General features: G+C 42.0%; 45 protein-coding genes (2 of these 45 running past the window's edge). 24 read left to right on the top strand and 21 right to left on the bottom strand.

From position 1 onward, the window contains the following. From AC59IL_RS17910 to AC59IL_RS17895, 4 genes are all read right to left on the bottom strand, one after another. Positions 1–3583, bottom strand: the 5' portion of a protein-coding gene (locus tag AC59IL_RS17910) for an MBG domain-containing protein (protein ID WP_496553546.1). The gene continues 23 nt to the left of window position 1, outside the view; only the first 3583 of its 3606 coding nucleotides appear in the window; the start codon lies at positions 3581–3583; the stop codon falls past the left edge of the window. A gap of 261 nt (positions 3584–3844) precedes the next feature. After that, entirely contained in the window at positions 3845–4762 is a 918-nt protein-coding gene (locus tag AC59IL_RS17905) for a hypothetical protein (RefSeq protein ID WP_496553545.1), read from the bottom strand. Positions 4763–4930: 168 nt separating this feature from the next. After that, the gene (locus AC59IL_RS17900; protein ID WP_496553544.1) at positions 4931–5713 is read right to left on the bottom strand and encodes a DUF4249 family protein; all 783 of its coding nucleotides are present in this window, start codon (positions 5711–5713) and stop codon (positions 4931–4933) included. A gap of 9 nt (positions 5714–5722) precedes the next feature. Beyond that, on the bottom strand, positions 5723–8065 hold the full coding sequence (locus AC59IL_RS17895; RefSeq protein WP_496553543.1) for a TonB-dependent receptor: 2343 nt from the start codon (positions 8063–8065) through the stop codon (positions 5723–5725). Between the two features lie 188 nt (positions 8066–8253). Between AC59IL_RS17895 and AC59IL_RS17890 the strand changes: the two genes are divergently transcribed. The 8 genes from AC59IL_RS17890 (at position 8254) to AC59IL_RS17855 (ending at position 15519) form a co-directional block, all read left to right on the top strand. Further along, a complete protein-coding gene (locus AC59IL_RS17890) occupies positions 8254–9282 on the top strand; it encodes a sensor histidine kinase (protein ID WP_496553542.1) in 1029 nt (342 codons plus the stop codon). 76 nt (positions 9283–9358) lie between these two features. Beyond that, a complete protein-coding gene (locus tag AC59IL_RS17885; protein ID WP_496553541.1) occupies positions 9359–10120 on the top strand; it encodes a LytR/AlgR family response regulator transcription factor in 762 nt (253 codons plus the stop codon). A 273-nt stretch (positions 10121–10393) separates the two neighbouring features. After that, on the top strand, positions 10394–10783 hold the full coding sequence (locus AC59IL_RS17880) for a hypothetical protein (protein ID WP_496553540.1): 390 nt from the start codon (positions 10394–10396) through the stop codon (positions 10781–10783). A 10-nt stretch (positions 10784–10793) separates the two neighbouring features. Continuing rightward, on the top strand, positions 10794–12107 hold the full coding sequence (locus AC59IL_RS17875) for a TolC family protein (RefSeq protein WP_496553539.1): 1314 nt from the start codon (positions 10794–10796) through the stop codon (positions 12105–12107). Beyond that, positions 12104–13252 (top strand): efflux RND transporter periplasmic adaptor subunit, encoded by a 1149-nt coding sequence (locus AC59IL_RS17870; protein WP_496553538.1) that lies wholly within the window; start codon positions 12104–12106, stop codon positions 13250–13252. The genes AC59IL_RS17875 and AC59IL_RS17870 overlap by 4 nt, the downstream gene beginning before the upstream one ends. Positions 13253–13255: 3 nt before the next feature. Continuing rightward, positions 13256–14491 carry an ABC transporter permease gene (locus tag AC59IL_RS17865; protein WP_496553537.1) on the top strand — a complete coding sequence of 412 codons (1236 nt, stop codon included), beginning with the start codon at positions 13256–13258 and terminating at the stop codon, positions 14489–14491. A 7-nt stretch (positions 14492–14498) separates the two neighbouring features. Next, entirely contained in the window at positions 14499–15215 is a 717-nt protein-coding gene (locus tag AC59IL_RS17860; RefSeq protein ID WP_496553536.1) for an ABC transporter ATP-binding protein, read from the top strand. Then, on the top strand, positions 15196–15519 hold the full coding sequence (locus AC59IL_RS17855; RefSeq protein WP_496553535.1) for a hypothetical protein: 324 nt from the start codon (positions 15196–15198) through the stop codon (positions 15517–15519). The genes AC59IL_RS17860 and AC59IL_RS17855 overlap by 20 nt, the downstream gene beginning before the upstream one ends. 83 nt (positions 15520–15602) lie before the next feature. Here the strand turns inward: AC59IL_RS17855 and AC59IL_RS17850 are convergent, their stop codons facing one another. The 5 genes from AC59IL_RS17850 to AC59IL_RS17830 all read right to left on the bottom strand — a co-directional run bounded on the left by AC59IL_RS17850 (position 15603) and on the right by AC59IL_RS17830 (position 23838). Next, complete coding sequence (locus AC59IL_RS17850; protein ID WP_496553534.1) at positions 15603–17060, bottom strand: RICIN domain-containing protein; 1458 nt, start codon at positions 17058–17060, stop codon at positions 15603–15605. Positions 17061–17114: 54 nt separating this feature from the next. Continuing rightward, on the bottom strand, positions 17115–18668 hold the full coding sequence (locus AC59IL_RS17845; protein WP_496553533.1) for a RagB/SusD family nutrient uptake outer membrane protein: 1554 nt from the start codon (positions 18666–18668) through the stop codon (positions 17115–17117). A gap of 11 nt (positions 18669–18679) precedes the next feature. Next, positions 18680–22114: a SusC/RagA family TonB-linked outer membrane protein gene (locus AC59IL_RS17840; RefSeq protein WP_496553532.1), complete on the bottom strand. Its 3435-nt coding sequence runs from the start codon at positions 22112–22114 to the stop codon at positions 18680–18682. A 28-nt stretch (positions 22115–22142) separates the two neighbouring features. Then, positions 22143–23219, bottom strand: a complete 1077-nt coding sequence (locus tag AC59IL_RS17835; protein ID WP_496553531.1) for a FecR family protein — start codon at positions 23217–23219, stop codon at positions 22143–22145. A gap of 64 nt (positions 23220–23283) precedes the next feature. Next, positions 23284–23838, bottom strand: a complete 555-nt coding sequence (locus tag AC59IL_RS17830) for an RNA polymerase sigma factor (RefSeq protein ID WP_496553530.1) — start codon at positions 23836–23838, stop codon at positions 23284–23286. A 441-nt stretch (positions 23839–24279) separates the two neighbouring features. Between AC59IL_RS17830 and AC59IL_RS17825 the strand changes: the two genes are divergently transcribed. Then, positions 24280–24816, top strand: coding sequence for a hypothetical protein (locus tag AC59IL_RS17825; RefSeq protein ID WP_496553529.1), 537 nt, complete (start codon positions 24280–24282; stop codon positions 24814–24816). 321 nt (positions 24817–25137) lie between these two features. Beyond that, positions 25138–28323: a reprolysin-like metallopeptidase gene (locus tag AC59IL_RS17820; protein WP_496553528.1), complete on the top strand. Its 3186-nt coding sequence runs from the start codon at positions 25138–25140 to the stop codon at positions 28321–28323. Between the two features lie 111 nt (positions 28324–28434). Here AC59IL_RS17820 and AC59IL_RS17815 read toward each other — a convergent pair whose 3' ends face one another. Continuing rightward, positions 28435–29328 (bottom strand): hypothetical protein, encoded by an 894-nt coding sequence (locus tag AC59IL_RS17815; protein WP_496553527.1) that lies wholly within the window; start codon positions 29326–29328, stop codon positions 28435–28437. A gap of 360 nt (positions 29329–29688) precedes the next feature. Between AC59IL_RS17815 and AC59IL_RS17810 the strand changes: the two genes are divergently transcribed. After that, positions 29689–31200 (top strand): family 43 glycosylhydrolase, encoded by a 1512-nt coding sequence (locus AC59IL_RS17810; protein ID WP_496553526.1) that lies wholly within the window; start codon positions 29689–29691, stop codon positions 31198–31200. A gap of 112 nt (positions 31201–31312) precedes the next feature. Here the strand turns inward: AC59IL_RS17810 and AC59IL_RS17805 are convergent, their stop codons facing one another. The 5 genes from AC59IL_RS17805 to AC59IL_RS17785 all read right to left on the bottom strand — a co-directional run bounded on the left by AC59IL_RS17805 (position 31313) and on the right by AC59IL_RS17785 (position 34933). Then, the gene (locus AC59IL_RS17805) at positions 31313–31888 is read right to left on the bottom strand and encodes an NAD(P)H-binding protein (protein ID WP_496553525.1); all 576 of its coding nucleotides are present in this window, start codon (positions 31886–31888) and stop codon (positions 31313–31315) included. 16 nt (positions 31889–31904) lie between these two features. Further along, entirely contained in the window at positions 31905–32732 is an 828-nt protein-coding gene (locus AC59IL_RS17800; protein ID WP_496553524.1) for an SDR family oxidoreductase, read from the bottom strand. 42 nt (positions 32733–32774) lie between these two features. After that, a complete protein-coding gene (locus tag AC59IL_RS17795) occupies positions 32775–32996 on the bottom strand; it encodes a nuclear transport factor 2 family protein (RefSeq protein ID WP_496553523.1) in 222 nt (73 codons plus the stop codon). 79 nt (positions 32997–33075) lie between these two features. Then, complete coding sequence (locus AC59IL_RS17790; RefSeq protein ID WP_496553522.1) at positions 33076–34059, bottom strand: aldo/keto reductase; 984 nt, start codon at positions 34057–34059, stop codon at positions 33076–33078. A gap of 22 nt (positions 34060–34081) precedes the next feature. Further along, on the bottom strand, positions 34082–34933 hold the full coding sequence (locus tag AC59IL_RS17785; protein ID WP_496553521.1) for an aldo/keto reductase: 852 nt from the start codon (positions 34931–34933) through the stop codon (positions 34082–34084). A gap of 153 nt (positions 34934–35086) precedes the next feature. Here AC59IL_RS17785 and AC59IL_RS17780 point away from each other — a divergent pair, with 153 nt between their 5' ends. Beyond that, positions 35087–35983, top strand: a complete 897-nt coding sequence (locus AC59IL_RS17780) for a helix-turn-helix domain-containing protein (RefSeq protein ID WP_496553520.1) — start codon at positions 35087–35089, stop codon at positions 35981–35983. A 9-nt stretch (positions 35984–35992) separates the two neighbouring features. On the opposite strand, the gene AC59IL_RS17775 is transcribed toward AC59IL_RS17780, so the two are convergent. Then, complete coding sequence (locus tag AC59IL_RS17775; protein WP_496553519.1) at positions 35993–39019, bottom strand: T9SS type B sorting domain-containing protein; 3027 nt, start codon at positions 39017–39019, stop codon at positions 35993–35995. 219 nt (positions 39020–39238) lie between these two features. Here AC59IL_RS17775 and AC59IL_RS17770 point away from each other — a divergent pair, with 219 nt between their 5' ends. The 6 genes from AC59IL_RS17770 (at position 39239) to AC59IL_RS17745 (ending at position 46138) form a co-directional block, all read left to right on the top strand. Then, positions 39239–40582: a T9SS type A sorting domain-containing protein gene (locus AC59IL_RS17770; protein WP_496553518.1), complete on the top strand. Its 1344-nt coding sequence runs from the start codon at positions 39239–39241 to the stop codon at positions 40580–40582. A gap of 229 nt (positions 40583–40811) precedes the next feature. After that, positions 40812–41381 carry a hypothetical protein gene (locus tag AC59IL_RS17765; RefSeq protein WP_496553517.1) on the top strand — a complete coding sequence of 190 codons (570 nt, stop codon included), beginning with the start codon at positions 40812–40814 and terminating at the stop codon, positions 41379–41381. Positions 41382–41728: 347 nt separating this feature from the next. Beyond that, positions 41729–42226: an SRPBCC family protein gene (locus AC59IL_RS17760; RefSeq protein WP_496553516.1), complete on the top strand. Its 498-nt coding sequence runs from the start codon at positions 41729–41731 to the stop codon at positions 42224–42226. Between the two features lie 15 nt (positions 42227–42241). Next, on the top strand, positions 42242–43249 hold the full coding sequence (locus tag AC59IL_RS17755) for a zinc-dependent alcohol dehydrogenase family protein (RefSeq protein WP_496553515.1): 1008 nt from the start codon (positions 42242–42244) through the stop codon (positions 43247–43249). Positions 43250–43262: 13 nt separating this feature from the next. Continuing rightward, positions 43263–44462, top strand: coding sequence for a winged helix-turn-helix domain-containing protein (locus tag AC59IL_RS17750; protein WP_496553514.1), 1200 nt, complete (start codon positions 43263–43265; stop codon positions 44460–44462). A gap of 353 nt (positions 44463–44815) precedes the next feature. Further along, the gene (locus tag AC59IL_RS17745) at positions 44816–46138 is read left to right on the top strand and encodes a phosphatidylserine decarboxylase family protein (protein ID WP_496553513.1); all 1323 of its coding nucleotides are present in this window, start codon (positions 44816–44818) and stop codon (positions 46136–46138) included. Positions 46139–46250: 112 nt separating this feature from the next. Here AC59IL_RS17745 and AC59IL_RS17740 read toward each other — a convergent pair whose 3' ends face one another. Then, positions 46251–48092, bottom strand: a complete 1842-nt coding sequence (locus tag AC59IL_RS17740; RefSeq protein WP_496553512.1) for a CocE/NonD family hydrolase — start codon at positions 48090–48092, stop codon at positions 46251–46253. A gap of 124 nt (positions 48093–48216) precedes the next feature. Further along, positions 48217–48798 carry an acyl-CoA thioesterase gene (locus AC59IL_RS17735; protein ID WP_496553511.1) on the bottom strand — a complete coding sequence of 194 codons (582 nt, stop codon included), beginning with the start codon at positions 48796–48798 and terminating at the stop codon, positions 48217–48219. 279 nt (positions 48799–49077) lie between these two features. Between AC59IL_RS17735 and AC59IL_RS17730 the strand changes: the two genes are divergently transcribed. The 4 genes from AC59IL_RS17730 (at position 49078) to AC59IL_RS17715 (ending at position 52947) form a co-directional block, all read left to right on the top strand. Beyond that, entirely contained in the window at positions 49078–49953 is an 876-nt protein-coding gene (locus tag AC59IL_RS17730) for a helix-turn-helix domain-containing protein (protein WP_496553510.1), read from the top strand. A 185-nt stretch (positions 49954–50138) separates the two neighbouring features. After that, positions 50139–50897, top strand: coding sequence for a nuclear transport factor 2 family protein (locus AC59IL_RS17725; protein ID WP_496553509.1), 759 nt, complete (start codon positions 50139–50141; stop codon positions 50895–50897). Positions 50898–51137: 240 nt separating this feature from the next. Then, positions 51138–52211, top strand: a complete 1074-nt coding sequence (locus AC59IL_RS17720) for a hypothetical protein (protein ID WP_496553508.1) — start codon at positions 51138–51140, stop codon at positions 52209–52211. 19 nt (positions 52212–52230) lie between these two features. Then, entirely contained in the window at positions 52231–52947 is a 717-nt protein-coding gene (locus AC59IL_RS17715; RefSeq protein ID WP_496553507.1) for a hypothetical protein, read from the top strand. A 55-nt stretch (positions 52948–53002) separates the two neighbouring features. Here the strand turns inward: AC59IL_RS17715 and AC59IL_RS17710 are convergent, their stop codons facing one another. Continuing rightward, on the bottom strand, positions 53003–54052 hold the full coding sequence (locus tag AC59IL_RS17710; protein WP_496553506.1) for a hypothetical protein: 1050 nt from the start codon (positions 54050–54052) through the stop codon (positions 53003–53005). 194 nt (positions 54053–54246) lie between these two features. Here AC59IL_RS17710 and AC59IL_RS17705 point away from each other — a divergent pair, with 194 nt between their 5' ends. Next, complete coding sequence (locus tag AC59IL_RS17705) at positions 54247–54735, top strand: hypothetical protein (RefSeq protein ID WP_496553505.1); 489 nt, start codon at positions 54247–54249, stop codon at positions 54733–54735. Between the two features lie 177 nt (positions 54736–54912). On the opposite strand, the gene AC59IL_RS17700 is transcribed toward AC59IL_RS17705, so the two are convergent. Then, positions 54913–55218, bottom strand: a complete 306-nt coding sequence (locus tag AC59IL_RS17700; RefSeq protein WP_496553504.1) for a hypothetical protein — start codon at positions 55216–55218, stop codon at positions 54913–54915. 20 nt (positions 55219–55238) lie between these two features. Then, positions 55239–56702: a M6 family metalloprotease domain-containing protein gene (locus AC59IL_RS17695; protein ID WP_496553503.1), complete on the bottom strand. Its 1464-nt coding sequence runs from the start codon at positions 56700–56702 to the stop codon at positions 55239–55241. A gap of 436 nt (positions 56703–57138) precedes the next feature. Between AC59IL_RS17695 and AC59IL_RS17690 the strand changes: the two genes are divergently transcribed. Beyond that, positions 57139–57671, top strand: partial view of a glycoside hydrolase family 76 protein gene (locus tag AC59IL_RS17690; RefSeq protein WP_496553502.1) — the 5' portion only. The gene runs 640 nt beyond the window's last position; 533 of the gene's 1173 nt are visible here — the first part of the coding sequence; it begins with the start codon at positions 57139–57141; its stop codon lies beyond the right edge, outside the window.

Below are 57671 nucleotides of genomic sequence, written 5' to 3'. Positions count from 1 at the left end.
CGGTTACCGGTTTTTGTCCGTTTTTCATATCGATGATGTAGTAATAGGTTCCTACGGGCATATCCTTGCCATTTACCTTTCCATCCCAGGGCATATAATTAACCATCTTATATACGGCCTGTCCGTACCGGTTATAGATCTGCACTACATTGCCCGGATAATTTTCGAGGTTTTCAATAACCCATTTATCATGAATACCATCGCCATTTGGTGAAAAAATATTGGGGATGATGAGCGTTAGCTGTTTTACAGCTGTATTGAATGTTGCAGCGCAACCATCAGTGTTGGTAATCGTTACCCAATAGTTGCCGGATGATTGCACCACTATCGAAGATCCGGCTTCGCCGGTGCTCCATGTATACCTGTAACTCAAACCCATTGGTGCGTACAATTGCATGCCGCTGGTTACATTGGGCGTGGTTATTATTCCCGGCCCTATCGGCACCTGTGCAATATTGCCGGTTGGTATGGGTAATACGGTTAACTCACCATTCACGTAATTGAAAGTGTAGTTATTGGCCAAACCACCGGAAGGTGTGAGCGTGTAAGTTCCTGCCGTAGTATAAGAAGGAATGTTCACTACAGGCGATCTTCTTATAGAAGTGGCATTATCACTGAATTTAAACCCGGTATAGCTAACAGGTACGGATGTAAGCGTTCCATTCAAACAAACCGTTTTATCGGCTGCTGTAACTGTAAGCACTGCTTTATCGATAATCAGGTTGGCCGGTACATAATTTATCAGGTAATTATTGCTTAATGCCAGCGTATTTTGCGTAATGGCATAGATGCCTGCATTTTCACCGGGCATTCTGCCTAATGCTCCGGTAAATACATCGCTGCCAACCAACGCCGGTGAATAAGTATAAGTGAATGCCGGATCAGCATCGCCATATATTTTTGATTTGGCGCCGGCGATAACCGTTATTGTTTTCGTTGTAATAGTTAAGTTGTCGCTATTATACGTGATCGTATAGTTGCTGCTTAATGTCAATGTACCCTGGTTAATAGCATACGAACCAATATTTTCACCGGGTATTCTATCCAAAGAACCGGTGAAAGCATCACCTGCCACCAATGCCGGGGTGAACGTGTAGGTTAACAGGGGATCAACATTTCCATAGCCTTTTGTTTTGGCATCGGCAGTTATGGTGATCATTTTGGGTGTAATGGTGAGGTTACCGGTACTGTAAGTAATGGCATAATTACTGCCGGGGGTAAGCGTACCCTGGTTAATGGCATACGAACCAATATTTTCACCGGGAGTTCGAACCAGCGAACCGGTAAATGCGTCGCCGCTGATCAGGGCCGGCGTGAAGGTGTATGTTAATGCCGGATCAACATCGCCATAAACTTTCGATTGCACGTTGGCCGTTATTGTAATGGCAAACGGCGTTATTATGCCTGTAGCTGAGCTGATATCAATTGTATTGGAAATAATATAATTGGGGGCAGTAGATCCGGTTAAACTAATATTGGCCAGGGGTACGGTTACCGTTTTGCCGGTGCCCACATTTTTTGTATCGTAAAAAGCCAAAGGGCTGCTTAAGGCAATCGCTACATCATCGGTTCCAACCACATCACCGGGTGCAAACTGTAAATTGCCTGTACTGATGGTGGCGTTTGTATTACCATCATACACTTTACTGACTGTTGTTGACGTAAGGCTTACTGTTACCGGTTTGGGATTTACAGTAAGGGTTACTGTTACATCGGGTGCACCGTTTATTGTATGGGCTGTAATGGTGGTTGTGCCTGCTTTTATTACATGCAGGTTACCGCTGACAATAGTGGCAATACTATTATCGGCAATAGTGAATGTTAACGGCAAACCAGAGCAGTTCAATACATTTGGCACAGCGGCATCAGCATCGCCATAGGTTTTAACCACATTGGTGAAACTGATGGTGGCAATGGCGCTTTGAAACTCATATGCACCCATGTCAACCGCCGGGCCAAAAATGCGGGCATTGCCTGCCTGATCGGTAGTAATGCTTCCGGGAACGAGCGCATTGCTGCCCATATTCACTGCAGGGCTGCAATTGGTAAGGTGCAGGCCGTCATCGGTTGTACCCCAAATACCATCTGCACCAACCGGGTTGCCGGCATTTACAAATTGCGGGTCGATGCTCAGGTTAGGCAGGGTAGCTGTTATGCCCTGTACAAGTGAATAATTATAATTAATCGTACCAAGATTATGCACCTGCTGTGCCGCATTGCCCCAGGCGATACTGTTGCTGAAATTACAGGTAGCGCCTGCCACAACGCTGATGCCATTGCTATTGGGCTTTATGACGCTTTGTGTTGTATTACCCGCCAACGTCACGTTAACGCAATTGAATGTACCGCTATACACCATTATACCGCCGCCGCCGTCGTCAGCGGTGCCACCGGCAATATTGTTGACCAGCACGCTGTTGGTGACGTTGAAAGTTCCGCCAACACCACTTATTTGCAGAGCGCCCCCGGAGCCAATAGTGCCCACAGCATTTAAACAGATATTACTGTCAAATACACTATACGTAATAGTAGTAACGGCGCCGTTGTCGCTGCAAATGGCACCACCACCACCGGTAGACCTGTTTGCCGTAAAAATGCAATTAGTAATTGTTGTATTTGATCCGGTATTATTAAACAGTGCTCCACCGAACGTATAATTGCTGTTGGGAGGAAGTGGTATCGCATTGTTTCCTGTAAAACTACAATTGATAAATGAAGGGGTCGACGTATTGTTTTGAGTAAAGACTACACCGCCGAGGTTGTTTGCCGTATTACCGGTAAAGCTGCATCCGGTAACGTAAGGGCTGGCCTGGTTATCGTTTGCCATAGCGCCTCCATAGTTAATGCAATGGTTATTCGTAAATGAGCAATTCTGTATGTAGGGAGAAGCGATGTTAATTTCCAATCCGCCGGCCAGTATGTTTGCCGTATTAAAGGTGATGGTGAGGTTACGCAAGGCTGTTTTTTGACCGGTGGCATTGTCTTTTACATACATGCCGCCGCCGTGGCCCTGATAAATTTGCGAAGATCCATAGTAAGGAGAGCCGGAGCTATTGGCATTCCCTTTTGTAATTGTAAACCCATCTACCACGATACTATCGGCTGTGGCGGCAATATTACCGGCTATCACCATTACATGGTAGCTGTTATCGGTAGTGTCGTTCAATACGCCGATGTCGCCACTTAATATCGTGGAGTTATTGGCAATATCCCGGGGTCCGCCGCCGTTGGGGTAACCGCCATACAATTTTAATTTGCCACGTACAATTACAAAGCTGCTATCTCTGTTTGTTCCGTTTTGTACACCGGTAGGGTAGTAGGTGCCTTTTGCAACAAGTATGCTGTCGACAGCACTATTTAACCTGGCTGTGTTCAGCGCCATAGAAACTGTTTTCAGCGCATTGGTCCAGGAAATTCCGGTATTGGCATCATTACCATTTACATCATCTACATACAATACCACCTGTGCTGATCCTGCATAAAACCGAAGCAACAGTAAAAGAATGAATACCGGCCGTAAACAAATGGGCAGGCCGTTTTTTTGTTTAAATAAAGGTTTTGAAGGGTGTAGAATTTGCTTCATGGTTCGGGTTATGTTGAACAAAATAAAAATCAATAGCCGGTCAGGATTAATACCTGATCGTACTTCAGCCGCAGAAAGCGGCTGCTAATTTGCCGTTGATCTTTGATAGGAAAGTGAATAGGGGTATATAGCAGGCTAAAAATGCTTGTTCATTCAGTGTAGAGCGGGGCGAAAGTACAACCAAATTATATATAATGCAATAGTTGTATGTGAACGTAGGAAATTTGTATGTGAGTGAGTCTCAGGTTGCTGGTTTAAAAATCACTGTTTTTTTAGCCTGCTGAAACCTGCATTTAACATCCAGCCAATATTCAGTTGCAATTTGAGGCCTGTATAGGATTTCAGCCCCCCGATCTCAGGCGAATAGGCAGTGGAAACAATATACTTACAGGCGAGGTCAAAGCAAATATGTTTACCGGTACGGCTAAAAAAGCCAAACCCTGCTTCGGCTGCGTAAGGGGTTTGGTTATATATTTTCACATTAATGTTGTCGGGGCCTCCGCTGCCTTTGACTTTCAGAAGATTGGTGCTAACAATACCTGCTCCCAATAATGCATAGAACCGGGGTATTGCATTTACTTTTCTGCCCACCCTGTTTAACTCATGTAGGGCGGTTTCATTCAGGGAATCTGTTTTCAGCAAACGAATTTTGTTTTCCATTCTGTTCCGTGAAAACAGATTGCCAAGAGTTTGTTTGCAATAGCCAAACAGGAGGATGCTGCTGCCCCCGCCACCACTGATAGATACGGCCGTACCATCGGTCGTCATACTGAATTTTTGAGGCGCCTTATGCCATTGCAGTTCAATGCCTATCCTGCTTTTGGGGCCAACAAAGAATTCACAGTTCATTCCCAATACTTTTTTTACGGCAGCCATATCTACACCCGTGTTCCTGTCTGCTTGCCCTTTTGCATAACCAGGGATAAAAAAGGAGCCCATCGAAAACCCAATAATGAACCTGTTTTTTAATCTCCTTCTCAGCGAATCGGTCTCAGATGCTAACAACTTCGTATATACTTTCTGCCAACGGTTGTATTTGTCGATTTCCCATTCGTAGGCCAAGCTGTCTTTTTTTGCAGGCAGTGTCTGACTATGCGATTTTTGCGCGAAGGCAAATAGCAGCATCACCATGATTGTTTGACGGATTGGCTTATAGCAGTAGTTTTTTTGTATGACCATGACCAGTTTTTTACTTTAACACGAATCAAATTAGTGGGAGGGCCGGCACCCCTCACCTTCAATCCGGTTTGCCGGCACACTCCGCACTATATGTACCCATGTATGAACCTACCAATAACTTCCCCACAATAACTTCAACATGTGTTATAGCTGGTTTCTCAATGTTAATTATGGAATAACGATCGTTTTACTGGTTACACTATGGGCACTAAAATATCCCATGGCGTCTCCGCTGATATTGCTAACGGGGTTAGCCGGTGTAACACTGCTGTTGCCTGTGGCAGCCTGATCTAAACTATACCAGTATTTATAAACATCTTTATCTATACATAGCATTTCCACCTTTACAACATCGCCTGTTTTTAACTTTCCGTCTACATTAATAAGCGGCGATGTGATCCGGAGGCCGTCGCTCACTTCATCATCCTGAACAAAAACATGTTTCACCTGCACACCATTGGCATATTCAATAAAGCGGTAATTGTTTCCCAAACCCAATGGGTCCTTATAGTCGGGTTGAATGGTTTTCTTAATCTCGCCAAATGATAAATCTTCAACGGTGAGCGTATCCAACGGCACTATCTGAGTTGGCATTTGGGAGGTAGCAGTAAAAACAGTACCATTTATAGATACAATAAGTTTGTATACAGAACCCGGTGTGCCGGTAAAAGCAGTTGTTGTATATATGCCTTTTGTTGTTTCGGGCAATGCATACATTGTTCCGTTATTTACCTGTATATTAACGATGGCGCCGCTTATTCCTGAAAAGGTATTTTCTTCTTCGAATTTCTTTGTTTGTGAAATTTTCACTGTATTTGCGGCAGAAGGTATATTCGACACTTCTCCCTCGATCACATATTTTTTTTCTGCTTCATCGAGGTTAACGTGTATCACTTTTTCGCATGAACTGCACAATACTATTACTGCCAGAGCTGAATATATAATCCTCATTGTAAGCAATTAAAATTTAAAGTTGTAGGAAATAGAGGGCACCCACCGGAAAAGAGATGTTTGTACGGCCTCCGTTTTATTTGAGTTGTCTTTATTATCTCTGAATGTAATAGAGTATGCGTTTTCCCTGCCATACACATTGTACAGACTATAAGCAATTTCGCTACTCCACTTCTTATGTTGTTTTAGCTGTTTGGTGGCGCCAAAATCAAGCCGGTGATAAGCAGGCATACGGTAACCATTCCTGTTTGTATAGTAATACACCGTTTGACCACCAACGGTGTATTTACCATTAGGGAAAGTAACGGCATTGCCGGTATAATAAATCCAGTTGGCCGACAATGTCCATTTTTTGTTCAATTGGTAAATACCAACAATGGCAATATCATGTGTCCTGTCCTGCCTGGCGTTATACCACTGGTTGTTATTGATGCCGTCGATTTTGCGTTCCGTTTTCGACAGGGTATAACTTACCCAGCCTGTGAGCTTTCCCGCTTTTTTTCTTAGCAACCATTCTATGCCATAGGCTCTTCCTTTGCCATACAATAACTGTGTTTCAATAGCCTCGTTGGTATATACATTTGCCCCATCGCGGTAATCGATTTGGTTTTGCATGTTTTTATAGTATGCTTCAACCGTCAGTTCATATTTATTCGCTGCCAGGTTTTTGTAATAGCCAAGGGATACCTGGTCAGATATTTCAGGTTTGATGATATTGGTGCTGCTCACCCATTTGTCGGTAGGCGTACTGCTGGTACTGTTCGTGATGAGGTGCATATTTTGTGTGTTGCGCACATACGAAGCTTTTACCGATGTACTGGCGTTAAACTGATAGCCAATGGCCAGCCGGGGTTCAAGGTTCCAGTAGGTTTTTACTACTTCTCCGTCTTTGTAGCTGATCGTATCAATGATCTGTCCCTTGTTATCCAGGTTATAGAAATCGCCCTTGCCCAATACCACAAAATTTGTTAAGCGGAGGCCATAAGTAATATCTATTTTATCTGAAGCTTTCCAGGTATTAGTGACATACAGGCCATTTTCAAGCGAATACTTTTTTTGTTGGGTTTTGCTGTTGATGCTTGATGTCGCAGAGGCGGTTATTTCTCCGGGCCTTACTGTGTGATAAATACTGCTCCAGCCAAACCGTACATTGTTCCTGGCGCCGGCATTCAGTTGATAATCCTGTTTCAGGTTCCAGTCCCTGATCTGGGAAAAAATTTTGAAATCATTGGAGCCTGTTTTTAATCGCAGATCGTAATCATAGTTGCTGTATATTAAAGAAGTGTTGGAAAAAAGCCTTTTGCTGAAAATATGATTCCATCTTACGGTACCGGTAGCGTTGCCCCAGTTAATGGAAAACTGGTCTCCCACGCCTAATTTATCCTGGCCAAAATAGCCGCTGAAATACAGCCTGTCTTTACTGCCCAGGTCATAACTCATTTTTGCATTCAGGTCGTAGAAATATAGTTTGCTGTCTTTTACCGTAGAGTCATTCGAAGCCTTTAAAAAAATATCGGCATAGGTACGCCGCCCGGTAACGAGGAACGATGATTTGTCTTTTTGTATAGGCCCTTCTACATTAAGCTTTGCCGATATAAGACCAATACCGCCGCTCACACTATAATCCTGGTTATTACCATCATTCATTTTTATGTCTAATACCGATGATAACCTGCCACCGTACTGCGCCGGCATTCCGCCTTTATAAACAGTTACGTCTTTTATTGCATCCGAGTTAAAAGTGGAGAAAAACCCTAAAAGGTGTGATGCATTGTACACATTTGCTTCATCCAATAAAATCTGGTTTTGGTCAGAAGAACCGCCCCGTACAAAAAAGCCGGAATTGCCCTCGCCGGCCGACTTGATACCTGGCAATAACTGGATGGTTTTTAAAACATCTTTTTCACCCAGCAACACAGGAATATTTTTTATTTCCCTTGTACTTAATTTTTCAACGCCGGTTTGTGTGCCGCTTATAGTTCTTCCTCCGCGGGTACTTGCAGTTACGATCACTTCTCCCAATCCTTTTGGCTCGTCGAATAAATAAATGTTCTGTACAATGTCTTTAGTCATCGATACAAACAGCGTGTCGCTTTTTTTACCTACGGCACTTATTTCTATATTATAAGTACCGGGAGACAGTGTGATTGAATAAAAGCCATATTCATTGGATGCAACACCACCCGGTTTATTCAGCAGTTTTATGGAAGCCCCGATAATTGTTTCTCCCGTTTTTTTACTTTTTACAGTGCCGCTTAAAACAAACCTTTGTTGGGCTTGAATTTTTGCGGTACATAAAAGACCCGCCAATACTAATATTGAAAACAGGTTAATTTTCTTTTTTAATTTCATGGAGGTGCGTTTTCTAAATGATGCTCAAAAGTGCGGCATAAACAGAAAACAACATATGTAAGCTTTACTGTACTGGACAAAATGCAAACTCAAAGGGCAAATGATCATAAAACAGAGGACAAATGCCCGGTTAAGCGGCATTTATGTCGCCAATTGTTTAATTTATAATAATTTAATTTTGTGGTGATATGGATAGAGGCCTATATACAAGACTCATTAGGATTGCCCTTATTTCATCGCCAATAATTGCTTTATATGGCGCAACTCCTTTTTACGTTTTTAGTAAAGTGCCGCCCAAATATGTATTGTTTGCGGTTTTGGCCATTACAGTTAATGTACTCATTTTCTGGTTCATTAATATTTGCATCATCCGCTACGCAGGAACAGAAAAAAAGTGGAAATGGTATGTTTTCAGTTATACTTCTGTAGTTACTTTTCATCTTCTGCTTATTTTTCTAAGACAATTATGGCCACCACCATCTTTTATTTCCGAAGGTGAATTGTCTTTTAGAAGGAATATTTTAATTGTATATCCTTTTGTTACAATGCTTGCCATCAACACCATCATTTTAATAATCTGTAACTCCATATTGGTAATTCAAAAAAATAAGGATGCTGAAATTGAGATACAGGAACTTAAAGTAAGTAATCTGGAAGCACAGAAACAGGTGTTACTACAACAACTTCAGCCACATTTTCTATTCAATACATTGAGTGTACTAAAATCTTTAATAAAAGATGATCCTGATGAGGCTGAGGAGTATTCAATAAAGCTGTCGGAATTTCTTCGCTATTCTATAGAAGTGCATAAAAGCGACCTGGTATCGGTAGAGCAGGAATTAAAATTCACCAATGATTATATCGATCTGCAAAAAGTGCGTTTTGAAAACTCGGTGATCTTTGATGTGAACATTCCGCATAATGTATATAATATGCAGATACCGGCCTATGCCCTTCAGGCGCTGGTGGAAAATGCTATTAAACATAACTCATTCACAGAAAAAAGACCTTTGCGCATCAGCATTCATTATATATATGGGGATGCTATTTTGGTCAGCAACAATAAAATGCCTGCAAAGCCTGTAGAAACTACCGGCACCGGACTAAAAAACCTGAATCAGCGTTATCAGATTATTGCAAATAAAGGAATAGAGATCACAGACTCCGGCAATGAGTTTTGTGTTAAAGTATACCTGTTAAATGGCCATCAAGTATGAAATGAACCATAAAAATTTTCGAGCATCCCGATAGCTATCGGGACCATTTGGCCAAAAAACAATAAGAAATATACAAATGAAAATTGTAATTATTGAGGATGAGAAAGTCACTGCAAAGGATTTAAAAAGGACCCTTCTTGCAGCAGAGCCCGATGCAGAAATTGTCGCCTTATTGCATTCTGTAGAAGAAGCTATTGAATACTTTAAAAGCCACCAGGATACTGACCTTATTTTTTCTGATATTCAACTGGGGGATGGACTCAGTTTTGAAATTTTCAAGAAAATGGAGAACCAGGTGCCGATCATTTTCTGCACAGCCTACAATACTTATTTTTCAGAGGCTTTTGAGGCAACGGGCATTGATTACATACTGAAACCCTTTAACAAAGCAACTATAGAAAAAGCGCTGGCAAAATATGGTACGCTTGAGAAAACTTTTACAAAAAATAAGGAAAATTACAAAGAACAGCTTAACCTGCTGGAAACAAGGATCACCCCACAAAAAAATGCAGTGATCATCAGGCAGGGAGATAAGATCATTCCGCTGGAAGCGAGTGCTATAGCCCTTTTTTTTGTTGACAATAAATACACATTTGCCTACACCTTTAGCCAGAAAAAATTTATCGTAAACGAAAACCTCGAAGACCTTGAAGCTTCCTTTGCACCTTCTTTTTTCAGGGCCAACCGGCAATATCTTGTGAACCGGAAAGCAATAAAAGACGCCACTCATTATTTTAACCGCAAGATCATTGTGAACCTTACTGTACCCTTTAAAGAACAGATATTGGTAGGTAAACTAAAAACCACCTTATTTGTAGAATGGCTTTCGCAACACTAAAATCCCGTTAGGGATGACAATGTCGGTAGAAGGGTTACGTGGATTTAATATCGTCCCGTAGGGACGAAACGTAGGTACCATGTTTCGTGCCTAACGGCACGGTATCTGCAATTAATGATCTTCTACTACCAACATTATGTCCCTAACGGGACAAAGCCCTCGCCAAAATCGATTGTATTACTTTCCCTTTCAGCTCCCAATTTGTCCATCCTAACTTATAACCAATTGCCATAAACACGATTTGTTTAAATCTTTGTGTCATAATAAAAGAATATGACTCTATCAGGCATTCGCACAGGCGTTTTGATTGGCTTCCTTTTTTTGAGCACGTCAGCTTTTTGCCAAACGGCAGGGGGCATTACCGGCAACTGGAAATTTGAGAAAAAGGATAATCCACTTGAGATGGAAATTTATCTGGCTAAAGATAGTACGTACTACGGTAAAATAATAAACGACACCAGTAAGCCTTCAAAAAACGGAACAATTATCCTGAAGAAACTTAAATACAATAAAGAATCTAAAAATTTTAAAGGCATCATGCATCCGCATGATGCAGCTATTGAATTAGACCTGACTATTATTGTTATAGATAAAGACCGTATGAAGGCAATAGCCAAAAAATTACTAATGAGCAGAACCGTATACCTGACAAGAATTAAATAAAAACCGACAGATGAAGAGTAAAATCCTGTTAATAATTATTTCCTTTTTTCTTTCAGTCACCGGCCAATCGCAGAAGGTTTTTACATCTGTTGATTCCTTTTTGAATTATTCGGCATCAAAAAGCATATCTGTTCAATCTGGTTACATCCGGTTAGACCAGGCAAAAAAGGCAAAGCTGGCTGCCCTGCTTAGCATTCCTGATCCAACTGGAAATACCTCTTTCAGTTATACACACAATACCAAACTGCCTGTAAACCTTTTCCCCGGGGAGGCATTCGGTGGTCAACCCGGCACATTTAAAGAGGTGCAAACAGGCGTTCCTTATGTTACCAATTTTAACCAGAATATCGACATAAAGCTTTTAAACCTGAAAGGATGGGAAAATTTAAAAATGTCTAAACTTAATATTAAAAGCAATGTGTTAGAGAATCAGATCACACTAAAAGAACTTTGGGAAAATATTGCCGCCACTTATTATAATATCGTAACCCTGCAGGAACAATTGGCCAGTACCAATGAAAATGTAACTGCTTCCAATAGCTTATTGGAAATTACTCAAAACAAATTTAATGCTGGCCTCATTAAGCAACAGGATGTAAATGATGCAAACATCAACTATCTTACAACTAAAGCAAATAAAGACCAGATCGGGCATACTATAAAACAACAATACCTGGCGTTAAAAATCCTGTGCGATATTCCGGAACAGGAAGAAATACAGATCGTGAATAAAACTTTACTGACAGCGTTCGACATTAACCCGGCTGTTGAATCCAATAACCTTGCTTTTAACAGTAGCCTGATTAAAGAAAAGATAGCTTTATCCACCTGGAGACAGCAAAAGTATTCCCAGCTTCCATCGCTTTCCTTTTTTCAGAGTAAATCTTCCCAGCAAAATAATACCCGCAGCAAATTTTTGGACAACAGTGTAAAATGGATACCCAGCAGCTATATTGGCCTGAAGCTTACTATCCCATTTCCTTCGTCGGGTTCCATTAGCGAGATATCAAAAGCTAAATATGATTATTTGCTTGCCAAAAAAAATACGGAGCAGCAAAAAATACAAACTGATTTAACAGCAAAGCAACTCTATACAGACTATGATAAAGCAATAAGCCAGGCTGCCGCCAACAAGGAAATATTTTTATTGAGAAAAGAAAATTATGAAAAGAACCTGAACCTGTACAAAGAAGGTTTAACAAGTCTTGAACAAACCCTTGATAGTTTTAATGCAATGGTAAACAGCCATTATAACCTTGTTTCATCGCAGGTAAATGTATTGGCTGCCAAAACAAAAATCGATATTAATAACAGAATAAGATGAATCAGAAACTAATTCGAACAATACCGCTTATACTTTCTGTTTTGTTTTTTAATTCCTGCGGTAAAAAAACAGAAGAGACTAAACCAATCAGAAAAGATGTAACTGAAACGGTATTTGCTTCCGGCGTATTGGAAGCAGACGATACTTATAATCTTGCAGCACAGACGGATGGTTATCTTACACAGATAAATTTTGAAGAAGGAGATATGGTGGGCCCGGGCCGGATATTGATTGTGGTAAGTAACAAAGAAGCCATTTTTAATGAACAAAGCGCAAAAGACCTATATAATATTGCACGTAGTAATACACTAAGCAGCGCGCCGGCTTTGCAGCAAGCTCAAAATACCATCATCATCAACAAACAAAAGATGGATCTGGACCAGGTTAATCTGCAACGGTATCAAAAATTATGGGAGAACAACAGTGTTGCCAAAGTAGATGTGGAAAATGCGGAACTGCAATACAAAACATCAAAATTAAATTATGAAAGTGCTTTGGAGAATTATAAGCAGTTGCAACAGCAGGCCAACCAGCAGGCTATCAGCACAGCCGCTACAAAAAATATCAATGAAGTGATCACCGGCAAAAACAAAGTAAGCGCTTCTGTATCAGGAAAAGTGCTTAAGGTATATAAACAAAAGGGTGATTTTGTAAAACAGGGAGAAACCATTGCCTTAATTGGTAATCCACAAAATATATACGCCAAAGTAAACATTGATGAGAGCAATATAGGAAAAGTGAAAGTTGGCCAGGAGGCATTCATGCAATTAAACATCAATAAGGAAAAATTTTATAAAGGCAGCGTGAAGGAAATCTACCCTTCTTTCGATGATGAAACACAATCATTCATTTGTAAACTGGCCTTTGACGACAGCCTGGATTTTACTATTGTAAACACGCAATTACAAAGCAATATAGTAGTGGCAACAACAAAAAACGCATTGATTATACCGAGAAACTACCTTGACTTTGGAGGATATGTACAAATAAAAGGACAAAAAGAAAAAGTAAAAATTGTAACGAAGTTTGTAAGCAATGATTGGGTGCAGGTATTAAGTGGTATCGACGATAATACGGTACTGGTTACTGATAACCTTGCAGCCAATAAAACAACTACATCAGAGACAGGAGCACAAATGCGATAATTTATGAAACGAAGCATCAATACAGACATTGCTTTCACCCATATTATTACCCGAAAAAAGCAAACGCTGGTAGCTGCATTAGGCGTTACGCTTGGTGTGGGGGTATATTTGTTTATGAATTCGCTTTCATCGGGCTTTACAGCCTTTGCGACAGATGAAATGTTTAAAAGCAGCTCCCACATTAAAATTTATAAAGACGATGAGTTGAGCCAGCCCCTGATACCTTCCACAGATTCAGGGCACGTAGTTGCTATCGTAAATCCCCAAATTACTACACTCTCAAAAAAGATCATTGATCCCGAAGACTTGCTATCAAAGATCAGGCAGGAGCCGTATGTTGTAAATGCTCTTGCACAGGTAAGCTTTGACGCATTTTATAACCGGGGTAAAGCACAGATCAGAGGAAGTGGCAACGGCGTGAATATATTTGAATACGATGCCATGTTCAAAACCGGTAAATACATGGTGGCAGGTAACCTGAACGGGCTCCAGGGCAATTTAAACGGTATCATCATCGGAAGCGGTATTGCAGAGAAATTAAACCTTGGAGTTGATGACAATATTACGGTAACCTCTTCTTACAATGTAGTAAAAGTAATGAAGATAGTGGGCATTTATACAAGTGGCAACAGCATGACTGATAATGCCAAATCTTATGTAAACATCCCCACTGCACAGCAATTTATAAAAGAAGGCCCCTCCTATGTAAGCGATATTTTCGTGAACATCCCTGATCCTAACGAGAGTGAAAAATACGCAGCACAACTGCAGCAATTAACACCCTATAAGGTAGAAGACTGGAAAACTACCAATGCAGATGTGCTGGCGAGCGGTAAAACAAGGGACACTTTGATGGGAGCCATCTCTCTTTCTATTTTAGTAGTGGCGGCTTTTGGGATATACAACATACTTAGTTCAACAATAGCACAAAAAATAAATGACATTGCGATATTAAAAGCTACCGGTTTCGCAGGCAAAGATGTGATCAGGATCTTCCTGATGGAAGCAGCTATCATGGGACTCATTGGCACATTAATGGGCCTGGTGGTTGGCAGTGTGTTGATTGGAATCATGTCTACCATTTACATGGGCGGCCCGGTGGGCTATTTCCCCATACATTTTGAGCCCGGGCTTTTTGCCAAAAGCACGGTGCTGGGATTGTTTATTACCATATGCGCCGGGTATTTTCCTGCAAGGAAAGCAGCCAGCGTTGACCCGGTTGAAATTTTTAGAAAATAACCTGACTATGGAAAAAAGAGAAGTTATTCTAAGCACCCAATCTTTGGGGAAGTATTTTTACGACCCTGTTCAATTTAAGGTGTTACACGACATCAGTTTTGAAGCATACAAAGGAGAATTTCTAACATTAGTGGGCAAAAGCGGGTCTGGTAAATCAACTTTATTGTATTGCCTTAGTACGATGGATACTTCTTACGAAGGAGATTTATTTATCAATAATGAAAGAATAACAGGAAAGAAAATAAATGAATTAGCAGCGTTGCGAAACAGGAGTATCGGATTTATATTCCAGTTTCATTACCTGTTGCCTGAATTTACGTGCCTGAAAAATGTAATGATCCCGGCATTGAAGCTGGGGAAATACCCGTATAAAGAAGTGGAAGAAAGAGCATACAATAAACTGGATGTTTTAGGCATCAAAGAACAGGCATTAAAGCCGGCCGCAAAACTCAGTGGCGGTCAGCAGCAACGGGTAGCTATTGCCAGGGCATTGATTAATGACCCTGCTATCATAATGTGCGACGAACCAACCGGCAACTTAGACAGTAAGAATACCCAAATTGTATTTGACATTTTTAAACAGATAACCCGTGAGTTTGGACAAACCATTATTGCGGTAACTCATGATAATGATTTTGCCGAAGCCAGCGATCGTACGATTGAGCTGGCTGATGGTAAAATAATCAGTCATAATAAGAGTTTTAATGAAACGGCTTCTGATTAATGTGATGGCCATTATTGGGGTGGCCTGTATCATTAACCAAAGTATGTTCAGTTTTGAACCTGTTTTTGTTTGTATTGAAGCCATACCTGAAAACGGGAAAATGGCGAAAATTTACAACGACTTACAGGCACTGCTGCTGCTCCATGAAATACAGGATGTAAGTTCTATCGATACAACTGAGAACAGCATTACGCTTGATTGTTTTGTTTATAATGATATGATATTGGAGCGTTGGAAAAGAGTGTTATACTCTATGATGCAAAATAGAGATTACAACAGGATAAATTATTGTATTGTGTATTAGCTCCGGCACCGCTATTTTATACCCTAACCAGAGGAGCCCCCTGCAAATGCAGGAGGCTCCCGGCAGGGTAGGATTTGCCTTTATTATAACTGAACGAGTTTCCATTGCTGGTTATAACTTGAACCACTATACCATTGTTGCATAGATGATCCATTGGTGGTTTGTCCACCTGTATCAAGACACTTACCCGTGGTGAGGTTTACTACTTTATAATAACCGCTCCCAACGGAAACAAGTGTCCAGCGCTGGTTGGTGCTCGAGCCTAAAGCCCATTGTTGAACAACAGAGCCGTCGGTAGTATTGGTACCCACGTCAAGACATTTCTTTCCGGTAGCACAACTTAATGTATAATAGCCGGCTGTATAGCTTACATTCCATTGCTGATTGGTGCTCGTGCCATCCTGCCATTGTGCAACAGCTGCACCGTCGGTTGTGCTGCCGAGGTTATCGAGATAAAGACCGCTGGCCCGGTTCTGCAGTTTATATTTTCCATCGGTAATGGGCCCCTGCCATTTTGTGGTTGAAAGTCCCCATGCCCACCTGAACATGTTAGCGCAACCCGGGTTTACTTCAACCAGGTTATTGTTTGCTACATACCAGCGATAAGTGTCGATATCGTTTACGCCCGACCAGGCAATAGTTCCCATGCTTTTGTCTTTTGAATAGGCTAAACCGCCTGTTAAGAATGCCTGATCTTCATATACACCCGTATCCCATTGCCACCAGAAACTAACATTACGATATGTTTCAACGCCTATTTCGGTAACAACAGTTCTTGAAGCGTATGAACCCACTTTACCCGATATTATATTATAGTAACTCGACCATACATTATACGACCCGTAAAACCACCAATAGCAATGAATTCCGAGATATTGGCTGCTTAACCGGCTATCATTCCCTACTGTTACTACTTCTCCGGCATATCCTGTACCATCTAAAATGCATTTCCACGACGTAGCGTTCAACGTATTTAGAAAATTGGTATACAAATTACATAAATCAGTGCCGGAATAATCTACAGGTTCGTTGATGGGTTCATAATATACCGAGGTGTTGTTTTTATAAACAGTATTCACCGTTTTCCACATCGTGTACCATTGCGTAGAGTCGGGCACATGATGCACTCCGATGGGCCAATAACAAAGGATCACCTTGCACCCGTTCGCAACAATTGCGTTTATGGCCGACTGATACACCGGCCAATAAGATGAGCTGGAGGCAGTCAACGGAGTAATTGGCATTCGAATGGTAGTACCACCTGCTGCCTTTACAGAATCAGAGATCCGTTTTCCTACCGTGGCCGCATCCGTTGCCGATATGCCAGATGACAAACCACTGGGGGTAACAACCCGTGAGGGCGCCTCGTTGCCGTTAGGGTCGGCCCAATTTATTCCCCGCAAATTATTCGTATTTGCAGGCGTGTCATTGGACTGCGCTGCAGGAGCGGAAAGCGATTCGTCTGCATTTTTTTCTTTTTTTGAACAGCCGGCTATAACAGCCAGCAAACAAATTACCTGAATAAGGATGATTTTTTTCATATGACTGTATTTATATGTTGGTTTAATACATACAAAACGGAAGCAATCTTTTTATTAATAGCCCGGATTATTGGGAAGCAGATTTTTATTGATATCTATATCGGCCTGTGGAACGGGCCACAGCCATCCTTTTGCGGCATCGAAACTCCTCGTTTCCATTTTGATCTGCTTAAATGTCCATGTCGCCGAACCGGAAGGGTTCGACAGTAACGATTTATCGTAGCCATATACATCATGCACGAGGGTAGCATCCTGCCATCTTAACATATCGGCATAGCGTGTTCCTTCGTTATAAAATTCTACCCTTCTTTCATGGCGCACGATAGCTCTTAACTGAGCCTGACTCAGTCCTGTTCCTTCAACCGATTCAACGGTTGGCATATTTACCCTGGCCCGAACTTTATCGATCAAAGTATAAATTTCCTGCGCCGTACTTCCTGATTCGATGAGCGCTTCTGCACGCATGAGATAAATATCCGCATAGCGCATCAGGATGGTGTTAAGAGAACAATTATTAACGTCTGCAATACCGATGCTGGCATTTTTACGGGGCCGTGCACCACAAGGCACCTGGTCAAGCGCCGGTATAAAAGTGGTTGAACCGGATTTAGAACCAGGCAGTACAACCGATGCCGCTAATCGTGGATCACGATTTGTAAAAGGATCCTGCGCATTATAACCCGAGGCTGCGTTGGTAATAGGCAAGCCATTCGTCATGTAATAAGAATTGATCAGGTCAGCGGTAACATTTGCGGTGGGCCAGCTGGTAAGCGACAGGGCAGCTGAAGGCCATGGCTGGGCCTGTGTGGTGGGAATGTATTGAATATCAAAAATAACCTCTGAGTTATTTTCATGGGCTTCATCGAACAGGGCTGCGTAGTCGGTATATAAACTGTACTTGCTCAGATTTATTACATCCAGGGCTGCCTGTGCAGCATCTGCCCATTTCTGGTTATAAAGTAACACTTTTGCTTTATAAGCAAGCGCAGCTCCTTTTGTAGCACGGCCTGCATCTGTTCCTGACCAGGAAGCAGGAAGTGCTTCAGCGGCTGCATTTAAGTCTAAGAGAATCTGTGTGAGCACTTCGCTTTTGGCAGTTCTGGATACATACGCATCTGACAAAGCCTGAACGCTCGTAATAAGTGGTACGTTTCCGAAATAAGTGATCAGGTCGGAATAAGCATAGCCTCTCAAAAATTTAGCTTCGGCAGTCATTTGCGCTTTTATATCATCACTTACAGTTGCTTTGCTGATGTCCTGAAGAAATTCGTTGGCCCTTGCAATAATGGTATAATCCTGCGTCCATTTGGCGTACGGCGCCCAGCTGCTTGAGTTGGTAAGCCATTCACCCACTTCCTTCGATCCCTGCCACGAATCCTGGCAATAACCATTGTCACTCATAAATTCGAACTGATAAAAATGGGAGGGGGTTGCATTGGGTTGAATAGCATTATAGATCCCTATCAGCGCCATTTTGCATTGCGTTTCATTCTGATAAAATGTAGACGGAGAAAGCCGGTCTTTTGGCGTTTTATCTAAAAGACCTTTTGAGCAACCGGTAAAAGCCAATATTGAAATGGAAAGAATGATTTTATTTATATTTTTCATATCCTGCTCGTTTAAAAGTTAACATTTACACCCATCGTCATTACGCGAACCTGCGGGAAGGCCTGCGCCCTGGTTTGACTAACTGTTTGCTCCGGATCAAAACCTTTGAACTTTGTAATGGTAAAGGCGTTTTGAACGTTTCCGTACAACCTGAGCGATTTGATGCCTGCTTTGGAAAGGATATCCGGGCTTATAGAGTAACCCAGTTCAATATTTTTCAAACGTAAATACGAAGCATTTTCCATGTAGAAAGACGAATGAATGTTATTCCGAACACCGTCAAGGGTCAGCCGGGGATATTTATTCGATGGGTTTTCCGGTGTCCATCTTCCCTGCCACCAGGAGCCCATATTGGCAAAACCACTGAATGGGGTAGCGATCTCATAGTAGGTATATCCCTTAATACCCTGAACGCCCTGAAAGAATACACCCAGATCAAACCCTTTCCACTCTGCATTGAAATTGAAGGCATAGGTGAGGTCGGGAAACTGGTTGCCTATTATTTGCCGGTCATTGTTCATGTCAACTATACCGTCACCATTCAGGTCCTTATATTTGATATCGCCCGGTTGTGCGGTGTAGTTAGCTACCTGAACTACGCCTGATTTAAGGGTGTAGGTACGGTTGGCATATGGTATGGAGGCATCGCTGTTATTTTGCCAGGTGAAATCCGAGATCTGGTAAATGCCGTCCATTTTGTATCCGTAAAATGAATTGATTGCCGCGCCTACTTTAATAGCCTTGGGAGAAGTAAGCTGCTCTGCTACATTCATTTTGGTTATTTTATTTATTATGTGAGAGGCATTAACGGATGTTCTTATTTTGAGCCCGTTTGAAAATTCTGTTCTGTAGGCCACAGATAGTTCAATACCCTTGTTCTGTACTTCGCCGGCATTTGCATAGGGTGCTGATTCGGCCATCGTAAGCGGTATTGGTTGAACCAGCAATAAGTTTTTGGTCCTTTTGTCGAAAAAGTCGGCAGTGATCTCCAGGTTATTTTTCAAAACCAGGTCTGCACCAAAGTCAAGCTGCTGTGCGGTTTCCCAGGTCAACTGTTTATTGGTCATAGCAGTAACAGCCACCCCGGAATATAAAGTACCGCCAAGCGAATAGTTCTGTCCCGATGATAAAATATCGCTTCCGTTGTAATAGTTGTTTATATTCTGATTGCCTAATCTGCCCCATGAAGCACGCAGTTTAAGATGGTTCAGCCAGCTCAGGTTTTCCATGAATTTTTCTTTTGATATTATCCAGCCTCCTGAAAAAGAGGGGAAGGTGCCCCATTGATTGTTCTGGGAGAACCGGGATGAACCGTCTCTTCTGATATTGGCTTCAAATAAATATTTCCCGTTGAAGGCATAATTAATGCGTCCAAAGAAGGAGCGCAATCCAAGATCGTAGCTTCCTGAATTATTGGTTTGTGTAGAAGCATCGCCCAGGTTAAGCACCCGCTGTGTGTTGTTTACAAAGTTGCCGCGGTAGCCGCTTTCCCAGTCATACGTGAACTCTTCTTCAGAATAACCGCCGAGAATGCTAACATCATGTTTGCCGATGGTTTTGTTGTACTTCAGGAGAGCCGTCGTTAGTGTTTGCACATCTGTTTCATTGGTAACATTCAAATTTGAAGCTAAATTGGTGGTAGTGCCGCTTTCATTATATAAGGTTACGTTTGCGTGAAAAGCATTCGCTTTTGAAGTGGTCACATTATAACCATACGTGATCTGGGCGCTTAAACCGTTCAGTATTCTGTATTCAGCTTCCACCTGTCCGCTGAAATTATAGCGTTTTGTCAGGTTGGTGCTACCTTCTTTAATTTCACCGTAGAAGTTTCGTTCCCCGTTAACAGACACCCATTTTCCAGCTGCATTTTGCAGGGGATGAATAGGCGCCAACGTGGCGTACCATTCTGCGCTCCACAAATCAGTAGGTTCATTTTTCACGCCCAGATTACCGGCTAATTTTGCTGAAATTCTCAGCCGCTTGTTCTTTAAGAAATAAGCATCAATGTTTGAGCGGAAGTCTGATTTCTTATAACTGGTTCCCACCAGAATGCCATCCTGGTTCAAATGGCCGAACATCAATGCATAGTTGATATTATCAGTTCCGCCAGAAAGGCTCAACCGGTGATTTTGAATATTCGCATTTCCATAGTATACCTTAAAATAATCGATGTCGGGGTACATTACATCGTTATGTGCTGCATATTTCGCAATGATAGAGTCAGGATATTTTATGGCGCTGCCTGAATTCACAGAGGCTTCATTATAAAGTGTTGTATAATCTACTGAGTTTAAAACATGCGGCAACCGGGTTGGGCTTTGCCTGCCGATATAGGCGCTGTAATTAATATTTATTTTTCCGGCAGCGCCTTTTTTGGTAGTGATCAATATTACGCCATTGGCAGCCCTGCTACCATAGATAGAAGAAGATGCGGCATCTTTCAGCACAGACATGGATTGAACATCGATTGCATTGACATCGGTAATATTTCCCGGAACACCATCAATTAATACCAGGGGTGAATTGTCGCCAAATGTACCTACGCCACGGATATCAATAACAGCGCCGTCATCTCCGGGCTTTCCGGCACTTTGCAGCGCATATACGCCCGAAACGGTGCCTTGCAAAGCCAGGCTTGAATTGGTTAATGGCCGGGTTGCCATGTCATCCATTTTAACTACCCCAACAGAACCTGTTAAATTTGTTTTCTTTTGCGTGCCATAACCAACCACCACTACATCGTTCAACGTGGTTTTAATTTCAGCCAGCGTTACTGTAATATCAGAAGTATTCGTAACCTTTACTTCAACATCCTGATAGCCAACATAGCTGATCACAAGTACATCGCCGGGCTTCGCATCAATTTTGAAGTTGCCCTTTTCGTCGGTTGTTGTTCCCGCGTTGGTGCCTTTTATTACAACCGCTGCTCTGGAAACAGGTTGTCCGTTTTTGTCAACCACTTTTCCGCGCACCTCCGTTCCCAGGTCGCTCATTCCGGGAATATTTGTTGGAGCTGTTGTGGTTATATTAGGTGTTGTGGTGTTTGTTGTGGTGGTATTGATAGCGCTGGGTGGGGTGGTGGAAGTGCTCTTCCTGGGCGGCGGCACTACCGTAACTGTATTTTTCGACCACTCAAAAGCTGTTCCTGATTGCTTGCTTATTTCGGTCAGCAATTGTTTTAACCTGAGTTTCCTGGTCGATACTTCCACTGACTCTTTTACATTTAACTCTGTAGCGTCATAAGCAAACTTCACACTGGCCTGCATTTCTACAATAGTAAAAAGCTCAACTAATAAAAATTTCTTTTTATTGAGTTTAATAATAGTGTTGTTGTAATCCTGATCACTCTTATCAGGCCCGGCCTTCGCATTGTTGTAAAGGCAAATGGCAATCATTAGGGATAGTGCATAGAATACCTTCCCTCTGAGTAAGCTACATGTACTCATGGTTTTTGTAGTTTAAACGGTTTAATTTTTAGTGAATCGTAATTACATTTCCATTGGTGCTATAGGAAAGCTGTTTTGACAGGCAAATACTTTTTACTATTTCTTCAGGGGAATTACATGTAAAGGAACCATTAAATCTGAACGCCGACTTATTACTTAGATTTATCAGCCGGATATTGTAAACTTTATCAAAGCGGTCGGCTATCTCATTGAAATCTGCATTCTTAAATACAACGATACCCACCCGCCAACCTGTTTCTTCATCCATATCGTACTTCGTTTTCGCAAGCGTTAGATCAAACTTATTTAAAACGCCCATTTCAGCGGGCACCAGTTCTACAGGTTTACCTAATATATGTTTACTTAATGGATCACTGATCCTGTCGAGCTTAACCTTGCCGGTAACCAATGCCACCTTTGCCTGTTCTTTATTCGGGTAACACTGCATGTTGAACGAAGTGCCCAGTACTGTGATCGCCAGGTTTGAGGTAACTACATGAAAAGGATGCTTCGAATCGTGTGTCACCCTGAAAAAAGCTTCACCGGTAAGCTGCAGCTCCCGGGTGGGCCCCGTAAATTTTGATGGATACGTTAACTTGCTGTCTGCATTCAACTCTACTTCCGAACCATCGGGAAGCGTAATTTTTGCGCGCTCGCCTTTGGGTACATATTTTTCTACCATTTTCACACTGGCCAACTCCGGTGAAACAGACATTTTATTCTTCAACGCTACAAATACAATAACGCCTGCTGCTATAAAGAGCAACACCGCGGCGCCGGTTAATCTTTTGCTGAGTTTTCGCCTTTTATACCTGTTCTCGATAAAGGTTATCTCCGGTTCTTCTTTGTTGACTTTATCCCGGGAAAGATCATTCAGTGCCTGAACAAAACGCTGTTGTTCTTTCTGAAATTCAGATTCAGAAATTCGCACGGAAAAGGCATCAATATAATTGTTGGCTGATATAACAACATCCAGTTTCTCCGGATGAAGTTTTATCCATTCTGTCCAAAATGTAATATCCGCTTCATTTTCCCTGAAATAATATCGCAGATACGACTCATCTGTAATAAAATCCTCAACACCGTATGATAAATAATCCTTCATGGGTCACTACTTAATCATATGACGGAAGAACAGGAATTTTTTACCGTAAAATTTTCAGATTTTTTTAAGAAGTATGCCTGGCTGAAAAATAATGTCTGAGGCGTTGAACGGCTTCATGTATGCGGTTGTAGATTGTACGTTGCTCGCAGCCAACCATTTGTGCAATTTCTTCGTAATTTTTGTTTTCAAAAAAACGTAAGCGGATCGCCTCTTTTTGTTTATTGGTTAAATGCGAAAGCGCTTCCTGAAGGGTTTTACTGGTTGCTTCCTGCTCCTGAAAAGCAATAATAACCTCCTCGTATGAATATTCATGTACATCATCCATACTTAAGAGGGTGGTTTCGAGGTTCGCCTCTTTCTTTAACGCATCGATCAGCTTTCTTCGAACACAGGTATTAAGATAGCCTCCAACGGAAGTTACGGGGGGAAGTTTTTCGCGATTTACCCAAATAGTAAGGAATGCTTCGTGAATACTGTCTTTTACTATGTCACGGTGTAAACAAATAGCGAAGTTTGAAGAAAAGAGGTAGTGATAAAAAGAATTATACAACTCTTTCAATGCATTAGGGTCTCCTGCACGCATGCAGTTCCAAAGCTCATTAATTCCTGATGGTTGCAATTTTATGATATGGCAAGCTGAATGAAATAATTGTCAAATTACCATTTATTTTATTTTCGCCAAATTTTTTTATCGGTTGGCTGATCTCCCTTGCTACCCATTTGTAGCTTAATAGTGAATTCAAAGACTGAAAAAAATGATAATTGTCAATCGTTTATTCACCATATTAATGTAACCGGCAAATAAATAAAGATTAACTTTAATGCATCTTTTACATTATTCTTTCAAACCTGTCGGGGACTCGTTGTGATTTTCGTTCACTAAAAGAAAACGTATAAAAGTTTATACCCGGGAATTGAAGAACTGAAATTTATCGTCATAACCCCTCTGAATTCAAATTTTTCAGTGCTGTGAAATCACAGGAATTACGTAAGCAATTTGCCTGTGCAGGGTACTTACATACTTCCTGAAAAAACTTCATTCACCTTCAATTTTTCTATTATGGCAAAGTCAATTGAACTTTCTGCAACGAAATGGCTGCTGTCGTTTAGCGTGCTTCTGTTTATCATTGGTTCCTGCCAAAAACAAATGAATCAACTTCAGCAACCGGAACAGGTTACTTCTCTTGTTAATAATTCCAATGCCGAAATTCCTCCATTCAATTTAGAGGTCATTCTCCGTGGCCTGAATGGAGAATTTGGACTAATTAAGTTCCGGCAAAGTGTTGACCCTGCTAAAATCATTACACTCAACACCTCGATACGTGGTCTTGAACCTAACCATCCATATCTTTTACAGCGGGCAGTTGATGTTACTATCGATGGCAATTGCACAGGCACTGCATGGCTCACACTCGGCAAAGGACTTACACCTCAATCTATTTTGACTGATGCCCGTGGTACGGGTACGGAAGAATTATGGCGTGATGTTACGGCTATACCAACAGGATCTGAATTTGACATTCACTTTCAGATTATAGATGCGGTAACCATGTTTGTTGTGTTAACCAGCGATTGTTATCATTATGTAGTTAGGTAGGACTTTTGCAATTTTTAACTTCAGTTCCGTTAGAACTCAACGCCGTTACATTGCATATGTATACGAAGAAGCAATAATTGTAATATTGCCTGCCTCTTTCGTTGTTTCATATTTATTTATTTTTTCTGTTTGTCTTCTTATTAAATCATCTGATTAAGTAAGCTTATTCAATAATGCGATTTGATCAACAGCACTTTCGCTATAAGTCAAATATTTTATAGCTCATGGTGTGTGGGTAATTGTGAGCCCGTACAATTGAAATCGTAGAAAATTAAGCTAAATTTATCCTGTACCATTTTTTACCGTTAAATCTAACTACACATGAGAAAAATTTTGCTCTTCGCAACAGCATTGTTGTGCAGTAAAATATTGCTTGCACAGGATTACTGGAGGCCACACGCAGATGCCGCCAGGATTATTACCGACAAAGCCGTAGCCCGGCTTGCATTTCCGACCGACTTCAAATTATTTGATCTGAATTTTACTCCTTTGCGGAATGACGTATTCAAAACTGTTGGTAATAAGTCAGCACATTCAACGATCATCTCTTTGCCTAATGCTGACGGACAAATTGAACAGTTCGAAATTATAGAAGCTTCCAATTTCGAACCTGCATTACAGGTTCAATTTCCTGAAATAAGGGCATTTTCAGGAAAAGGTATTACCGATAAATCTGCCACATTAAAGTTGAGTATTTCTCCGCAGGGGATACAAACTGTAGTCTTCCGTACGGAAAAGGAAAATGAATTTATTGAACCTTATTCTGCTGACCACACTGTTTACACTGTATTCAAAAAACAACTGAAGGCTTCGCCATGGAAGTGTTCTACGCCGGAGCAACAATTGGCAACTAATATAGGTAACCAGTTACCTAACGTTACTGCCAGGTCAACCGGTGATGTGAAAACATTGCGACTGGCTCAATCTGTTACTGCCGAATACTCCAATTATTTTGGGGCCACAAGCGCTTCACAGGTTTCATTGGTGCTGGCGGCTGTTAATGCTACGCTTACCCGTTGCAATGGTGTTTATGAAAAGGACCTGGCTATCCATCTTAATCTGATCGCGGCCACTACCAATGTATTCTATTATAACGCTTCAACAGATCCGTATTCCGATGCCAGCACTGGCGCCGGCGGAGCATGGAACAGCGAGTTACAAAGTACATTGACCTCTGTGATTGGTGCAGCGAATTATGATATCGGCCACCTGTTCGGTGCATCCGGTGGTGGCGGTAACGCCGGTTGTATCGGTTGCATTTGTGTCGACAATTCAAAAGGAAGTGGTTTTACTTCTCCGGCTGATGGTATTCCGCAGGGAGATAATTTCGATATCGATTATGTTGTGCATGAAGTAGGGCACCAGTTGGGTGCTAACCATACCTTCTCTATGAGCAATGAAGGCACAGGCGTTAATGTGGAACCTGGTTCAGGTATTACCATTATGGGTTATGCCGGTATTACCAGCCAGGACCTTGCTCCACATTCTATCGATATTTATCATGCCGCTTCCATTGCACAAATCCAGTCTAATCTTTCAAGTAAGACGTGCCCGATAACTACCAGTATAACCAGCAATAACGCAACACCTGTTGCCAATGCCGGCAGTAATTATACGATTCCTATCAGCACCCCGTTTGCATTGACTGGTTCAGCTACCGATGCCAATGCCGGCGACGTGCTCACGTATTGCTGGGAGCAAAATGATAATGCCTCATCATCACAAACAGGAACCAGTAGTGTGGCCAGCGCTACCAAAGCATCAGGCCCCAACTGGATATCATTTTCGCCTTCCACATCACCAATAAGATATTTTCCCAAAATGGCGACTATTCTTGCCGGTGGTTTAGTGTCGGGCCCGTTGACAGGTGGTGATGCGGGGGCCAATACCGAAGCATTAAGTTCCGTTTCAAGAACGTTGCACTTCCGGTTAACTGTAAGGGATAATGTTCCTTATAGTTCTACAGCACCGGTAACTATCGGGCAAACCAATTTTGCAGATATGACGGTAACCGTCAGCAATTCATCAGGACCTTTTGCCGTGACTGCTCCCAATACGGCTGTATCATGGGCAGGCAATTCATCACAAACTATAACATGGAATGTAGCGAGTACAACAGCATCACCTGTTAGTTGTGCCAACGTAAAAATATCCATCTCTACCGACGGAGGTACTACATTCAGCACATTAGTAGCCAGCACACCTAATGACGGCACTGAGGCTGTAACAATTCCTAATACACCCACTACAACAGCAAGAATAAAAATAGAAGCCGTAGGAAATATTTTCTTTGATATTTCCAATACCAATTTCACTATTACAGCCGGCTCAGGCTGCGCTTCTCCGGCAGGGTTAACGGCTTCTGCTATTACCACTACATCGGCTACAGTAGGATGGACGGCAGTAAGCGGCGCTACGTCATATGATGTGGATTATAAGGCCACCTCATCCTCTACATGGATCAATGCTGCAACAGCAACAACTGCTACTTCTGTTGGCTTAACAGGTCTTACAACAGGAACTACTTATGATTACAGGGTAAGAACCAATTGCTCCAGCGGCAGCAGTGCTTATTCAGCTGCACAGTTTACTACCACAGGAACAGTCACCTGTGCTGCGCCCACTGGTTTAACCAGTTCTGTAACATCTACCGGCGCTACCGTTAGCTGGACAGCCGTAAGCGGCGCCTCGAGTTATGCTGTAGATTATAAAGCTAATTCATCGGCTACATGGATCAGCGCTGCAACCGCAACCACTGCCACTTCTGTTAGCTTAAGCGGATTAACTTCGACCACATTATATGACTGGAGAGTAAGTACAACCTGTTCAGGTGGCAGCAGTGCCTATACTACCGCACAGTTCACAACAGCCTCAACAACCTGTGCAAGTACATTGGATACTTCAACCAATGGAACAATTGCCGGTGCTGCAACCATTCCGTTTAATACCAATGTCACCGGTCTCATCAGTCCAAGTGCTGATGTTGATAATTATAAATTTGTGATCACTACCAGCGGTACTATCACTATTACATTGACCACGTTACCTGGCGATTATGATCTTAAACTGCTGAACAGCTCAGGTTCACAGGTCGCTATTTCACAGGCAGGCAGCACCACCAGTGAAAGTATAAGCAGAACCGTTAGTGCGGGCACCTATTATGCACAGGTATATGGTTACAATGGGGCCAATAGTGCTACCACTTGTTATACATTACGGGTACAATTAGGTACTGCCAGCCGCGGAACCGATCTTATTACCAGCGATGTGCAGAAAGTGGATGTATTCCCGAACCCTGCCAATAATGTAGTGAACATTAACCTTACAGGTTTCACCGGAAAATCAGATGTGAGTATGTTCGACGTGAATGGCCGCGTGGTATTGCATCGTGAAGTGAGCGCGGTTAACTCGCAGCTTGATATTTCTGCATTGCCTTCAGGTGTTTATATGATAAGGATTAAAAATGGAGCAAAGGAAGTGAATATGACGAAGATCATTAAACAATAAAGACAAATAAAGAAGCCGATACAAAAAAGCCATCCCGGCTCAACCGGGGTGGCTTTTTTATTTGTGTCAGGCATAGAAGCCCTTTGCGTTATATCGAATCAGCGTTTTTCGTTACTGCTCCATAGCCACCGATTGCCACCAGTCGCCTTTTGCATTGTAAAAGTTCACTGCTTTTGTGGCTTCATCTATCACGAGGTAATTGCCTTCATCATCATCGGGGAAGTAATATCTTGTTTGATAACCCACTTTCTTCATCGGATACCATTCAACAATTTTGCCGCCATCAATAAAGAGCTGTGCTATGAGTAGCTTGTTGGGTTGCTTATCTACGCGGTATAAAACCGTTTTACATTTCGCAACGTCTTCTAAATAACTTGTGACTATTGTTTTATTGGGTATGCTGTCCATCTTCAATGAGCGTAAATTGTCGGCCATTTCGGGTGTCATTCCGATCAAACGATACTCTATGGGATTGCCATCGCTGTCTTTATCGGTGGCGCAGTTGTCGCATTGAGGCAGGTAGCCGCACGATGCCCAGGCAAACGTATGAGATGGCACTTTGATGTCGAAGAAGCACACCAGTTTTTCTGTCCAGTCCCGTTCCTCTTTCAGTTTCCGGGCAATCTCAATCAATTGCGCCCTGTCGTTCGTACGGTCACTGATGGTGATCCTGAATGTCAGTTGCTGGTTGCGGCTGGTGCTGTCTGTATGCGCGATCTGCCAGGTCAGCGGTTTTTTATCGGCAATTACTTGTGCCGTATCCGGGGCTGATGAGGAAGCTGTTTCTTCAGATGAAGCGGCATTGTTTTTTTTAGGAGGATCGCCCGCTATGGCGGCAATCACGAGCAGCGAATAGAAAGCGGTTACGCCTATCTTCCAACCCCTCTTAATACGGTTCGATTTCCATAGTGCATAAAGTCCGATTGGAAAAAATAGAAAACAAAGTAAAATCACCAGCCAGGTTTTATCATACCATTGGGTGGCAGTTGAGGCAGAATTTGTCATAAATGTTTTTTTTAGGTTTAATGGCCTAAGCAAAATGAAATAAAACAATGGTTGAAAAGATGGGAATTCAACAACGCTGGTTGGGTGAGAAAGGGAAGATACAAAACAGTTTTAAAATCAACACAATTTTAGGCCATGTCTCTTGTGGGTTTAAAACTTGATGAAAATCAATCATTCGCAACATTTCATACCCTTGTCTGAAACATTTGAATCCTTATTTTAAATGGCAGAGGCATAGTTTTGCCATTTCTAAGGAGATCATTACTGTGAAAGGCGGAATTCCTTTTTCAAAAGAACTGGAGATCCGTGAAAACGATGTTTTCCTGCTGAATCTGATAAAGATGTAAAGTTGTACAGAATATGAAGAAATTAATATTAGTTACGCTGCTTATTCAATTATCTTTTTTTGTAAAAGCCCAATACCAAACAACTGCCGGTGAAAAAAATATTGGTTTTTACACGAACCCAATTTTTGCAGGCGATTATCCCGACCCGAGTATATTACGGGATGGCGATGATTATTACATGGTGCATTCATCATTCGAATACTATCCCGGCCTGTTAATCTGGCATTCGAAAGATTTAATGAACTGGAAGCCCGTAACCAATGCATTGTATAAATACGTAGGCTCGGTGTGGGCTCCGGATCTGGTAAAATATAAGAATAAGTATTACATCTATTTCCCGGCAAATAATACAAACTATGTTGTAACAGCCGATTCAATAAATGGCAAATGGAGTGACCCTGTTGACCTGAAAGTTGGCAACATAGACCCCGGCCATGTTGCAGATGAAAATGGAAAAAGATATTTATTTTTTAGCAATGGCGGATTTGTTCCTTTATCCGACGACGGACTTTCTGTTTCCGGAGAATATAAGCGTTCATACAGTGGATGGCCGATACCCCGGGAATGGTCGATTGAGTGTTTTTGTATGGAAGGCCCCAAACTGGTAAAGCGAGGTGAATATTATTACCTTACAGTTGCAGAAGGTGGAACAGCTGGCCCCTCCACAGGCCACATGGTAATTTCTGCACGTTCAAAATCGCTGTTTGGTCCCTGGGAAAATTCTCCTTATAATCCAATTATCCGAACTACCAGGAACACTGAAAGGTGGTGTTCGAAAGGTCATGGTACTATATTCGAAGATGCAAAAGGAAAATGGTGGATGGTGTTTCATGCTTATGAAAAAGGATTTTATAATATGGGCCGGCAAACTTTACTTCAACCTATTGAATGGACAAAAGATGGCTGGTACAAAGTACCGGGAGAAATAAAAACAGATGAACCAATTAAAAGGCCCGCAAGCGCACCATTCAATTCAACGTATACATTAAGCGATCATTTTGACGGTGATCGATTAAAACCGCATTGGAAATTCTTTGGAGAGTATGATACAGACAGGTTTCAATTAGTTGATAATAGTATAGTGATTAAGGCAAAAGGAAATAATGCTGGTAATGCTGCACCCTTACTTTGTATTCCGCACGACCATTCCTATACAGCCGAAGTGGAGTTATTTATAGAAGGCAAAGCAACCGGAGGCCTGGTGCTTTTTTACAACAATATCGCGTTTTCAGGTATTCTGGCCGATAATGAGAACATATTGGCAAATATTCATGGCTGGCAGTTTCAAACTGAAAAGAAAGTAATAAAAGATCACGTATTCCTTCGCCTGAAAAATATCAACAACACGGTTGATATGTATTATAGCACAGATGGTGTTACATGGAATAAAATTGAAAACTCACTGGAAGTTTCTGCAATGCATCATAATGTGCTAAGCGGGTTTTTAAGTTTACGAATAGGGCTTTGTTCAATAGGAGAGGGGCGAATCAAATTTAAAAACTTTGTTTATAAAGCAATCAGGTAGTGAATGCGAATAGCTTTTCGTTTTTAAGAAAATCAATCTAAAAGCTTCTTCTTCAAAAATTCAGAGAGATGATTAGTTTGTACTGCGTGCTGCCCGGCCACGCCGTGGCTGATCAAACGGGTTTATTAATACCCAAATTTTCGCGCACATGTTTTTCGGGCGATTCAATAATTTTTGTAATGAACGTGGCTAAACTTTTTTCAGAAATTACGGAACCTCTTTCCGGCTCACTTTTTTGGGTTAGTTCATAATCGACTTCGTCGACATTGGTAAACCATGCGGGTCTTACAATCGTGTAATCAGGATTTGCTCCTTCTATTACATCAGCCAATTTTCTGTAAGGTTTCAATACAGATTTGAGTGGCGTATCATAGATACCTATTGAGCTGATCGCAATAATTCTTTGTACATCTGTTTCGTTCATTGCCTTTACAATATTCTTTGCCATTGCTTCAAGGTCGCCTGCAAGGTTTGCATAAACAATGTGTTGCCCTTTAATAGCTTCTTTAAGCTGATCATAGTTTAAAACATTGCCTTCGATAATACGGCACTTAGAAACGTCTTTATTTTTTAACCTGCTCTTACTGCGAAGAAACAACGTTAGCTGAATATCATCCTTTGTTGACAATATATCAATAACATGCCTTGCAATGTTTCCGCTTGCACCAAGAATGACTATATTTTTCATGCTTTACTTCTTTTATTTATTTTGAAGCCAGTTCACCGAACCACCAGGCAGCTGTTACGCCGCCATCCATAAGAAAATCACTGCCGGTGATAAATGCACCTTCAGGCCCCATAAGGAGTGCGCCTACAGAGCCTACTTCATCCGGGGTGCCGGCCCGGCCTGCCGCAGATACTTCTATCATGCGCCGGTAGCCCTCTCCGCGTGCGCCTTTCAGTTCATCATTAGCAAGTGGGGTAATAATTATACCAGGGCTGATGGTATTAACCCGTGCCCCACGTTTTCCCCAACGAACCGCCTCAGCCATTACACGCAGCGAGTTGCCTCGCTTTGAAAGCTGATAGGCGTGAAGAGAGTCCTTCACCTGGTCGGGTTGAAGCATCGGAAGTTTTAATAGCTCTTCGACCGGCGTTGTTGCGAGAGCCCTGTTTTGCTCAATGGAGAGTGGCGGCAACCGATGACCTGATTGTGAAGCAATAACAACACCCGCCCCGCCATCAGCGATAACATTCCCAAATTCTTCCAGCACAAGTGCAGTGCCGTAGAGGTCAACTTTAAGGATTGTTTCAGGCGAAGCCTGAGAAGGAGAAACGCCAGCGGCGTGGATGACACCAAAGACTTCGCCGGGAGATGTTGCTTTCTCAACAAGAGCCTGAACAGACGTACGTGACGACACATCGACTGTTGCCGTGGTTACGTTGAAGCCTGCATCGCTTAGCGTTTTAGCAGCGGCATCGGCGTTTTCCTGACGCAGATCAGCCATCAATACCTGCCTGCCTGCGCTAACCCGCCGTGCAATTGCCTGACCGATTGATCCGGCTCCTATTACAACAATCACTTTTGTCATAGTGTTTTTTTTATCGTGTTTTGTTTTGTCTGTTCCTGCTTGCTATTGCCCTACCACTGCAAGCAATGTAATGTTGTTTAACAGGATGGCAGTATTAGCAATTATATTCACTGAAACTGAGTGGATATCCGCTTTCTTATAATGAATTCCTCCACTTTTAATTACATTGAGTTCCGGAGTCTTTCCCCAACTTCCTCCCATATGAACGAAAACAGATTTTTCATCGAATAGTGCATTTAATGAATCTACATTTTTGTCTGCCATCCAAAGCCATTTCTTTTTTGAAAGGCGAACAGCAAGGATGCAGAACAGCAAATCATTAACCTATGATAGGCAATAACTTTTAACGGCCAACCATTTTTTGCAACTGTTCGGGATAACGGGCGCCCTGCACTTCAATTTTTGCAACTGCCTCGTTAATTTCTTTTAGATCATCAGTACTAAGCGTAATCTCTGTTGATCCAACATTTTCTTTCAACCGGTGCAATTTTGTGGTGCCCGGAATAGGAACAATCCACGGCTTTTGTGCTAACAGCCATGCAAGCGCTATTTGTGCAGAAGTTGCATCTCTTTCTTTGGCAATCTTGCCAAGCAAATCAACCAAAGCCTGGTTTGCTTTCCGGTTCTCCTCAGAAAAACGGGGAACAATGTTGCGAAAATCATTTTTATCGAATGTCGTATTCTCGTCAATTTTGCCTGTAAGAAAACCTTTTCCTAAAGGACTAAAGGGCACAAAACCAATGCCCAATTCTTCGAGTGTTGGTATTACTTCTTTCTCCGGCTCCCGCCACCAAAGTGAGTATTCACTTTGCAGGGCTGTTACCGGTTGAACAGCATGTGCTTTTCGAATGGTTTGCGCGCCGGCTTCAGAAAGACCAAAGTGTTTCACTTTTCCCTCTTTAATTAACTCTTTCACCGTGCCTGCTACATCTTCAATGGGAACATTAGGGTCTACACGATGCTGATAAAATAAGTGGATAACATCTGTTCTCAACCGTTTAAGCGCTGCTTCTGCAACTGCCCTTATGTTTTCTGGCCGGCTATCCGTGCCTAAGGCTGTTTTACCTTCTTTGAAACCAAATTTTGTGGCAATTACTACCTGGTTACGAAACGGCTCCAACGCTTCGCCAAGCAGTTCTTCGTTTGCAAACGGTCCGTATGCTTCAGCGGTATCAAAGAATGTGACACCTTGTTCAAAAGCCGTTTGAATTAGTTTAATCGCATCTTGTTTGTCTGTTGCAGGACCATAACCAAAACTCAGTCCCATGCAACCAAGACCAAGTGCAGATACTTCCAGGCCGCTTTTGCCTAATATTCGTTTTTGCATAATTTTCTTTTTTTTAAATGAGTTAAACATTCAATTTTCTTTCTCCCAGCCATTTTACCATGGCAGGGTCACGGTGGTCGAAGAAGCTGCTCGCCTTTGTGTTCAATGTTTTGATGGCTTCCATATCCTCAGCGCTTAGTTCAAAATCGAAGATGTTGAGGTTCTCTTCCATTCTTTCTTTGCGAACCGATTTGGGGATTGCAATTACCCCCCTTTGCGTAAGCCAGCGAAGAATAACCTGTGCAATGGATTTGTTGTATTTATTTCCGATTGAAAGCAGCAACTCATTATGAAAGATGTTGTTTTTGCCTTCGGCAAATGGTCCCCAGGATTCTATCTGTACTTTATTTTCCTGTAAGAATTTCTGCGTTTCAATTTGCTGGTGGAACGGATGGGTTTCAATTTGATTAACTGCCGGAACAATTTCGTTGTGAATTATTAAGTCCATAAGCCTGTCGGGATGAAAGTTACTTACGCCAATTGCTCTGACCCTTCCTTGCCTGTACAATTCCTGCATTGCCCTCCATTCACCATACACATCCCCATAGGGTTGATGCATAAGATATAAGTCCAGATAATCTAATTGCAATCGTTTTAAGGAATTTTCAAAAGCCTTTTTTGTTCCTTCATAGCCATTTGACTGTATCCAAAGTTTGGTTGTTATAAACAGATCTTCTCTTGGCGCACCACTTCTTTTGATAGCTTTACCAACGGCATCCTCATTCATATAAGAGGCTGCGGTGTCAATCAAACGGTAGCCTGTGGCAATGGCATCCGATACGCTTCTTTCACATTCTGCCAAATCTGTTATCTGAAAAACTCCGAATCCTAAGATGGGCATTTCAACTCCGTTGTTCAATGTAACCTTTTGCATGGTATATCTTTTTGTTAGTGCAAAAGTCATTGCATTTTTTGGCCTGAAGGGTATACAGATTACGGATTTATGTACCAATATTCCTGATCAGGGGATGTTCGTCAATGCAGGTGTGAATAAAGCAGTAAATTTGAATTAGTAAAAAATAGTGATATGGATAACATGCGTCGATTTGAGACTGTTAGCGATTACAACGCATTCAACAATAATGAAACGCGGCATCCGCTGGTAAGTGTTGTAGATTTGTCGAAGGCAAGCCCCAGGCATGCCTCCAATATGTATTTTGGTTTTTATACCATCTTTCTAAAAGAAGTGAAATGTGGTGATCTGCGATATGGGAAAAAAACTTATGACTACCAGGAAGGAACGCTGGTATTCATTGCACCGGGACAAGTGGTTCGTGTTGAAAACAGCGGAGAGATTTATCAACCGAAAGGTTACGCTGTTGTCTTTCATCCTGATTTAATACATGGTATGTCGCTTGGACGCCATATTCAGGACTACACTTTCTTCGGTTACCAATCTAACGAAGCACTTCATGTATCAGAACGTGAAAGGAAAATTATTTTGGATTGTTTTTCAAAAATTGAATATGAATTAGAACATGCCATTGATAAGCACAGTAAAAGACTAATTGTATCTAACATTGAACTGCTCCTGAATTATTGCGTTCGTTTTTACGATCGCCAGTTCGTTACCCGTGATAATGTACATAAAGGCATTTTAGAAGGGTTCGAACGTATACTCAATGACTATTTTCAATCAGACAAACCGCAAACGATAGGGCTGCCATCTGTAGCATATTGCGCCGGTGAATTGAATTTATCAGCAAACTATTTTGGCGACCTGGTTAAAAAGGAAACCGGCAAATCTGCACAGGAATATATCCAAACAAAAATAATCGACATAGCTAAAGGGAAAATATTTGAAAATAGTAAATCGGTAAGCGAAATCGCCTATGAATTAGGGTTTAAATATCCTCAGCATTTCAGCAGGTTATTTAAGCAACGGGTGGGCCATTCACCTCAGGAATACCGGCTGCTTAATTAGTGTGATATTTCATCGCAATAATAACAAGGTACCTCTTTCTACCTGCTCTTTTTCACCCCTAAACCGGTAATAGCATAACCACACATATTGATTTGAATCCTGCTGTTGGCCATTAAATAATCCGTTCCAGCCTTGCAGGTAGTTGGTTGTTTCAAATACCTTTTCGCCATAACGGTTATAGATAAGAAGCCTGTATCTATCTAACAGGCCCTGAACCACCGGGCGGTAGGTATCATTTTTTCCGTTGTTATCGGGCGTAAATGCGTTCGGAAAATAAACTCCTTTTTTGCAATCCTTCGTTGCTACTGCGATCGTGTCCCTTGCTGTACAACCTGCTTCATTTGTTATTTCAAGCCAATAGTTTCCCGGTTCCATTATTGTAATAGCAGGCGTATTAGAGTGGTTGTTCCACAGGTACGACGTGTAAACACCCACCGTTTTTAATTCAAGCGGCTTTCCCGGGCAAATAGCGGTATCAGACGGCGCAAAGTTGAAAGGAGAAGGTTTTATCCCGGTAATGGTTATGGTATCAGAATTGACACAGTTATTAAAATCGGTCACCTGTACCCAATAGAGCCCGGGCTGATGAGCAGTAAAAGTGGGTTGCGCTGAACCATCTTGCCATAGCCATGATTGAAAACTATTGCCTGCGTTGAATGTATGTGTTTCATTTGTACAAATGTCAAAGTCGTTCCCCAGATCAATTACCGGCAACGGGTACACATTTTTTATTTCCAGTGTATCTTTTGATGTGCATCCGTTTGAATAGGAAGCAAGCACCCGGTAAAAGCCCTGTTGATAAGCCAGATAGGTTTGGCCTGTTGAGCCATCCTGCCAGCTATAACTGTTAAATCCATTCGGTGCTTTTAATAAAATACTGCCACCCGCACAAAAGCTGGTATCATTACCAAGATAAACAGGAGGGGAGTTTTTGACTGTAACACTGATTGTATCAAATACAGTACAACCTCTCGCTACTTCGGCTATTACGCTGTAACTGGTATCAATCGCCGGCCATACATTTACCTGGCTGCCCGAGGTGGTACTAATAGCATAAGCCGGGCTCCAGGTGTAGGTTAAAAAATTGCCGGGTGCATGAATGGCCAGTGTGTCATTGTTGCATTTATCGAGGCCGGGCCCCAGGTCGAATGGTACCGACTTTGCAGTGACCTGAATGGTATCGCTATAGGTATTGCTGCAATAATCTTCGGCTGTTACAAAATATTTTCCGGGATTGAATACTGTAAGCGTGGAATCGGTTGAGCCATCATTCCATTGATACGATTTGAACCCGGCGCCGGCGTTGAATGTTAGCTCACTCTGCTTACAGATGCCGATGTCGGGGCCCAGATCGATGATGCCGTGCGATTCAAGGCCGGTAATGGTAACGCTATCTTCCAGCACTTTACAGGCGCTTATCAATTTTGCAAAAAGTTTTGTAACCCCTGCTTTCCTGAAAAGCAGTTGAATGGTTGAATCTGTAATTCCGGTAATCTTAACAACAGTAGTATCAACCGTCCAGATAACCGGCTGGCTGCATCCTGTGTTTCTTTGAATGGAATATTGCAGGGTATCTTTCAGGTTACAGATACTGTCTACTCCATCCGCGATCTTTAACTGGTTGCAATAAAAGACTTTGCTACATTCATCTGTAAGCGCGGGAGCTTCATTGCCGGATGCCGCATTGATAAGAACATTAACGGGGGTAATATATCCGAATCGTTGCCATGCAAGATTGGATACCGATAAATTGCCGCTGCCAACGGTGGCGCCGGTAAACGGATAATTAAGGCAAGTGCTGCCCGGAATATCTCCGTTTTTATCTGTTTTGAATAAAAAATTATAGAATGGAGAACCCGATTGAGGGGCAACCTCGTAACCAGTTACAAAAATATCGTTGTTCGAATTAACAAATGTGCCAAAAGTATGTTGTGATTTGAGTGTCGTATATGCTTTTGACCACGCCAGGTTTCCATCCGCATCAACTTTTACTATGCTTAAAACATATTCATTATTCAAAAAATGACTCGCGGCAGATATAAAACCATCGTCTGCTGTAGGGTATTCAGCCGAGTAGGTATTGCTCGACAGCGTTGCAGTCGCCAGCCTTCTTGTTTTCAATACATTCCCATCATAATCCATATTGATCATCCAGTATTGGTAGGGGTCATTATTTCTTGACAACATGTTGATGCGTAACTGTCCGTTGTGGATATATATATTATTAAACAGGTTGTCGGTAGAGACAATATTACCGGTAGTGCCGTTGGTTGTTTGATAGTCATAATGTTTTGTCCAGTAAATTTCGCCGGTATTGGCATTTATTTTAATTAACATACCGTCTTTGTGATAAATGTTCATAAACCAGCCTGTTACATACGCAGTATCATTGTTCAGCACAACACCGGTTACATTTGACGGACCATAAGAGCTGATCATGCCCAGCTGTTTAAACCAAAGCAGATTGCCATTGGCATCTGTTTTCATCACCATGCTTTCGCCATTCTGACCTCCGCCGAAGGAGGTGGCGCAAATAAAATATCCTTCGTCGTTTGTTTCTGCTACGTCCATTCCTTCCAGCGAAGCACTGTTGGTATTTGGATCTTCGATCTTCCTTGCCCATAAAAGGTTTCCATTGGAATCTAATTTAGACATAAACATATTTCTGCCCTGAAACCTTGAAATGTTGGTGGTGCCAACCGCAATAATAGTTTTATCCCTGTTTTCTTTTGCACGGTTAAAGCGATCGAAATAAGCATCCCCAATAAACTTCGACCAAATAACAGTTCCGTTATTTCTTAATTTGGCAATTACAGCATCCCCGTCGGAACCATCAGTATTGTATAAAGATGCGTATCCGCACCAAAGTAACTTTTTATCGTGGGTTTCAGTTATGGAGGGCGTAAGGGATATTTCACGGTATCTGTACAGCCTGTGAAAATAAGCATCAAGGCAGGTATCTGCCGGCTGTAATTGCGCAGAAGTAAATAAATAGCAGGCTAAAAAAACGGGCAACAGGACAAGTGTTCGCTTCATACCATGGGTGCGTTTTTCTCTCGCGGGGTTTTAACCGGCAAAATAATAATTCGGGGGCTAACCTGCTACTTTATTCGATTGTTTATTTGTTCAACATTAGGCCGTATAGCAGCATTCAAAACGTTCTGGCAACGTTTGCATAAATAAAAGATCATTCGCTTTTCCTACAAGATAAATGTGGTACTAAGCTTGCATGTTAAACGGTCAACAAATGTTTCTATGAAAAAAAGTAAATTCGTACCATGGGTTATGGGCGCAGCCCTGTGCCTTACCGGTTTATCTGCAAAAAGTCAATGTGCCGTTGTTGGCTGGGCCAGCGAAAATGGTGGTGTAACCGGAGGCGGAACGGCAACTGCTACAACAGTTACCACTTACACAGAACTTAAAGCAGCTATTACCTCTTCTTCAGTAAACGTTGTGTACGTTTCAGGATCCATCACTATTCCTTCAGGTGGACGTATCAGCTTTCAGGACCAGAGTGCCAAAACCATATTCGGCTTGCCAGGTTCTAAATTAGTATCAACCGATCTTACAAAAGACAATTCAGGCATCATTTACGTTAAGAGATGTACGAATATCATTATCCGAAACCTCATATTCGAAGGCCCTGGTGCATATGATACCGACGGCTGGGATAACATAACCTTAGACAATTGCCAAAACGTATGGGTAGATCATTGTGAATTTCAGGACGGACTGGATGGCAACTTCGATATTAAAAACATGTCGGATTATGTTAGCGTTACCTGGTGCAAATTCATTTACAACAAAGCGCCCATACCGGGTGGACCCGGTGGCTCAGATGATCACCGGTTTAGTGACCTGTTGGGCTCCAGCGATGGCGCTACCGCCGACAGGGGGCACCTGCGCATCACTTTTCAGAATTGCTGGTGGGCAGAGGGATGCGTAGCCCGCATGCCGAGGGTGCGATTCGGACAGGTGCATGTGGTAAACAACCTGTTTAATAGTACAGTTGCGAAGCAATGCGTTATGGCAGGTTTTGAAGCTGATTTACTGGTTGAAAGCAACGTGTTTGAAAATGTTACCAAACCCATTGATAAAATGGCGGGTGATTATACCGCCATTACTGCACAGAATAATATTTTTACCAGTACTACCGGCAACACAACCGGTGATGGCACCGCATTTACGCCTCCTTATTCATTAACCATAACACCTGTTGCCAATGTAAAAAGCACGGTTATGGCCGGTGCAGGCGCCACTTTAACGGCCGATTGTCTGGGTGTGCTTGATCTCACGGATACACAAAATGGATCCAACCGGCCGGGTGACGGGCTTCCTTCAAATAGCAGTTACATTTATCCCAATCCCGCCAAAGGCAAAGCCACAATAGCAGTAGCATTGAAAAAGAATGAACAGGCTGTTATTAAGGTATATGATGCGCAGGGCCGTTTGGTAGATAATCTGCCTGCTTTTACCGCTGCTACAACAGGCACACAAAAGGTTCCCTTAAATCTGAGTAGAAATACACCAGGCATATATAATGTTGTTGTAACTACGGGCAAAGGAGTAAAATCAACTTACAAGCTGATTGTGCAATAATTATTTGAGTTATCGCTGATTTCCTGATAAACACAGGCGTTGCCTTTCATGAGCAACCCTGTGTTTTTATTTAGGGTTACCACATTCTGCGCAGCATGTATTATATTTAATGACCATGTGATTGTCTGTCTTTTTAATACAGGCCCTCTCTGAATTTCACTAAAATTTTGCAATTCCGAAACCGGGAGACTATTATATTGTGATAATTTTTAGTATTCAATTGGTTTTGATGACAATCCCCAAAATTCATATCGTTATTTTGCTTCTTACCCTGCTTGTTGCCTGTTATACAAAATCAGATAAGAAAATAAGAAGTAGTGTTTCCGACCGAATGTGCGATTGCTTTAAATTATTACAGCGGCATGAACGGGGTTTTTATTTAAGTTATTTAAATGGCGAAGACACGTTATACACAGGCAAGTGCAGATTGACAAGAGAAAATGGTAATGAAATTATTTATAGATATCTAAAGGGGCATTTAATAGAGGAAGTAGAGCGTTATCCGGGAGGACCATTAAATGAAGAACTCTATTATGACACAACAGGATTAATAACTAAGAGAGTTCGATACTATACAAATGGACATGTTTCATATATAAGAATTTACGGTGCTAACGTTTATGAAACATTTTATGAAAATGGAAAAATTGAAAGAAAAGGAGGTTTTAGTTTAGGTAAAAAAGAATACGTTGCTGGTGACAAAGAGTTTTATCAAAATATTTTGTTTGACAGTATTTGGAAAGCAAACGGAGTATTTGATTCTGTTTACCACTATTCACCAGCAAGTACTCGTTATTGAACAAACCGGGATGAGAGTTACTTTATTCTTCATAACATTTCTTCTATATAATTCTGCTTTTTCGCAGACTATAGCTGGTATTGACACTTTAGTTCAACGAATTGATAATACAACTTACAATGACTCAATTGTAATAGTTCGCAATACGAAGAGCTTAACTGGCTGACAGATACTGCACCAAATGAAAAAGCTCCGAACTTTCGGGGCTTTTTTCGTTTTTATTGATAAAAATCATTCTGTCCAAATCACCCCACTATAAAGTCCATTTTGAACCCCGGCCAGGTAATATTTAGACAATACCTTTGTAATGCTCAAACACAAAACATAAAAAACAAAAAAATGAAGTTATGACAACAACAGATTTTACCACCACGATTTTGGTTGACCAAACTCCAAACGAGGTATTCAATGCCATCACTAATGTTCGTGGATGGTGGTCAGAGGAAATCGAAGGCGGTACAAAAAAATTGAATGATGAGTTCATGTATCACTTTAAAGATGTTCACGTGTGCAAAATAAAATTGATAGAAGTTGTTCCTGATAAAAAAGTTGTATGGCTGGTGATGGACAACTATTTTAATTTTATTAAAGACACCACCGAATGGAAGGGCACAAAAGTAATTTTTGAAATTTCCCAAAAGGCTAATAAAACACAACTTCATTTCACGCACCAGGGTTTGGTTCCCGAATACGAATGTTACGATATATGCAGAAGCGGCTGGACCAATTATATAAACAATAGTTTACGAAACCTGATAACTACAGGTAAAGGTCAGCCGAACCCTAAAGAAGGAGGTTTTAATCAGGAGCTACTTGAAAGACATTTTGATACTAAAAATCAATAAAGAAAATTGTGCATTATGAAGGCAATACAGTTAGAACAATTCGGCATCGATCATTTACAGCTTAAGAAGATACCTGTACCTGCCATTGGTGAAAATGAAGTACTGGTAAAAACTACTGCCGTATCACTTGAGTTTCATGACCTGATTGTAGTAGAGAACAGGATGCCTTTTGGCATCAGGCTTCCGCACATTCCGGGTTCCGAAGGAGTGGGCATAGTGCAAAACGTTGGCAGTAAAGTGACCCGCTGGAAAAAGGGCGACCGTGTTATCATTCCGTTTATTTCCCGTTGGGAAGCAGGGAAAAATACGCCGCATAACAACCAGTTGAGGACCGGCTTTTCAGTTCCGGGGATTTTGGCAGAATACACCGCGCAGCCCGAAAACACCTTAGTCAGAACGCCCAACAATCTTACTGATGAAGAAGCGGCTCCATTATCGATTGCCGGACTAACGGTTTGGACATGCCTCGTTGAACAGGCTAACATCCGTGCAGGACAAAGTATTTTGGTGCAGGGTAGTGGCGGCGTTTCTCTGTTTGCTTTGCAAATAGCCAAAGCGTTTGGACTAAAAGTGATTGCTACAACCGGCAGTAAGGAAAAAGAGCAGAAACTGAAAGATCTGGGCGCAGATGAAGTGATTAATTATAAAGAGTTCCCTGAATGGAGTAACGAAGTAAAGCGCCTGAATGGTGGGACCGGGGTTGATGTAACGCTGGATGTGGCCGGAACGGATACCATTGAACAAAGCATCCTCTCGGTAAAACAGCACGGCTTTGTTGGATTGATTGGCCTGATGACAGGCACCCGGCTGACTATTGATCTGGTTCCCCTTATCACGAACTATATCCGATTGCAGGCGTATTCGGTTGGTAATGCACAGGAATTAAATGACCTCGTAAACGCCATTGAAAAGAATAACATCAGACCAGTTGTTGACAGTGTTTTCCCTATAGAAAAAGTTCAGGATGCTTTTCACAGATTTAAATCAGGCAAGGCATTTGGCAGGGTGATCGTTACGTTCTAAATTGCCTCCACGTATGAAACCACTTATCCTCACCCGATCTCAGGCCCGGAAAATCATCCTCCACGCGGCAGGACTTTCTAAACGTGCGCCTTTTGGAAAAGGCCGCGAGGCCGTTTACAAACTCATCGACCATCTTGGATATGTTCAGATCGATGCAAATTATGTTGTTGAGCGTGCACATCATCACGCTATCGCAACACGCGTACCTGACTATAAACAGGAGTGGCTCAGCGAACTGCAGGCAGATGGAAGGATCTTTGAATTCTTCACCTCTGACTCGGGGTATATGCCCATGCACGACTTTCGCTTTTCCCTGCCTGTGAAGGAAGGATTTTTAGCATACAGAAACAGTAAGCCCCTGTCGCAGGCCGAGATCAATCTTATGGATAAGGTGCTTGACCGGGTTGGCCGTGAAGGGCCGTTAACAGTAAAAGATTTTGAAAACGATCGCCAGGTGGCAAGCTCAGGCTGGTGGGATTGGCGGCCATCCAAGATAGCGCTCGAGCGATTGTACCACGACGGAAGATTGATGGTTACCCGAAAAAAAGATTTCCAGAAATTATATGATCTGCCCAGGAATTTAATTCCCGATGACATTGATACAACCAATCCAACGCCGAAGGAATTTGCAAGACATGTGATCAGGCGCACATTAAAGTGTATGGGCATCGCCTATGCAAAAGAAATAGCCTGGCGTGCCCGTTACGTAAAGAATAATTTAGTAAAAAAAGAATTGGAAAAGCTTGTAGAGGAAGGCGAAATTTGTCATGTTTCCATTGAAGGGCTTACAAATTCCCCGATCTACATGTTACCCGCTTATAAAAACAAAAAGATCGAACTCTCTAATGACGCATATATCCTTTCACCCTTCGACACATTGAATGTTTTCAGGCATCGCTTAAGGGATTTCTTTGATTTCGACTACCAGATAGAATGTTTTGTTCCGCAGCCAAAGCGGAAATACGGCTATTTCTCATTACCCGTATTGGTGGGTGATACATTTGTGGCCAGGATGGATTCAAAAGCCGATAGAAAGCAACGGGTATTAACCGTGCACAATCTTCATTTCGAACCGGTGAAACTAACCAAACCGATGATCGGCAAAATCACTGAAGCCATTAAAACATTTGCCACATTCAATCAGTGTGAGGATATTGTTATAAAAAAATCGAATAATAAGCAATACGTTAAAGCAATAAAGGATAGCCTTTGAAAAATATTAGTTTCTGTTTTTATTAAAAATTATCTATATCTTACGCTACCCATTCAGGTTATCATCTTACCCCCTCTGAAACATTTCTCTCTCTGATTAGTAAGCCAAGCGCCAATATTGGCTTAACTAATAAAAATACTCCTCAACATGTTGCTGTTACCTTTTAACAGGCAAGCCGTAATTAAAAGCAGGTATAAATGCCTGTTTTTTAATACAGGCAGTCATGCGCTGTTTTGGTCAGGTTCTCATCATCAACTTTGAATCCTGAACTTTTTAAAATGTGGAGACCAGAACCCACTAAAAAAACGGGGCGAAACCGAAAAGCCTAATGAGTAGGGAAAAATCAATTTATTATGAAAACAGTAAAATACAGAATTGGCAAGTGGTTACCATCCGACAGAGATTTTTTAAACAAGTGGATCAAGAAAAAAATGCAGCTTGCCGAGAGCAACAATGCACCATTGAATCCCGTAATTCAGGATTTGGCCAACGCCATATATAGCGACCCGATCCTGTATATGTGTTTTACAAGCATGTATGATGAAATTCCCCAGGGATATGATGAACCGGTGAAAAATTTTGATACCATGCTTTCGATCATGAACCAGATTTTAACCGAGGCTCCCTGCTATAGTGTTATTGAAGATCAGATAGGACTGGTCGGATTTCCGATCAATGCTATTCTTGATTGGGCAATGGGAACAAGCGGCGGTTACCTGGCATTTACAAATGAAATCGTAAATGAAAAGTTAGCGGCTATTTTAAATACATGGAAAACCTTTCTGGAATCCGGCAACTCCAAATATGTTTTGGTCGACGGGCCAATTGATCAACCGCAACCCGACTATACCAATCCGGTAGGATGGTTTTCGCCCGAGGCGCTGGAAGCCATTGCAGCCATGGATCCGTTAAGAGGGCAGGGGTATGATCCTTATGAAGCCAAAGCCAATTTCATTTACAATTATAAGTGCGATCCAACACAACTGTATTATGGTTACACAAGCTGGGACGACTTTTTTACCCGTGAATTTAATCCAGGAGTTCGGGAAGTTAGTTATGAAGACAGTGGACCTGATGTGATTGTGAATGCCTGTGAATCGGCTCCATATAACTGTGTTACCAATGCTAAAATGAGAGATAAGTTCTGGATGAAAGGCCAGCCTTATTCTATATACGATATCATGGCTGGCAACCCTTTAACCGAAAAGTTTGGAGATGGGAGTACCGTATATCAGGCATTCCTATGCGCAAAAACCTATCATAGATGGAACAGTCCTGTCGACGGCACCATCGTAGATATTCAGAATGTGCCGGGAACCTATTATGCCGAAGCGCCTGTTGAAGGATACGATCCGGCCGGCCCTAACGATTCGCAGGGATATATTGCAGAGATAGCAGCAAGGGCCTTGATATTTATTCAATCAGATAACCCAAAGATCGGTCTTATGTGTTTTGTAGCTATAGGAATGGCAGAAGTATCGAGTTGCGAAATTACCGTTAAGACAGGGCAGACTGTGAGAAAGGGCGACCCCATAGGAACTTTCCATTTCGGAGGTTCAACACACTGCCTGATTTTCAGACCCGGCGTAAATATTGATTTTGATTTTCATAATCAAACGCCCAGCCTGAATACGATTAATATACCGGTTAAAGCAAGAATTGGGGTGGTTCAATAACAAACAGATAATTAATAAATGTTCGTTTTTGCCGATGAGCCGGAGCCTTTTAATATGCTGAAAGGTTCCGGCTCATCAATATTAAAAAACACAAATGTGCAGCTCAAAGCTTTTACTCCATTATCGACAACTCAATATGCGAAGGTGCGTTGGCACACCGGTATATCTTCTGGGTGGTTGATCGGAAGTCAGTTTCCTTTGCCTCAAAAATATTCGGTACAAATGTTTGCGGGTTACGGTCGATGATTGGGAACCAGGTGCTTTGAACCTGCACCATGATTTTATGTCCTTTCCGGAATACATGATCCTGGGTATGCAAATCGATCGTATATACTTCTACTTTACCTGGTGTTATAGGTTCCGGCTTTTCGAAGCTCTTCCTGAAACGGCCCCTGAATACATCATTGGCGATCATGAACTGGTAGCCTGCCATCTTCGGTTCTTTCGGGTACTGCTGCGGATAAACATCTATCAGCTTCACCACCCAATCGGCATCACTGCCGCTGGTAGCTGCAAACAACTTCGCCAAAAGGCTACCTGTAACCGTAATATCTTTCTGTAGGGTGTCTGTTTCCCAGCTTAATACATCAGGACGGTTGTGCACAAAACGCTGATCTTCGGTAAGCCAGGTATACCACCGCGAACCAGGCCCATATGTTTCCTCGATCGGCCTGGTACGATAAGGCACGGGATGAGCGGGGTCAGATACATAGCTGTCATATGCTTCATTTTGTGCATCAGGTTTTTCAAAAGAAAGTTTTCCTCCTGCGTGGAAGTAAAGGTTCTTTTGTTTTGATTGCCTGGGAGGCCAGCTATCATAGGACTTCCACACATTGCTTCCTGTTTGAAAGCTGATCGCTTCTGCAAAATTCCCGTCACCTTTCCCCTTCAGATACCACGCAAACCAACGCGCCTGAATGTTCTTCCTGAAATGCTCACCGGTGGCAGAGTCAAAACTGATATTACCTAACTTGTTCCCCGGCCCCCAGGCCCAACCGCCATGGTTCCACGGACCTATTACCAAATGGTTATATTGATGCACATCGTTTTTTTCCCAGGCTTCATAAGCTTTCAGGGGGCCATAGAAGTCCTCCTGGTCCCACCAGCCTGCTACGTTCAGAATGGGTACCCGGGGCGAATCGAGCAATAATTGTACGGCCCGATCCTTCCAATACGTATCGTAATTCGGATGAAGCACAAAATTGTTCCAGGATGGCAGATTGCCATGGAAATAGTTTTTGTTCACATTCGACAATGGTCCAAGCTTCAGGAACCATTCGTATGTATCATAATCAGAGAAAGGGAACAGGGAATCTGTTTTGGTCATTTCTTCCATGAATGCATATTCGAAAGAATAACATAACCTGAAAGCGCCATTATGATGAAAGTCATCGCCCAGGAACATATCGGCATGAGCGGCCTGCTCTGAAACAGCTTTCAGCGCCGGATGCGGATCAATGGCGCCCATTTCCGTGGTCCATCCGTCGTACGAAATGCCAAGCATACCGGCCTTCCCATTGTTATTGGGAACATTTTTCAGCAGCCAGTCGAAGGTGTCGTAGGTATCCGTGCTTTCGTCAATGGTTTTCGGGTCTTTCCTGTTGCGGGGCAATCGTTGCATCACATAAATACCTTCCGATCCATAACGTCCGCGAATGTCCTGAAAAACAAAAATATACCCATCATCCGCCAAATCTTTCACATACGGAAGCTTTTCGGGACTGGGATAATTCTTTGCGCCATACGGTGTTCGCGACATCAAAAAAGGCAGCAATGCCGCCCTTTCTTTTGGGGTGAAGATCACCGTATGAAGCAGGATCCCATCCCGCATCGGGATCATCACCTCTTTCCGTTCATATTTGTCATCAGCAGCTTTTTGCTCCTGCGAATAGCAGATAAAGGAAATGGCCGTTAGCAGATAAACTGTAACCAATTTCGTTGCAAAAAAATTCATGTAAGGAATTTTGTAATTAAAGTGCTACCCAAATTCCTTATTAATTTACAACCTATTTAACGATGATTACAAATACAAAAAATCGTAATGCGAGTTATGCGTTTATTGCCTGCTAACTATATGGTTACTGCAATAAACCTTCCGGGATTAATATTGTTTCTGTTTCATGAGTAGCGGGTGCAATACCGCGGATTATCTGGCCGTCGTCTTCAAACAATTTTAGCACCCAGTCAGGAGGTGTCTTTTTGGTATTTGAAAAACCGGCCGACTGCACAATCTCTTCTAACGTATTCAGTTTATCTTTTCGCCAGAACAGGCCCCTGGTTACACCAATAGCTTTTATTTCATTTTGCTGCATAAAAGTATGTACATGATAAAACCAGCGGTTATCCCAGCCCGCAATTTCAACATGCATCGAAACCCTTGTGCCGCGTTTAATCGGTTTGCGGTAAATAATTTTTTGCGAACCAAGGGAGGGGGCTAACTTCCTCGTCATTACAGCATGAAACAAATCTGTTCGGGCAAACTGTTCCCACCGGGCATAATCCATATATAGTAAGTATTTATAAGCAGCCATTACCCGAAGTCCATCGCAATCAAATGTTTTTACCCTGAAGTTTTTTATAAAAGGTTTATTAACATCAAGTCTCTTTTTAAGATATCGCAGCAGGAAAAGTCTAACGATATTGTACCAGTAAAACAGCATAAAATTTTATTTTATATGATCTGACTGGGAAATTAATTTTGCGTGCTTCTTCTGTATACCGGGGCAATAGCGGTTATAGAATAACCTGCCGGTTATAAACCGGCAAACAATCCCAGGGCAAAGAGGGATTGGTTCTGTTATCAGAATATTTATCTAATAGGGGTATGGTAGGGCAAAGAAGAAGGCCTCGTAAAATTGAATTATTATGGGCAACGGATCTGTAGTAATAATTGGATTTTTGATTGCAATATTTACATTTACTTCCGGAGAACATCACAAATGACCACAGAAATAAAAAAATACCACTTTAAAGAAGGGCTTCCGCAGGAATTTGAAATTGTGGACCTGTCTAAATTATACAAACGAAACTTTGACAAATTAACTACCGTACACCGCACCGGCTTTTATCAGATTATTTGGTTTCAACGTGGCAACCCAACACTTTGGGTCGACTTTGAACCTGTTCATGTACAGCCCAACACGGTATTGTTTTTAAATAAAGATGTGGTAAAACGGTTTGCCGGCAAAACGCCTTTTGAGGGTATTTCTATCCTGTTTACCGATAGCTTTTTCTGCCAAACGGAAACAGACACAAAGTATTTACGGAATACTATTTTGTTTAACGACCTGCTTTCGGTGTCGCAAATACAGGTGAAAAAAGAAATAAAACTGTTCACTGATTTATTGCAGCAGATGACTGACGAAGTAAACAGAACAAAAGACAATTTCCAGGCCGATATTTTACAAAATTTGCTCCACAACTTCCTGTTAAATGCAGAAAGGATCAGGCGAACGCAGGATTATTTCACTGAAATCAAAAAAGGCGCTGACCTTGATTATGTGATGTTATTCAGAGACATGCTCGAAGCGAATTATAGACATCAAAAACAGGTAAGTTATTATGCAGGGCAAATACTTATTACTGAAAAACGCCTCAATCAGGCTACAACAAAGGTGTTGGGTAAAACACCCAAAGAAATAATTGACGACAGAATATTGCTGGAAGCTAAAAGACTATTGGCGCATACAAACGAAAGCATAAAAGAAATTGGCTTTAGCCTCGGTTTTGATGAACCCACCAACTTCATCAAATACTTCAAAAAACACAGCCTTACAACTCCTGCCGAATTTCGCGAAAAAATAACTTCAGACTAAAAGTATCATTCAAAGGACTATTTCAACCTTTTCCATCTTTACTGCCTGCAGCACCTTTGCATTGAATTTAAACTTTTGATAAAATGCAAAAAACGATAACAGGTGCAGCGATAATTTTAGCAGTTTGTATATCTGCCTACACCACCACAAGCAAAACTGTTTCATCAACAAAAAATTATATTAAGATGGAAAACAAACAAAAAGTAGTTGATCTTTTAAAGTCAATTGAAACGGGCGCCACAGAGCCTGTAGGCTACATCAATGCCAACAAATACATTCAGCACAATTTAGCGGTGGAAGATGGCCTGGCAGGATTTGGCAAATTGTTACAGCAATTGCCTCCAAAATCGGCAAAGGTAAATACAGTAAGGGTTTTTGAAGACGGCCCGTTTGTTTTTGCTCATACTGAATATAATTTCTTTGGCCCTAAGATCGGCTTTGATATTTTCAGATTTGAAGATGGAAAGATCGTGGAGCATTGGGATAATCTGCAAACAACCGCAAAACCTAATCCCAGCGGACATACGATGATTGATGGCGCGTCAAAGGCGACCGACCTTGATAAAACAGAAGCAAACAAAACTTTAGTTAGAAGTTTTGTTGACGACATTTTAGTAAACGGCAAAATGGAAAAGCTGGCAGGGTATTTTGATGGCGACAATTACATTCAACATAATCCCTTAATCCCTGACCAGCTTTCGGGATTGGGAAAAGCGTTAGGCGAGTGGGCAAAACAAGGCATCACTATGAAGTATGACAAAATTCATAAAGTACTTGGCGAAGGGAATTTTGTTTTGGTTGTTAGCGAAGGGCACCTTGCAGGAAAACACAACTCCTTTTACGATTTGTTCAGAGTTGAGAATGGAAAAATTGCCGAACACTGGGATACGATTGAAGAGATCCCGGCAAAGGAAAACTGGAAAAATAGTAATGGAAAGTTCTAATAAATCGAATGTATTTGGAAAGCCCCGGATTTTCGGGGCTTTTTTTATTTTTTCCTGATTCATTAAAATCCGATTGGTAAAATCAGGAAAGTAACAAGTAATATTTTTTGTACGAGACGGGAAATTTTTTAAACAAAATAGCAGAAACATTCTGATTTTTCTAATATAATATATCTTGCGCCTTATCGTTATTCGTCGTTCCCTAAAAGAACAACCTGCGTTAACCAAACCTTTATATAAATGAGAAATTTAAGGCCATTGCTTGTCTTTGGCGCTCTTGTCATGCCCTTTGCAGGCAATTCACAATACTCACGTGCTGCATCACCTCCATCCGGCAAAACAATTTCGTACCGGCTCGAAAGAAATGAACCCGCCAAATCGGGATTATTTGGGCTTGTAGTAAACCCGGTTTATGTTGATGGAAGCACACCCAACCTTAACATTGGCGGCGGGCTTGAATTCTTTTACACCCTCAGGAGCCAGCTGCGCATCAGCGGTGGTTACCATTTCGCTTACCTCGACAACCTAACCGGCGACGATCGTAAAGGCGAGCCCGTTGGCGACTGGGAAAGCTATGGCACCCCTGTAAAAAGAAAAAGATCATCCCGTTTTGGTATCATGGTAAGTCCAACCATTTTGTCGTGGGAAAAAGAAGAAAATTACCATATCACCTTAGGCAGTGCCGGCTACCGCACCGTTGCAGTGACCCGCGTACGGGGTAACGTAGTAAGGGCCCTTACCGGCCGGCTGGGCTACCAGGTCGATTACAGGGTCATTCAATCAAAAGATGGCCTTCCCTTCAAAACAACAACGCCCGGATACATATATAACTATCAGGGTGACGAATACCTGCTTGCACCCACCAGCCTGAGTACCTCTTCAACCATGATGCAATCGAACATAGCCGTCATTGGTATTGGTTACACCACTTTCCGGGATATCAGAATCACACTCGACGATGAAAAATATACCGGCCGGCGCGAAGAAAAAGCGCAGACCGATCTCTTTATCGATTTGCTGTATGCACACAAACTCAGTTTGCAGGACATGATCTATTACCATTCATTAAACAACGTGACGCAGGAATACGGTCACCTGCCGCAACGGCTCAACCTCTCTGCCACCAACTTCTACAAAACAGGTGTGCGTATCGGGTACCAGGTTATTAGCATGTACCATCCGCATTTTGGTACTAAAATAGTGCTGGAAGGCGGCATGCGGCCCGGCCTTAGAGACGAGGAGACGAAAAGCCTGAACCTGTACGCGCAATTTACATTCGGTATCATTTTCGGAGGAAGAATGGCAGGCGAATAAATCACAAACTAATTCAACCATGCGATCAATCAAAATATTAATACCGGCATTAGCCGTAATTGCATGCATGCAGGCATGCAGCTCAAAAGACTTTGAACATTGCGACGAATCATTAGTTCCAACAGCCACTGCCGATGCAAAGGTAGTTGCCGGCGGAACCATCAATTTATCAGTAACAGGAATCGATAATGTACATATGTACAATTGGCGGGGCCCTAACAAATTTTTCTCCCACGATGAAAATGCACAGGTTACTAACGTATCGGCTGTCAATGCCGGCAGGTACGCTGTAGAAGTGATCACTGAAGATGGTTGCATTTATACCGCAACCACCGATTCGGTTGTGGTAACATCGGCCACGCCTCCCTGTACATTAGCCAACAATTATGCAACGTTCTCGAACTTACCTGATCTTTCATTTTATAGTATAAGCGGATCCGTAAGCGGAGGTTCGTATTTCGTAACAGCCAGTGCAACGGGCGGCTCCCTCAGTATGGAATTTGCAGGCACGAACCGCCCGGTTACCGGTATATACGACATACAGTCGTGGGGAGGTACCTGGGTACAAGGCAATGTAAGAGTAATTGTATGGAATTCGGGCTGGTCATGGAATACAGGCAGCGGCAAGGTATATGTAAATGCCGCCAACGGCAAACTGATCGTGAGTTTTTGCAACGTCGACTTTTCGTCGAACGGCTATAACACAAGGGCCAATTGCCAGGTTACAGTACCATAAAGAAAGTAAAGTATAATGCACTAAGCTCCGATATATCATCGGGGCTTTTTTATTTTTAATTCCCAATCGCCATACACCTGGCGCCAACTTCCGAAGCAGATCCTAATGTTTTAAATACATTGCCGTTTTTCCAAACTATAACTTTATTATTACCATCAATCCCCAACACATATATGTCGGCGCCATCAACAGCAATGGCAGTGGCATTAGTGCCGTTGAGATTAATGAGGCTGCCATTTGCCCAATAAGCTGCGTGATGTGTATACGGTGGGTTTGGTTCAAATGTGGAGCCTGGAATATACACCGTGCTGCCTGATGAAGTTATAGAAGAGGGCATAAAGGTTCCGTTGTTAATGCTGTTCCAGTTACCGTTTTTCCAATAGCCACCGGTATATGCCGCCGTATCGGGAAACCGGCCGGCCAAATAAACGTCGCTACCTGAAACAGCAATGCCAACAGTAGAAATATATTTTGCGATTGTTATTACTCTGCCACTAAAAAGTTCAAAAGAACCATTAGTCCATAATAACCCAAAATTACCTTCAACAGCGCCGGCCGGAGCACCCGTGTTCCTGAAAAATAAACTGCCGCCAACTAATACATTAGAGCCCGACAGGGCAATGCCGCTGATTTCAACCATCGATACTCCCTGATATGGAAATTTTGGTGTATTCGATGGGTTTTCAAGACTGATCTCTGTATTGCCATTCCACGAAGCAGGTGTGGTCATATTATCCCAACCCGTTGCATAAATGGTGTTACCCGATTGGGCTAAATGCTCTATATAGGAAGCTCCCGGTAGTGCAACAAAAGTATCATTTTTCCAGTAGCCTCCACGCTGTGCGGCCATATACACATCACTACCCGAAGTAATTATTTCGGTAATGGTTCCGGCGTTAGATAATGTATGCTGCATTACAGCTGCCCCTTCCTGTGATAAACCCATTTTCCAATAAGCCCCTTTTGATGAGGTAGTAGTTCCGCCAACATATAAAAAAGGACCTTTTGGTGAATTAGAGTCATCAGTGTGCTTTCTGCATGATACAAGCGAAATGCCTGCAATAGTTATTGATAACAGCGATAACAGCAGTGTAAAATTTTTCATTGGTAAAGTTTAGTGGGATCAGTGCACAATAGCTGTACTAAGTTAAAATTCTCATGATATATAATTTTGTTAAACAACTGATTAAATAAACTACTATATAATTGATATTGATAATCAGAAATCCTTCCGGAGGTTAACACACAATTAACGTTGTGTTGCAGGTGTAAAAAGTAACTTTAGGTATATAGCTTCTTATGAGAACAGCCGCAATTTGCCTTATCATTTGTTTATCCTTAACTTTCTGTAAAAAGCAAAAGGATGGCAATTCTTCATCATCCGCCACCAACTCTGCGGGCAATACTCCTTCGTCATCCAATCCTTCTTTTATTAATGTAACTGTAAATGAGCTTCCCATGGAAGTAAAGGCCATTCATTATAGCAGGGGAGGATCTGTATTCAATTTTTCGGCTGAGAATCCATTACAAAAAGTGGATGTATATTGTTTTTGGTTTTATGGGCAAAGCGGTTTTAACTTTCAGTACAGCGATTCTATCAATTATTCAACCCGCCCCGATACTTTAACAACATGGTATACCAGAAGGGCTGCAAATTGGGGTGATGTTTACTTTGACTGCTGCGCTTTTCCACTTACCGATGCCGTTATCAGTGGCAACTTCTCAGGAACTTTTCCTGATACCAAAAATGTAACAACGGTAAAAGGCAATTTTCATTTAAAATTTTGATTGCCGGGGTCTTGCCGCTAAAACTACTTCATGCACAGGCAAGTATTATTTGTAAAATAATTAATGTTTTTCGGCAACATGTTTTTGTAATAATGCTGCTATGGGAGATAAAGCCATGGATTACACAAAAAATAGTATGTGCAATGCACCCGGCCTGCTGCCAAATGAATATGATACTTAGTCCTTTCCTTTCCGAATTACTTTTACTGAATCGGGAATCACAAACCATTTGTCCGGCGCCCGGCGAATAATTGCGGAAAGATGAGTTCCCTTTTGTAGTTCATGCATCTCCTCAATATCTTTAGCTATATAAATATTCAGAATCTCTTTAGATTGTGCATCTGCTAAACTAACTGCATCCTCTACTGTTCCGATTTTGTAAGGCAGCACTTCGATGATATCAAAATCCGCCAGGTCAGGACTTGTTATTATGGAAATAATTTCCCCTTCAATCGTGGAACGATTTGGAACAATTTGTACCATTAAAGGAATTTACAGCAAAGTTATATATCCACCCTGGATTTAATTTTTCTTTTCCTTTTTAAAGTCGCCTCACCCGATATAAATAAATCAGCCAAAATCACTGAATCCCTGATATTGATTTCGTTTACCCGTACATTGCTGTCCAGGCCACCATAAGATAGTGAAGCCGGATTACTATCTTTATTAAAACTTGTATTGTTGGAACTTCCGGGCCAGGCATCCCCTACATCTCCCGGGTTATTTCCTTTTTCAAGATCCTTCTTTCCATCTGCCTGCATTAGCGCTACCTGAAAATGTCTTTCATTATCATTGTTATCTATATTATCATCAATATGCCAAATCAGAAGGCCGCTGCCGGGTAGATAGGCATCAAAGTTTTTTTGTTGCCGGTTTTCCAGCAGAAAATATTCATTACCAGGCCCACCATCCTTCCACAAGCGATAAATTTTCCGGCTTTCCTTCACATCTTCTATCTGAACCGCCGGTTCATTACTCGTTTGGTTGACTGTACTAACCCATTGTTGCTGACTTTTGCACCAGGCGCAGGGATGGGAAGGAGTAAGACCTTTGTTATTCCAACTGCCGGCCGCCATGAGGCACCAGTTGCCGATCCCTTCACTGCTGTAATCAGTATCATATAGATCGGGAAAACCGAAAAGCAAATGTCCCAGTTCATGGGCACAGACCCCCAGTTTGCAATCCTCGGGAACTGTAAGATAAGCGTATACTTTTGTGCCGTCTGAGTCAAACTCCTGCGGCAAAAGCCATTTATGGCTCCAGATGTCCGATTTACCGCCAGTTTCTTCGGCGCCCCGTCCTGCGTGGATAACGATAAAGGCGTCCACAAAACCATTAAGGTCATTATCATATTTTGAAAAATCAACCATAGGATCGGCCTCTTTTGCAGCATCTGCTGCCATAGTCCGGGCATTGGGTTCATTGTCGCCCATGCCGCTTTTACCATCCGCATAAGCGGCAAGATTTTGGGGCAGGAGGAAGGGGCCAACCACTTCTCCCTGGATATCTACCAGCCCCCCTGAAACTTCATTATAATACTCATTTACACTTCCGGTAGGCACTGCTCCCTTTGAAAAGAAAAGGTCCTCGTAATGTTTTTTATTACCTGAAAGTTTTTTATCGGGGAATTCAACCAATACCACGATAACCCGAAGAACTCCTCTGGCAGGTTCTCTTTCTGTAGCATGCGAACGAACAGCCGCAGCAGAAGTACCTAACGGGAATACTTTTCCCGGGTAGATAACCGCGTCGTTTAAACCTAACCTTGCCTGCTGTTTGGGAGTGAGTAAATTCGCTACCAGTTCATTTGTCGAAAGCTCCTTTAATCTATTTAGTTCCCTTTTCATTTGTTCACGAATTTCGGGACTCGGAGCTATCATGCATCGTTGTCCATCATTGCTTGCTGCAGCGGCATTATAAATGTGTAGCAGATCATTTATAATGCCTTCATTCTTTTTTCTTTTCATAATGTTATTTTTAAATATTTATCTTTCTCTGAATTCCTTTAAGCACAATACACTGCCACCAGGGTTTTATTTTCTTTTTTGTTTCTGCATCCTCATTAGCCGGAAGCAAAAAAGTTTACCAGTCCACCCGGCAGACCTGCGGCGGGCATGATCAATGATGATGGGAAAGGACATACAGTAGAGTTTAAGTTGAGGGGGGTAATTTCTATCTAAAGGTTCGAAATAAAAACAAGTCGGGCAACCGTCTAAACACCCATTTTACTCAGGTAAGAAAAAAAAGGTGTTTTAACGGGTATTATTTTGATTTGTTTGTTGATAAATAATTTTCACAACCTCTTTAGGGATGGTTCCACTTTTCCAGTCATTAATAAACTGATGCCGGGCTGTTTCCGGTATGAGTGATGTTAAAACTTTATCTATACAAAAAATCTGTCTCATGAAAATTACACATTATTGCAAAACATGTTTTTGCCAGTTATTCATGCCTGTTATATTGTTAATGTTCACATTTGTTTCCTGTTCAAAAAAGAGTATAAGCCATGAAAATGCTACTGCTGTAACAGCCAGCGATGCTGCGGCCGACAGCGCCGTGCCGCCCACAAAAGCCGAAGCCATGCTGGCTATGCAATGCTATAACAACGCCTTCTATAATCAGTATGGCACCTATGGGCCAAATTATAAGGCCTATTATTATTCTGATGTAACCCATACAGGCCGCATGGATTTCTGGAAGCAGGCAGAGGCAATTGAAACACTCATCGACGCATACACCGTCAATAACAGTACCGACCTGCTCAATAAAATAGTATATCTGTACAACGGTATGCGCGATGGTTTTGGATTGTTATGGTCGAATAATATTTATAACGACGATGTGATCTGGGGTGCACTCATGTGCATCAGGGCTTTTCAACTCACCAATGATGGTGGTATGAAAGATATGGCTAAAAATAATTTCGATATGGTGTG

The organism is Niastella sp. sgz303648, assembly GCF_059587045.1.
The sequence above is the reverse complement of the archived record's forward strand: the minus strand, read 5'-3'. Positions and strand labels throughout refer to the sequence as shown.

What these genes read in the sequence shown, in the direction of transcription:
- AC59IL_RS17905 (WP_496553545.1), bottom strand. Translation starts at nt 4,762, where the DNA reads ATGGTCATACAAAAAAACTACTGCTATAAGCCAATCCGTCAAACAATC.
- AC59IL_RS17900 (WP_496553544.1), bottom strand. Translation starts at nt 5,713, where the DNA reads ATGAGGATTATATATTCAGCTCTGGCAGTAATAGTATTGTGCAGTTCA.
- AC59IL_RS17895 (WP_496553543.1), bottom strand. Translation starts at nt 8,065, where the DNA reads ATGAAATTAAAAAAGAAAATTAACCTGTTTTCAATATTAGTATTGGCG.
- AC59IL_RS17890 (WP_496553542.1), top strand. Translation starts at nt 8,254, where the DNA reads ATGGATAGAGGCCTATATACAAGACTCATTAGGATTGCCCTTATTTCA.
- AC59IL_RS17885 (WP_496553541.1), top strand. Translation starts at nt 9,359, where the DNA reads ATGAAAATTGTAATTATTGAGGATGAGAAAGTCACTGCAAAGGATTTA.
- AC59IL_RS17880 (WP_496553540.1), top strand. Translation starts at nt 10,394, where the DNA reads ATGACTCTATCAGGCATTCGCACAGGCGTTTTGATTGGCTTCCTTTTT.
- AC59IL_RS17875 (WP_496553539.1), top strand. Translation starts at nt 10,794, where the DNA reads ATGAAGAGTAAAATCCTGTTAATAATTATTTCCTTTTTTCTTTCAGTC.
- AC59IL_RS17870 (WP_496553538.1), top strand. Translation starts at nt 12,104, where the DNA reads ATGAATCAGAAACTAATTCGAACAATACCGCTTATACTTTCTGTTTTG.
- AC59IL_RS17865 (WP_496553537.1), top strand. Translation starts at nt 13,256, where the DNA reads ATGAAACGAAGCATCAATACAGACATTGCTTTCACCCATATTATTACC.
- AC59IL_RS17860 (WP_496553536.1), top strand. Translation starts at nt 14,499, where the DNA reads ATGGAAAAAAGAGAAGTTATTCTAAGCACCCAATCTTTGGGGAAGTAT.
- AC59IL_RS17855 (WP_496553535.1), top strand. Translation starts at nt 15,196, where the DNA reads ATGAAACGGCTTCTGATTAATGTGATGGCCATTATTGGGGTGGCCTGT.
- AC59IL_RS17850 (WP_496553534.1), bottom strand. Translation starts at nt 17,060, where the DNA reads ATGAAAAAAATCATCCTTATTCAGGTAATTTGTTTGCTGGCTGTTATA.
- AC59IL_RS17845 (WP_496553533.1), bottom strand. Translation starts at nt 18,668, where the DNA reads ATGAAAAATATAAATAAAATCATTCTTTCCATTTCAATATTGGCTTTT.
- AC59IL_RS17840 (WP_496553532.1), bottom strand. Translation starts at nt 22,114, where the DNA reads ATGAGTACATGTAGCTTACTCAGAGGGAAGGTATTCTATGCACTATCC.
- AC59IL_RS17835 (WP_496553531.1), bottom strand. Translation starts at nt 23,219, where the DNA reads ATGAAGGATTATTTATCATACGGTGTTGAGGATTTTATTACAGATGAG.
- AC59IL_RS17825 (WP_496553529.1), top strand. Translation starts at nt 24,280, where the DNA reads ATGGCAAAGTCAATTGAACTTTCTGCAACGAAATGGCTGCTGTCGTTT.
- AC59IL_RS17820 (WP_496553528.1), top strand. Translation starts at nt 25,138, where the DNA reads ATGAGAAAAATTTTGCTCTTCGCAACAGCATTGTTGTGCAGTAAAATA.
- AC59IL_RS17815 (WP_496553527.1), bottom strand. Translation starts at nt 29,328, where the DNA reads ATGACAAATTCTGCCTCAACTGCCACCCAATGGTATGATAAAACCTGG.
- AC59IL_RS17810 (WP_496553526.1), top strand. Translation starts at nt 29,689, where the DNA reads ATGAAGAAATTAATATTAGTTACGCTGCTTATTCAATTATCTTTTTTT.
- AC59IL_RS17805 (WP_496553525.1), bottom strand. Translation starts at nt 31,888, where the DNA reads ATGAAAAATATAGTCATTCTTGGTGCAAGCGGAAACATTGCAAGGCAT.
- AC59IL_RS17800 (WP_496553524.1), bottom strand. Translation starts at nt 32,732, where the DNA reads ATGACAAAAGTGATTGTTGTAATAGGAGCCGGATCAATCGGTCAGGCA.
- AC59IL_RS17795 (WP_496553523.1), bottom strand. Translation starts at nt 32,996, where the DNA reads ATGGCAGACAAAAATGTAGATTCATTAAATGCACTATTCGATGAAAAA.
- AC59IL_RS17790 (WP_496553522.1), bottom strand. Translation starts at nt 34,059, where the DNA reads ATGCAAAAACGAATATTAGGCAAAAGCGGCCTGGAAGTATCTGCACTT.
- AC59IL_RS17785 (WP_496553521.1), bottom strand. Translation starts at nt 34,933, where the DNA reads ATGCAAAAGGTTACATTGAACAACGGAGTTGAAATGCCCATCTTAGGA.
- AC59IL_RS17780 (WP_496553520.1), top strand. Translation starts at nt 35,087, where the DNA reads ATGGATAACATGCGTCGATTTGAGACTGTTAGCGATTACAACGCATTC.
- AC59IL_RS17775 (WP_496553519.1), bottom strand. Translation starts at nt 39,019, where the DNA reads ATGAAGCGAACACTTGTCCTGTTGCCCGTTTTTTTAGCCTGCTATTTA.
- AC59IL_RS17770 (WP_496553518.1), top strand. Translation starts at nt 39,239, where the DNA reads ATGAAAAAAAGTAAATTCGTACCATGGGTTATGGGCGCAGCCCTGTGC.
- AC59IL_RS17765 (WP_496553517.1), top strand. Translation starts at nt 40,812, where the DNA reads ATGACAATCCCCAAAATTCATATCGTTATTTTGCTTCTTACCCTGCTT.
- AC59IL_RS17760 (WP_496553516.1), top strand. Translation starts at nt 41,729, where the DNA reads ATGACAACAACAGATTTTACCACCACGATTTTGGTTGACCAAACTCCA.
- AC59IL_RS17755 (WP_496553515.1), top strand. Translation starts at nt 42,242, where the DNA reads ATGAAGGCAATACAGTTAGAACAATTCGGCATCGATCATTTACAGCTT.
- AC59IL_RS17750 (WP_496553514.1), top strand. Translation starts at nt 43,263, where the DNA reads ATGAAACCACTTATCCTCACCCGATCTCAGGCCCGGAAAATCATCCTC.
- AC59IL_RS17745 (WP_496553513.1), top strand. Translation starts at nt 44,816, where the DNA reads ATGAAAACAGTAAAATACAGAATTGGCAAGTGGTTACCATCCGACAGA.
- AC59IL_RS17740 (WP_496553512.1), bottom strand. Translation starts at nt 48,092, where the DNA reads ATGAATTTTTTTGCAACGAAATTGGTTACAGTTTATCTGCTAACGGCC.
- AC59IL_RS17735 (WP_496553511.1), bottom strand. Translation starts at nt 48,798, where the DNA reads ATGCTGTTTTACTGGTACAATATCGTTAGACTTTTCCTGCTGCGATAT.
- AC59IL_RS17730 (WP_496553510.1), top strand. Translation starts at nt 49,078, where the DNA reads ATGACCACAGAAATAAAAAAATACCACTTTAAAGAAGGGCTTCCGCAG.
- AC59IL_RS17725 (WP_496553509.1), top strand. Translation starts at nt 50,139, where the DNA reads ATGGAAAACAAACAAAAAGTAGTTGATCTTTTAAAGTCAATTGAAACG.
- AC59IL_RS17720 (WP_496553508.1), top strand. Translation starts at nt 51,138, where the DNA reads ATGAGAAATTTAAGGCCATTGCTTGTCTTTGGCGCTCTTGTCATGCCC.
- AC59IL_RS17715 (WP_496553507.1), top strand. Translation starts at nt 52,231, where the DNA reads ATGCGATCAATCAAAATATTAATACCGGCATTAGCCGTAATTGCATGC.
- AC59IL_RS17710 (WP_496553506.1), bottom strand. Translation starts at nt 54,052, where the DNA reads ATGAAAAATTTTACACTGCTGTTATCGCTGTTATCAATAACTATTGCA.
- AC59IL_RS17705 (WP_496553505.1), top strand. Translation starts at nt 54,247, where the DNA reads ATGAGAACAGCCGCAATTTGCCTTATCATTTGTTTATCCTTAACTTTC.
- AC59IL_RS17700 (WP_496553504.1), bottom strand. Translation starts at nt 55,218, where the DNA reads ATGGTACAAATTGTTCCAAATCGTTCCACGATTGAAGGGGAAATTATT.
- AC59IL_RS17695 (WP_496553503.1), bottom strand. Translation starts at nt 56,702, where the DNA reads ATGAAAAGAAAAAAGAATGAAGGCATTATAAATGATCTGCTACACATT.